45 protein-coding genes and 2 tRNA genes (2 of these 47 running past the window's edge) are annotated in these 57,671 nt (G+C 63.9%); 17 read left to right on the forward strand and 30 right to left on the reverse strand.

What is annotated here, in order from left to right; genetic code table 11:
• The 3 genes in view from gcvT to gcvP are tightly spaced (at most 18 nt apart) and all read left to right on the forward strand, a layout consistent with a single transcriptional unit that may run on beyond the window.
• Nucleotides 1-919, forward strand: the 3' portion of a protein-coding gene (gene gcvT / locus FJ943_RS18385) for a glycine cleavage system aminomethyltransferase GcvT (protein WP_140723605.1). The gene continues 182 nt to the left of window position 1, outside the view; the window shows 919 of its 1,101 coding nt (coding positions 183-1,101); the start codon falls outside the window, past its left edge; it ends in the stop codon at nucleotides 917-919.
• Between the two features lie 5 nt (nucleotides 920-924).
• Nucleotides 925-1,293, forward strand: a complete 369-nt coding sequence (gene gcvH, locus FJ943_RS18390) for a glycine cleavage system protein GcvH (protein ID WP_015317602.1) — start codon at nucleotides 925-927, stop codon at nucleotides 1,291-1,293.
• An 18-nt stretch (nucleotides 1,294-1,311) separates the two neighbouring features.
• A complete protein-coding gene (gene gcvP, locus FJ943_RS18395; protein WP_140723608.1) occupies nucleotides 1,312-4,122 on the forward strand; it encodes an aminomethyl-transferring glycine dehydrogenase in 2,811 nt (936 codons plus the stop codon).
• On the opposite strand, the gene FJ943_RS18400 is transcribed toward gcvP, so the two are convergent.
• The 9 genes from FJ943_RS18400 to cpaB form a co-directional block, all read right to left on the reverse strand.
• Complete coding sequence (locus FJ943_RS18400) at nucleotides 4,123-5,298, reverse strand: GGDEF domain-containing protein (RefSeq protein WP_140723611.1); 1,176 nt, start codon at nucleotides 5,296-5,298, stop codon at nucleotides 4,123-4,125.
• Between the two features lie 174 nt (nucleotides 5,299-5,472).
• On the reverse strand, nucleotides 5,473-5,946 hold the full coding sequence (locus FJ943_RS18405) for a tetratricopeptide repeat protein (protein ID WP_015317599.1): 474 nt from the start codon (nucleotides 5,944-5,946) through the stop codon (nucleotides 5,473-5,475).
• Nucleotides 5,947-6,158: 212 nt separating this feature from the next.
• Nucleotides 6,159-7,121 (reverse strand): type II secretion system F family protein, encoded by a 963-nt coding sequence (locus FJ943_RS18410; RefSeq protein WP_140723614.1) that lies wholly within the window; start codon nucleotides 7,119-7,121, stop codon nucleotides 6,159-6,161.
• Nucleotide 7,122: 1 nt separating this feature from the next.
• The gene (locus tag FJ943_RS18415) at nucleotides 7,123-8,088 is read right to left on the reverse strand and encodes a type II secretion system F family protein (protein ID WP_015317597.1); all 966 of its coding nucleotides are present in this window, start codon (nucleotides 8,086-8,088) and stop codon (nucleotides 7,123-7,125) included.
• A 5-nt stretch (nucleotides 8,089-8,093) separates the two neighbouring features.
• The gene (locus FJ943_RS18420; RefSeq protein ID WP_140661161.1) at nucleotides 8,094-9,512 is read right to left on the reverse strand and encodes a CpaF family protein; all 1,419 of its coding nucleotides are present in this window, start codon (nucleotides 9,510-9,512) and stop codon (nucleotides 8,094-8,096) included.
• Nucleotides 9,509-10,717: a response regulator gene (locus FJ943_RS18425; protein ID WP_015317595.1), complete on the reverse strand. Its 1,209-nt coding sequence runs from the start codon at nucleotides 10,715-10,717 to the stop codon at nucleotides 9,509-9,511. The genes FJ943_RS18420 and FJ943_RS18425 overlap by 4 nt, the downstream gene beginning before the upstream one ends.
• Before the next feature lie 33 nt (nucleotides 10,718-10,750).
• Entirely contained in the window at nucleotides 10,751-11,020 is a 270-nt protein-coding gene (locus tag FJ943_RS18430; protein ID WP_140723617.1) for a hypothetical protein, read from the reverse strand.
• Nucleotides 11,021-11,023: 3 nt separating this feature from the next.
• Nucleotides 11,024-12,469 carry a type II and III secretion system protein family protein gene (locus tag FJ943_RS18435; RefSeq protein WP_140723620.1) on the reverse strand — a complete coding sequence of 482 codons (1,446 nt, stop codon included), beginning with the start codon at nucleotides 12,467-12,469 and terminating at the stop codon, nucleotides 11,024-11,026.
• Nucleotides 12,470-12,499: 30 nt separating this feature from the next.
• Nucleotides 12,500-13,426, reverse strand: a complete 927-nt coding sequence (gene cpaB, locus FJ943_RS18440; RefSeq protein ID WP_245262879.1) for a Flp pilus assembly protein CpaB — start codon at nucleotides 13,424-13,426, stop codon at nucleotides 12,500-12,502.
• A 238-nt stretch (nucleotides 13,427-13,664) separates the two neighbouring features.
• Here cpaB and parE point away from each other — a divergent pair, with 238 nt between their 5' ends.
• Together parE and FJ943_RS18450 are read left to right on the forward strand one after the other, a co-directional pair.
• Nucleotides 13,665-15,722 (forward strand): DNA topoisomerase IV subunit B, encoded by a 2,058-nt coding sequence (gene parE, locus FJ943_RS18445; protein WP_140723623.1) that lies wholly within the window; start codon nucleotides 13,665-13,667, stop codon nucleotides 15,720-15,722.
• Between the two features lie 44 nt (nucleotides 15,723-15,766).
• Entirely contained in the window at nucleotides 15,767-17,836 is a 2,070-nt protein-coding gene (locus FJ943_RS18450; RefSeq protein WP_140723625.1) for an FUSC family protein, read from the forward strand.
• Here FJ943_RS18450 and FJ943_RS18455 read toward each other — a convergent pair.
• Nucleotides 17,833-18,957 carry a DUF2336 domain-containing protein gene (locus tag FJ943_RS18455; protein ID WP_140723628.1) on the reverse strand — a complete coding sequence of 375 codons (1,125 nt, stop codon included), beginning with the start codon at nucleotides 18,955-18,957 and terminating at the stop codon, nucleotides 17,833-17,835. The genes FJ943_RS18450 and FJ943_RS18455 overlap by 4 nt on opposite strands.
• 151 nt (nucleotides 18,958-19,108) lie before the next feature.
• Between FJ943_RS18455 and FJ943_RS18460 the strand changes: the two genes are divergently transcribed.
• Both FJ943_RS18460 and FJ943_RS18465 read left to right on the forward strand, forming a co-directional pair.
• Nucleotides 19,109-19,561 (forward strand): MaoC family dehydratase, encoded by a 453-nt coding sequence (locus FJ943_RS18460; RefSeq protein ID WP_015317588.1) that lies wholly within the window; start codon nucleotides 19,109-19,111, stop codon nucleotides 19,559-19,561.
• A complete protein-coding gene (locus tag FJ943_RS18465; protein WP_140723630.1) occupies nucleotides 19,561-20,442 on the forward strand; it encodes a CoA ester lyase in 882 nt (293 codons plus the stop codon). Before FJ943_RS18460 ends, FJ943_RS18465 begins: the two co-directional genes overlap by 1 nt.
• 3 nt (nucleotides 20,443-20,445) lie before the next feature.
• Here FJ943_RS18465 and FJ943_RS18470 read toward each other — a convergent pair whose 3' ends face one another.
• Together FJ943_RS18470 and FJ943_RS18475 are read right to left on the reverse strand one after the other, a co-directional pair.
• Entirely contained in the window at nucleotides 20,446-21,054 is a 609-nt protein-coding gene (locus FJ943_RS18470) for a flavin reductase family protein (RefSeq protein ID WP_140723633.1), read from the reverse strand.
• The gene (locus FJ943_RS18475) at nucleotides 21,055-21,639 is read right to left on the reverse strand and encodes a nitroreductase (RefSeq protein WP_140723635.1); all 585 of its coding nucleotides are present in this window, start codon (nucleotides 21,637-21,639) and stop codon (nucleotides 21,055-21,057) included.
• 155 nt (nucleotides 21,640-21,794) lie between these two features.
• On the opposite strand from FJ943_RS18475, the gene FJ943_RS18480 reads away from it, so the two are divergent.
• Nucleotides 21,795-22,757, forward strand: a complete 963-nt coding sequence (locus FJ943_RS18480) for a hypothetical protein (RefSeq protein ID WP_140616135.1) — start codon at nucleotides 21,795-21,797, stop codon at nucleotides 22,755-22,757.
• Nucleotides 22,758-22,760: 3 nt separating this feature from the next.
• Here the strand turns inward: FJ943_RS18480 and FJ943_RS18485 are convergent, their stop codons facing one another.
• From FJ943_RS18485 to yidD, 4 genes are all read right to left on the reverse strand, one after another.
• Nucleotides 22,761-23,699: a GNAT family N-acetyltransferase gene (locus FJ943_RS18485; protein ID WP_140723638.1), complete on the reverse strand. Its 939-nt coding sequence runs from the start codon at nucleotides 23,697-23,699 to the stop codon at nucleotides 22,761-22,763.
• Nucleotides 23,700-23,785: 86 nt separating this feature from the next.
• Entirely contained in the window at nucleotides 23,786-25,762 is a 1,977-nt protein-coding gene (thrS, locus tag FJ943_RS18490) for a threonine--tRNA ligase (protein WP_140723641.1), read from the reverse strand.
• A 143-nt stretch (nucleotides 25,763-25,905) separates the two neighbouring features.
• Entirely contained in the window at nucleotides 25,906-26,724 is an 819-nt protein-coding gene (blaOXA, locus tag FJ943_RS18495; protein WP_140723644.1) for a class D beta-lactamase, read from the reverse strand.
• 138 nt (nucleotides 26,725-26,862) lie between these two features.
• A complete protein-coding gene (yidD, locus tag FJ943_RS18500; RefSeq protein WP_140724160.1) occupies nucleotides 26,863-27,237 on the reverse strand; it encodes a membrane protein insertion efficiency factor YidD in 375 nt (124 codons plus the stop codon).
• Between the two features lie 321 nt (nucleotides 27,238-27,558).
• On the opposite strand from yidD, the gene FJ943_RS18505 reads away from it, so the two are divergent.
• The gene (locus tag FJ943_RS18505) at nucleotides 27,559-28,476 is read left to right on the forward strand and encodes a LysR substrate-binding domain-containing protein (RefSeq protein ID WP_140616125.1); all 918 of its coding nucleotides are present in this window, start codon (nucleotides 27,559-27,561) and stop codon (nucleotides 28,474-28,476) included.
• A gap of 22 nt (nucleotides 28,477-28,498) precedes the next feature.
• On the opposite strand, the gene FJ943_RS18510 is transcribed toward FJ943_RS18505, so the two are convergent.
• Nucleotides 28,499-28,984, reverse strand: a complete 486-nt coding sequence (locus FJ943_RS18510) for a cell envelope integrity protein TolA (RefSeq protein ID WP_140723647.1) — start codon at nucleotides 28,982-28,984, stop codon at nucleotides 28,499-28,501.
• Between the two features lie 2 nt (nucleotides 28,985-28,986).
• Complete coding sequence (locus FJ943_RS18515) at nucleotides 28,987-29,433, reverse strand: iron-sulfur cluster assembly scaffold protein (protein ID WP_015317578.1); 447 nt, start codon at nucleotides 29,431-29,433, stop codon at nucleotides 28,987-28,989.
• Between the two features lie 240 nt (nucleotides 29,434-29,673).
• On the opposite strand from FJ943_RS18515, the gene folE reads away from it, so the two are divergent.
• The 4 genes from folE (at nucleotide 29,674) to FJ943_RS18535 (ending at nucleotide 32,517) form a co-directional block, all read left to right on the forward strand.
• Entirely contained in the window at nucleotides 29,674-30,309 is a 636-nt protein-coding gene (gene folE, locus FJ943_RS18520; protein ID WP_015317577.1) for a GTP cyclohydrolase I FolE, read from the forward strand.
• Nucleotides 30,310-30,351: 42 nt separating this feature from the next.
• Complete coding sequence (gene hisI / locus FJ943_RS18525; protein WP_015317576.1) at nucleotides 30,352-30,813, forward strand: phosphoribosyl-AMP cyclohydrolase; 462 nt, start codon at nucleotides 30,352-30,354, stop codon at nucleotides 30,811-30,813.
• An 83-nt stretch (nucleotides 30,814-30,896) separates the two neighbouring features.
• Nucleotides 30,897-31,868 (forward strand): patatin family protein, encoded by a 972-nt coding sequence (locus tag FJ943_RS18530; RefSeq protein WP_015317575.1) that lies wholly within the window; start codon nucleotides 30,897-30,899, stop codon nucleotides 31,866-31,868.
• Nucleotides 31,869-31,959: 91 nt separating this feature from the next.
• Complete coding sequence (locus FJ943_RS18535; RefSeq protein WP_140723650.1) at nucleotides 31,960-32,517, forward strand: dihydrofolate reductase family protein; 558 nt, start codon at nucleotides 31,960-31,962, stop codon at nucleotides 32,515-32,517.
• A gap of 23 nt (nucleotides 32,518-32,540) precedes the next feature.
• Here FJ943_RS18535 and recJ read toward each other — a convergent pair whose 3' ends face one another.
• The 7 genes from recJ to FJ943_RS18570 form a co-directional block, all read right to left on the reverse strand.
• Nucleotides 32,541-34,322 (reverse strand): single-stranded-DNA-specific exonuclease RecJ, encoded by a 1,782-nt coding sequence (recJ, locus tag FJ943_RS18540; RefSeq protein ID WP_015317573.1) that lies wholly within the window; start codon nucleotides 34,320-34,322, stop codon nucleotides 32,541-32,543.
• Between the two features lie 219 nt (nucleotides 34,323-34,541).
• The gene (gene glpX / locus FJ943_RS18545; protein WP_140723653.1) at nucleotides 34,542-35,525 is read right to left on the reverse strand and encodes a class II fructose-bisphosphatase; all 984 of its coding nucleotides are present in this window, start codon (nucleotides 35,523-35,525) and stop codon (nucleotides 34,542-34,544) included.
• Nucleotides 35,526-35,726: 201 nt separating this feature from the next.
• On the reverse strand, nucleotides 35,727-35,894 hold the full coding sequence (locus FJ943_RS18550) for a Thivi_2564 family membrane protein (RefSeq protein WP_015317571.1): 168 nt from the start codon (nucleotides 35,892-35,894) through the stop codon (nucleotides 35,727-35,729).
• A gap of 69 nt (nucleotides 35,895-35,963) precedes the next feature.
• A complete protein-coding gene (locus FJ943_RS18555; protein ID WP_140723655.1) occupies nucleotides 35,964-36,320 on the reverse strand; it encodes a hypothetical protein in 357 nt (118 codons plus the stop codon).
• A 128-nt stretch (nucleotides 36,321-36,448) separates the two neighbouring features.
• Complete coding sequence (locus FJ943_RS18560) at nucleotides 36,449-37,762, reverse strand: homoserine dehydrogenase (protein ID WP_140723658.1); 1,314 nt, start codon at nucleotides 37,760-37,762, stop codon at nucleotides 36,449-36,451.
• Nucleotides 37,763-37,799: 37 nt separating this feature from the next.
• Nucleotides 37,800-39,017 carry an LL-diaminopimelate aminotransferase gene (locus FJ943_RS18565; protein ID WP_015317568.1) on the reverse strand — a complete coding sequence of 406 codons (1,218 nt, stop codon included), beginning with the start codon at nucleotides 39,015-39,017 and terminating at the stop codon, nucleotides 37,800-37,802.
• A gap of 44 nt (nucleotides 39,018-39,061) precedes the next feature.
• Nucleotides 39,062-39,454, reverse strand: coding sequence for a hypothetical protein (locus FJ943_RS18570; protein ID WP_015317567.1), 393 nt, complete (start codon nucleotides 39,452-39,454; stop codon nucleotides 39,062-39,064).
• A gap of 98 nt (nucleotides 39,455-39,552) precedes the next feature.
• On the opposite strand from FJ943_RS18570, the gene phaC reads away from it, so the two are divergent.
• The 4 genes from phaC (at nucleotide 39,553) to FJ943_RS18590 (ending at nucleotide 44,511) form a co-directional block, all read left to right on the forward strand.
• On the forward strand, nucleotides 39,553-41,388 hold the full coding sequence (gene phaC, locus FJ943_RS18575) for a class I poly(R)-hydroxyalkanoic acid synthase (protein WP_140716716.1): 1,836 nt from the start codon (nucleotides 39,553-39,555) through the stop codon (nucleotides 41,386-41,388).
• Nucleotides 41,389-41,603: 215 nt separating this feature from the next.
• The gene (locus FJ943_RS18580; RefSeq protein ID WP_140723661.1) at nucleotides 41,604-42,851 is read left to right on the forward strand and encodes a YcbK family protein; all 1,248 of its coding nucleotides are present in this window, start codon (nucleotides 41,604-41,606) and stop codon (nucleotides 42,849-42,851) included.
• Between the two features lie 244 nt (nucleotides 42,852-43,095).
• Nucleotides 43,096-43,170, forward strand: a tRNA-Glu gene (locus FJ943_RS18585).
• Nucleotides 43,171-43,371: 201 nt separating this feature from the next.
• Complete coding sequence (locus FJ943_RS18590; RefSeq protein WP_140723664.1) at nucleotides 43,372-44,511, forward strand: hypothetical protein; 1,140 nt, start codon at nucleotides 43,372-43,374, stop codon at nucleotides 44,509-44,511.
• 100 nt (nucleotides 44,512-44,611) lie between these two features.
• Here FJ943_RS18590 and FJ943_RS18595 read toward each other — a convergent pair.
• The 5 genes from FJ943_RS18595 to FJ943_RS18615 all read right to left on the reverse strand — a co-directional run.
• Nucleotides 44,612-44,687: transfer RNA gene (locus FJ943_RS18595), tRNA-Cys, on the reverse strand.
• A 150-nt stretch (nucleotides 44,688-44,837) separates the two neighbouring features.
• A complete protein-coding gene (locus FJ943_RS18600; RefSeq protein WP_140661131.1) occupies nucleotides 44,838-45,242 on the reverse strand; it encodes a TadE/TadG family type IV pilus assembly protein in 405 nt (134 codons plus the stop codon).
• Nucleotides 45,232-45,657 (reverse strand): TadE/TadG family type IV pilus assembly protein, encoded by a 426-nt coding sequence (locus FJ943_RS18605; protein ID WP_140723667.1) that lies wholly within the window; start codon nucleotides 45,655-45,657, stop codon nucleotides 45,232-45,234. Before FJ943_RS18605 ends, FJ943_RS18600 begins: the two co-directional genes overlap by 11 nt.
• A 21-nt stretch (nucleotides 45,658-45,678) precedes the next feature.
• The gene (locus FJ943_RS18610; protein WP_181174582.1) at nucleotides 45,679-46,908 is read right to left on the reverse strand and encodes a pilus assembly protein TadG-related protein; all 1,230 of its coding nucleotides are present in this window, start codon (nucleotides 46,906-46,908) and stop codon (nucleotides 45,679-45,681) included.
• 321 nt (nucleotides 46,909-47,229) lie between these two features.
• A protein-coding gene (locus FJ943_RS18615; RefSeq protein WP_140723670.1) for a hypothetical protein crosses the window boundary here: on the reverse strand, nucleotides 47,230-57,671 show its 3' portion. It continues 589 nt past the right edge of the window; 10,442 of the gene's 11,031 nt are visible here — the last part of the coding sequence; its start codon lies off the right edge, out of view; it ends in the stop codon at nucleotides 47,230-47,232.

Raw genomic sequence — 57,671 nt, forward strand, 5'->3', positions numbered from 1 at the left:
GGTCAGTGGCCCGGAAGCGGTTGCGCTGTTGAACCGCGCCTGCCCGCTGGACGCCGGCGCGCTCGAAATCTCGCAGTCAAAGCTATCCTTTTTCCTGAACGAAGCAGGCGGCATTCTCGACGACCTGATCGTCACCCGGCTCGGCGACACCAGGTTCATGGTGGTCGCCAATGCCGGCAATGCCGTCGCCGACGAAAAGCATTTGCGCGCCCTGGCGATCGATTTCGAGGTGAAGGTCGAGCCGCTCGACCGCGTCTTCCTGGCCATCCAGGGTCCCGAAGCCTGGGCTGCACTCTCCCGCGCCGGCATCGAGACCGGCTCGCTGCTGTTCATGCATGGGGTCGAGCCGCGAAAAAACTGGTTCATGAGCCGGTCCGGCTACACCGGCGAGGACGGTTTCGAGATCGGCCTGCCGGAAGCCGATGCGCGTGACCTTGTCACCAAGCTGCTGGAGGATGAACGTGTGCTCTGGATCGGCCTTGCCGCGCGCGACAGCCTGCGGCTGGAGGCCGGCCTCTGCCTGCATGGCCAGGACATCACGCCCGAGACCGACCCGGCCGCGGCGGCGCTGATGTGGGCGATCCCGAAAGAAATCCGTGCCTCCGGCACCTTCATTGGCGCCGACGCCTTGCGCGCCGCGGTGGAACGTGGTCCGGCGCAGAAGCGCGTCGGGCTGAAACCGGAGGGTCGCCAGCCGGTGCGCGCCGGTGCCGCGCTGTTCGAAGCCGACGGCAATCCTGCCGGCCATGTCACATCGGGCGGCTTCGGGCCTTCCGCCGGCCATCCGGTCGCCATGGGTTATGTCTCCACGCCGCTGGCAAAGCCCGGAACGCGGATTTTCGCCGACGTGCGCGGCACGAAGATCCCAGTCGATGTCAGTTCTCTGCCCTTCACCCCTCATCGCTACCGCAAAGGATGAATTCCATGGCAACAACCTATTTCACATCGGATCACGAGTGGCTCAGCGTCGAGGGCGGCATCGCCACCGTCGGCATCACCGACTACGCGCAGGAGCAGCTCGGCGACCTCGTCTTCGTGGAACTGCCGGAAACGGGAAAGAAGCTCGCCAAGGGCGACACCGCCGTTGTGGTCGAATCCGTCAAGGCAGCCTCGGACGTTTATGCGCCGGTCGATGGCGAGATCACCGAAGCCAATGGCACGCTGTCGTCCGACCCCTCGCTGGTCAACTCGGCGGCAACCGGGGCCGGATGGCTGTGGAAGATGAAGCTCGCCGACGAAAGTCAGCTCGCCAGCCTCATGGATGAGGCCGCCTACAAAGCCCATATCGCCTGACATCGGGAACTTATTGACATGACCGCCGCTCCCTACCCCTTCTCGGCCCGCCACATTGGACCCGGCCTTGCCGACGTCAGAGCCATGCTCGCCGTCATCGGTGTTCCCTCCGTCGAGACACTGATCAGCCAGGCCGTGCCGAGATCGATCCGCCTCGACCAGCCGCTGGACCTCCCCGCGCCGGCCAGCGAAGCCGAAGCTCTCGCCGAATTGTCGGTGATCATGGCAAGAAATACGGTGCTGAAAAGCTTTATCGGCGCCGGTTACCACGGCGTCCACGTGCCGCCGGTCATCCAGCGCAATCTGTTCGAGAATCCGGCCTGGTACACCGCCTACACGCCCTATCAGGCCGAGATCAGCCAGGGCCGGCTCGAAATGCTGTTCAACTTCCAGACGCTGGTCACCGAACTGACCGGCCTGCCGGTGGCATCGGCTTCACTGCTCGACGAGGCGACCGCCGTCGCCGAAGCGGTCGGCATTGCGCTGCGCCACCACCGCGACAAGCGCACCAAGGTGGCGCTTGCGGGCACGCCGCACCCGCAGACGCTGGACGTCGTTCGCACCCGCGCCGAGCCGCTCGGCATCGAGATCGACGGCGAGACGATCGACGACAACACCGCCGCCCTGCTCGTCTCCTGGCCGGACACCTTCGGCGTCTATGGCGACCACAAAGCGGCGATCGAAAAAGCGCGCGCCACCGGCGCCATTGTCGTCTTCATCGCCGACCCGCTTGGTCTGACGCTGACCGACGCGCCGGCGAAACTCGGCGCCGACATCGCGGTCGGCCCGATGCAGCGCTTTGGAGTGCCGATGGGCTTTGGCGGCCCGCATGCGGCCTATTGCGCGGTCTCCGACAAGCTGACGCGGCTGATGCCCGGCCGCCTGGTCGGTCAGTCGACCGACAGCAAGGGCCGTCCCGGCTACCGCCTCGCCTTGCAGACGCGCGAGCAGCATATCCGCCGCGACAAGGCGACGTCCAACATCTGCACCGCACAGGCCCTGCTTGCCAATATGGCCACCGCCTACGCCATCTGGCACGGCCCGGTCGGCCTGCAAGCGATCGCCGGGCGCATACACGCGCTGGCCAACCGCCTGGCAAGCGGCCTCGAGGCGGCGGGCGTATCGGTGCTCGGCTCCAGCCGCTTCGACACGGTGACGGTGGAGACCAACGGCAAGGCGGCCCAGATCGCGGTGGCCGCCGAAAAGACCGGCCGGCTGCTGCGTGTGCTCGATGCCGACCATGTCGGCATCAGTTTTGACGAGACCTCGACCGACGCCGATCTCGACGCGATCGCGGCCTTGTTCGATGCCAAGGCTGCCGCTTCCGCCGACAGCACGTTGCCCGGCAAGCCGCGTGGCAAGGAGTTTTTGACCCAGCCGGTCTTTCACGAGAACAAGTCGGAAACCGAGATGATGCGCTTTCTGCGCCGGTTGGCCGACAAGGACCTGGCGCTCGACCGCGCCATGATCCCGCTGGGCTCCTGCACCATGAAGCTCAACGCCGCGGCGGAAATGATGCCGGTGAGTTGGCCAAGCATCGCCAATTTGCATCCCTTCGCGCCGGCAAGCCATTCGGCCGGCTACCGCGCCATGATCGGCGAACTGGAAGGCTGGCTGTCGGAGATCACCGGTTTCGACGCCGTGACCTTGCAGCCCAATGCCGGCAGCCAGGGCGAATATGCCGGGCTGCTCGCCATTCGCGCCTATCACCGTTCGCGCGGCGAGGGCCATCGTACCGTCTGCCTGATCCCGTCTTCCGCGCATGGCACCAATCCGGCGAGTGCCGCGATGGCCGGCATGAGCGTCGTCGTCGTGCGCTGCCTGGAAGACGGCAACATCGACATGGACGATATGCGCGCCAAGGCCAACGAGCATTCCAAGAATCTCGCGGCGCTGATGTTCACCTATCCTTCCACCCATGGCGTTTACGAGGAAGGCGCCCGCCACCTCTGCGCCCTCATCCACGAGCATGGCGGCCAGGTCTATTTCGATGGCGCCAACCTCAACGCGCTGGTCGGCCTCGCCCGGCCAGGCGACATCGGCGCCGACGTCTGCCACATGAACCTGCACAAGACCTTCTGCATCCCGCATGGCGGCGGTGGCCCGGGTGTCGGTCCGATCGGGGTCAGGGCGCATCTGAAGCCCTATCTGCCCGGCCATGTCAGCGAAGGCTCGGCTCATGCCGTGGCCGCCGCTCCCTTCGGCAGCGCTTCCATCCTGCCGATCACCTGGATGTACATCCGCATGATGGGCGCTTCCGGCCTGAAGCAGGCGACCGAGACAGCGATCGTTTCGGCCAACTATGTGGCGACGCGGCTCGCCCCGCATTTCCCGCTGCTTTACAAGGGCAGGAGCGATCGCGTCGCCCACGAATGCATCCTCGACACCCGCGTGCTCAAGGAGAGCGCCGGCATCAGTGTCGAGGACATCGCCAAGCGCCTGATCGACTACGGTTTCCACGCGCCGACGATGTCGTTTCCGGTCGCCGGCACGCTGATGGTGGAGCCGACCGAGTCCGAACCCAAGCGCGAGTTGGATCGCTTCTGCGAGGCCATGATCGCCATTGCCGGCGAAGCGGCGAAAGTGGCCAAAGGCGAATGGCCCTTGGCCGACAATCCGCTGGTCAACGCACCGCACACATCGGCCGAGGCGCTGGCCGGTCAATGGACCCATCCGTATTCGCGTCTGGAGGCGGCCTATCCCGCCGGCGATGCCGACACGGCGACGAAGTACTGGCCGCCGGTGTCGCGCATCGACAATGTCGCCGGCGACCGTAATCTGGTCTGCTCCTGCCCGCCGCTGTCGGATTACCTCGGCGCGGCCGAATAGCTACGCGGAACGCAAGGCCGGCTCGGCCGCGTCGGCCTTGCCCGTCCTTTTGCGGCCGATGACGCAATTTCGCCCCGCACGCTTGGCGGCATAGAGCATGGCGTCGGCCCTGGCCAGCACCTCATCGAGGGTGCTGCCGTCGGCCTCGCCGAAGCCAATCCCGCCGCTGACCGTGCTGCGCAAGGGCCCGAGCGCGGTGGGCACGACTTCCGTGCCGAAAGCGACGCCGATCTTGCTGGCGAGGTCATAGGCCCGCTCTTCCGTCACGCGTGACATGACGATTGCGAACTCCTCGCCGCCCAGGCGAAAGGCGTCGACCCCGGTTCTGGCATATCTCCTGATGACGGCGGCGAAGCGGCACAGGACCTGGTCCCCGACCGGGTGTCCATAGATGTCGTTCGTCCGCTTGAAATGATCGAGATCGAACATGACGATCGCCATGAACGGGCCGAAGGTGCGCTCGCCATAAAGCGACGCTAGCCCCCGACGGTTCATCAGTCCGGTCAACGGGTCGGTCATGGTCTCGGCCTTGAGCTCGATCTGCGCCTGCAGATGGTGGAGCGAAAGCGTCAACGCGCCAAGGCCTGTCATACAGGCCACCGCCACGACCGAGTTAAGGCGTTCGGCCCAATTGTCGGGCGCGACGCCGAGCGTCCACTGGCCTTTGGCCATCAGAACCACGCCGCAAAGGGCAAACGACAGCGCACAGGTGCCGCTCAGGACCGATACCACCAGGAGAATACGGCGATCGTGACTGCCATTGATCCAGAACATGGCCCCGATCGTCGAGAGCAGCGCGGTAACCGTCGCGTAGGTGATCACGAAGCCGACCCCGTCAAGGCCCATGAAGGTCACGGCCGCGCAGACAGCCATGGCGGCAAATGTCGGCGCGATCGCACGCCTGTGCTCGCGCACGCCGAGATACTGCATGGCCGAAATGCAGATGATGAGAAAACCCAGGCTGAGTAGCGCCAGCGCGATCTGGCAAAGCAGCGGATCGGGCTCCCTGGTATAGCGCCAGAACAGGATCACATGCGCGACGAGCACGATAATGCCGCACGCCACTGTCAGCACGAAGCCCGCCCGCGGCGCCGTGAGCCAGATCGCAACCATGGTAGCGGCTAGACAGGTACCCGACAGCGCGGCTGCGAGCAGGAGCGAACTGAAATCCAGCATATCGGGCGGAGGCCTCTCGAGCGTCGGCGGTTGCGCCGCATTCTAGGTCAGCGGCAGCCCTCGGATATGATTTTCGGGCGATCTCTCGGCCCAAGCTGCGGATAGGGTTTACAAAGCGTCGATGCCACCTGTGCCAAAATCGCCCCCCCTGGACGGCGCGACCATCAACCGGCATCAGCCCTTGTTCAGCAAGGCGAGGTTGGCGTCGACAACGGTGGGATCGGTCATGCCGGCCTTCGCCTCGAGCAGCAGCGCCCGGGCCTTCTTCTTGTTGCCGCGCAACAGTTGCGAATAACCCATATTGTTGACGATCTGCGGCTTGCGGCCGGCAACCTTCAGGAGCTGGCCGTAGGCGCGGTCGGCGAAGTCGAAGCGGCCAAGTTCGTCATAGGAAGCCGCGAGCCCCATCCAGGCCTCGGCATTGTCGGCCTTCAGCTCGACGGCCTTGCGGAAATGCGCTTCGGCAAGACCATAATTGGCATCGCGAAACTGTGCCTTGCCTTCCGCCAGGTCGGATGTGGCGACATCCTTCCCTTCAGGCTGGATCGCAGTGGTCTTGGTCGTGTCGACGTTATTGTTCGTCGTACACCCGCTGATCATTAGGACGGCTGCCATCATGGCCATCGCCGCAAATTTTATCTGACGCATGCCCTGCCCCGTCGCCCGATTTGCCGGGTCGTTCTTCGGGAAAGAGACTACAGAAGAGCGATTAAGCTTCGGTGCCGAAATGCAGCTAACTTTCAGTTTCCGGAATAGCAATCATTAACCACCGGGCGTGCCCCTCAAATCTCCGCGGGCGCGAGCGGCGTTCTCACGGCGAGGCCCAGCGCCCGCACTCCAAAATACAGCTCAAAATACAGCTAATGGGCCGTCATTTTGACGATGATGGGAATGACCGCGATCATCAGCACCACCGGCAGGATGCAGACCACGACCGGCACGGACATCTTGGCCGGCAAGGCATGGGCCTTCTCCTCGGCCAGCGACATGCGCTTGTGGCGCATTTCGTCTGAAAACACCCTGAGCGCGCCCGACAGGCTGGTGCCGAGTTCCTTCGACTGCTGCAGGAGCGTGGCGAAGGAGCGTACCTCGTCCAGGCTGAGGCGATCGGCGAGCGCCTTCAGCGCGTCGTCCAGGCTGCGTCCCGCCCGAAGTTCCAAGCACACGAGCTGCAGGTTCTGGCTGAGCGACGGATAGCTCTTGGCGAGTTCTTTCGAAACGCGCTCGACGCCGGCTTCCATGCTCATGCCGGCGTCCGAACAGACGATCATCAGATCCATGAAATCGGGGAAGCCATTGCGGTATTCGCGCATCTTCTCGCGCACCTTCTGGGTCAGCACCAGGCCCGGCAAAAAATAGCCGGCGGCCCCCGACAGGATGATGAAGGTCCACCGGCTGGTCGTGGTCGCGTCGGGACTGGCCATCCACCGGTTGAGCACGAAGACCGCGAACGTCGTGCCGATCATTGCCGTGAACCGGATGAGGAAGAACATGCCGACGGCGCGCGGCTCCATGTAGCCCGCCTGGATGAGCTTCAGGCGCAGGCGAGCGACATTTTCCGGGTCGCTCTTGGCATAGAATTCCTGCGCCCTCTTTACCGCTTGCTCGCGCACAACGCCGCTATTCTTCTTCTGCACCGGTTCGGTTCTGGCGGCCACCGGACCCTGGTCGACCTTGAGCCGGCGCTTGACGTCGTTGCGGTCGCCCTTCGCCACCACCATCGGCCAGGCGACAGCGGCCGCTCCCGCGGCAAGCAGGAGGACGGCCACCGGCATCAGCGAGGTCGGCGCGAGGGAAGCGAGGAATTCAATGACGCTTTGCATGTCAGAACTTGAAATTCGACATTTTGAACATGATCAGATTGCCCAGCATCAGCCAGCTGACCGAGCCGCCGATCATGTACCATGTCTTCGGCACGCCCCAGACGTCGCTGTAATATCCCGGCATCATGGCCATGATGGCGGTGAACAGCAGCGCCGGTACGGCCGTCAAAATGTAGGCCGAGAGGCGGCCTTCCGTCGAAATGGCGCGCACCTTGCGTCGCAGCTTGCCGCGTTCGCGGATCGTCGTCGACAACCCATCGAGGATCTCGCGCAGATTGCCGCCCGAACTGGTCTGGATCGACACGGCGGTGATGAACAGCGGCAGATCCTCGTGGCCGACCCGGTCGAACAGTGCATTCAGCGCCGTGACCAGGTCGGAACCATAAGTGACTTCGTCGGCAATGACGCCGAATTCCGTGCCGATCGGATCGGGCATCTCGCGCGACACCATGGCGATGGCCACCGGCACCGGATGACCGGCCTTGAGACCGCGCGTGATCAGCTCCAGCGCTTCCGGCAGCTGCATGCCGAAACGCTTCAGCCGGCGCTTGCGCATGGAGCGCATCGTAATGACCGGCAGCAACGGCACCAGCACGACGAACAGGATGAGCCCCATCAGCAGCGGCAGCCCGCGCCAGATCGCGGCCAGGGCAACGGCCGTCGCCACACCGCAGGTGATCGTCAGGAATTTCGAAAGCGGCATCACCATGCCCGACTGCGTGCGCAGGGCACGGAACCGGTCGGGCGAAAACAGCGACGTTCCCGCGTCGAGACCGCGCTCCTTGCGCAGCTGGATCAGCACCTGCTCCTGGCTGATCTTGTTTTCCTGCAGTTTCATGCGCCGGTTGATGGCGGTGCGCTTGTCGCTGCGTCCGGCATAGAGCAGGTAGATCGCCTCGGCCACCATGATGCCGGTCAGTGCGGCTCCGGCATAGACGACATATATCGCGCTGAACCCGTCGAACACGCCGGCTACTCCTGCGGCCGGCCGGGTTCGAAATAACGTCCGGGAAAGTCGATGCCCATGGCGCGCAGGTCTTCCAGGAAACGCGGCCGAATGCCGGTCGCCTCGTAGTAGCCAAGGATCTTGCCATCGGCCTCCATGCCGGTACGCACGAAGCGGAAGATCTCCTGCATCTGGATGACATCGCCTTCCATGCCGGTCACCTCGGCGACGCTCGTCACCTTGCGCTTGCCGTCGGAAAGTCGGGTCAGCTGGACGATGATGTCGATGGCGCTGGCGATCTGGCTGCGGATCGACTGCACCGTCATTGGCATGCCGGTCATGCCCAGCATCTGCTCGAGGCGCGAAATGCAGTCGCGCGGCGTATTGGCGTGGATGGTCGCCATCGAGCCTTCGTGGCCGGTGTTCATGGCCTGCAGCATGTCGAAGGCTTCCTCGCCGCGGCACTCGCCAAGGATGACGCGGTCGGGACGCATGCGCAGCGCGTTCTTGACCAGGTCGCGCTGTTTGAGCTCGCCATGGCCTTCGATGTTGGCGGGACGCGTCTCCATGCGTGCGACGTGCGGCTGCTGCAATTGAAGTTCCGCCGCGTCCTCGATGGTGATCAGCCGCTCGTCTTCCGGAATGAACGCCGACAGCGCGTTGAGCATCGTCGTCTTGCCTGTGCCGGTGCCGCCCGAAATGATCGTCGTCTTGCGGGCGTGGACGGCCGCGGCCAGCACTTCGGCCATGTTCTGCGTGATGGCGCCGAATTCGACCAGCCTGTGCAGCCCAAGCTTGTTCTTGGAGAACTTGCGGATCGACACCAGCGGGCCATCTACGGCCACCGGGCGGATGGCTGCGTTGAACCGCGAGCCGTCCAGCATGCGAGCGTCGACCATCGGTTGCGATTCATCGACGCGGCGGCCGACGGCGGCCACGATCTTGTTGACGATTCTGAGCAGATGCGCCTCGTCCTTGAACGGGATATGGACCTGCTGCAGCTTGCCCTTCTTTTCGACGAAGCAGTTCTGATGGCCGTTGATCAGGATATCGTTGATATCGGGATCCTTGAGCAGCGGCTCGAGCGGGCCGAGGCCGACCATCTCGTCGACGATGTCGTCAACCAGCGCGTCGAGTTCGGCGGTGTTGATCGCCATCCGCTCCTGGCGGGTCTTTTCCGATACGAAATCGTGCACTTGCCGGCGCATCTCCTCCTTGGGCAAGCGCTCCAGCGCGACGAGATTGATCTCCTCGAGCAGCATCCGGTGGATGCGCACGCGGGCATCGAGCACCTTGTTGGCATTCTTTGCCGGCGCCGCCTCCGCCTTCGCCGGCAAAGCCTTCCGGCTGGTCGGGATGACGACTGCATGATGCGCGACCGGCGTCGATTCAGCCGGACGCGGACGCGCGTCACGGTTCTGCAGGGTGGAAAAACGGCTGGTCATCCAGCTTTCCTTTTCAAGAGGCCCCTGCCGAAGCCGAACAGCGACTTCGACTTGCTCGCGGTTGCCACCGCCTCTTCCGGAAGAATGATCTTCTTCAGGTCGTTGACGACATTGGCGTTGGGATCGATCTCGTGCAGCGGCACGCCGCGGTCGACCGCCTCGCGCACCAGCCGGTAGTTGTTGGCGATGCCGCCGACAAAATGCTCGCCAAGGATTTCCTGGACGTCCGCCTGCTTGATGCCGTTGTCGAACATCTTCTGCTCGAAACGGTTGACGATCACGTTCGGCTTCACTTCCTTGCCGGCGGTCTCGTAGACGGCCTGGATCAGCCGCTGCGTATGGCGCAGGCACGGCACCGTCATTTCGGCAACGATGTAAAGCTTGTTGGAACCGAGCAGCACAGTTTCCGTCCACGGAAACCAGGTGCGCGGCATGTCGATGACGACATTGTCGAAATAGGCCGAAACGAGGTCCAGCATGCGCACCACGACATCGGTCTTGAATGAGCGCATTTCGGACGGATGCGTCGGCGCCGCCAGCACACACAGTCCGCTGGCGTGCTTGGACAGCATCACATCGAGCAGTTGCCGGTCGAGGCGCTCAGGCTGGTTCTCGATTTCGGTGATGTCGAAACGCGGCTCGAGATCGAGATATTCGGCGCAGGCACCTTGCTGGAAATTGAGGTCGACCACGCAGGTCGAGGCGCCGCGCGTCACCGAATGATGCAGCTGGAACGCGGTCTGCAGTGCCAACGTCGTGGTGCCGACGCCGCCGGCGGCGGGCATGAAGGTATAGATCTGCGACTCGGTGTTTTCCTCGCGCCCGGGTCCCTGCAGAGCCCGCACGACCGAACGCACGAGGTCTGCCGTGGTGATCGGCTTGACCAGGAAATCGGCGACCTTGAGCTGCACCAGGATGCGCACGGCCGCGGCGTTGAACTCCTGGGTGACTACGACCACCGGTGCCTTGCCCTCGAGCCGGCGCATGACGCGCTGCAGGGACTCGATCTCCTCGAGTTTCGCTGCATCCATGTCGACGATGACAACGCCGAACTCAGCCTCCTGGACCTCGCCGCGCAGCTCGGTGACGTTCTTCTCCACCGTCATGAGCTGGATGATCTCGGAGGCGGCGAAGGCGGTCTTCGTGTCCTGCGCGAAGGTCCGGTCTGTCGATACGAGCAGGATTTTCTTGGTGCTGTTTGCCATTCTCGCCGCCTGTGAGGTCGATCGCCGTCTGGATCAGTTGTCGGTGGTCGTTTGCGATGCCTTGGCACCGGCCGCCTGATCGGGCGTGACGGGTCCGGCACTGCCGCGCTTGGCAGGCACGAGAAGTCTCGTGTTCTGGACGCCGTACTTCCACGGGTCGACCATCTGCATGACGGTGTTGGCGGCCTGCGCCTCGCCGGCGCCGGACGTCACCCCCTCGCTGCGCACGTAGTCGTCGCTGGTGCAGCCGCTTGCCAGGCCGGCAAGAAGCAGGGCGATACACGATCTCAGGATCAGACGCATGGCTCAGTCCTTGGGCAGGTCGAGGAAATGACCGACCTTGGTGGCAGGAGCGGCCCGTGCGGCACTGCCGTCGGCCAGCGCCAGCGCGCGGCCCGTATCCGGCGCCTTCACCTCCTCGGTGTTGTTGAGGAAATAGTCGACATTGCTGGCTGGCTGCGTGCCATCGGTCGGCTCAGCCATTTTCTTCGACGGATCGACCGGCTTGACCAGATAGGGCGTGACGATGATGACCAGGTCGGTCTCGCGCCGCTGATAGGATTTCGACGAAAACAGCGCTCCAAGCACCGGCATCTTGCCAAGGCCGGGAATGCGAGACGTGGTAATGTCGTTCTGGGACTGCAAAAGCCCGGCGATCATGAAGCTCTGGCCGTTCTTCAGGTCGACCGAGGTCTTGGCGCGGCGCACGATGAAGCCGGGCACGGAAATGTTGCCGATATTGTAGGACGCCGACGCATCGATCGAGGAGACTTCCGGCGCGATGTCAAGGCTCACCAGCCCGTCCTTGAGTACGGTCGGCTTGAAATCCAGGCTAACGCCATATTTCTTGTAGCTGACCGAAATCTTGCCGTTGTCCTCCGAAACCGGGATCGGAAATTCGCCGCCGGCCAGGAAGCTCGCTGTCTCCCCTGAACGCGCGATCAGGTTCGGCTCAGCCAGCCGACGGGCAAGGCCGCGCTCTTCCAGCGCCTTAATGGCAATGTCGATCGAGACGCCGTTCGACAGCAGTCGGCCGATGATCTCGCCGGTCCCCGCCGCTGGGACCGTGCCCGGATCCAGTGAAATGTCGCGACCGCCGAAGCCGTAGGCGAAATTGGCGCTGTATTTCGCGCCCAGGTCCTGCCCTGCCTGGCGGTTGATCTCGACGAACCGGACATTGAGCTGAACCTGCTGCGACGAAGAGATATTGACCGAGTTGATCACTTCCTCATTGCCGGAAAAGCGGCTGGCGATCTTGCTTGCCTTATCCGCTGCAACCGCGTCATCCGCCTCACCCGACAGCACGACACGGCCGTTGGCCGAGCCGACCTTGATCTTGGCGTCCGGCACACTGGCACGGATAGTGTTCGCCAATTGGTCGGTGTCGAGCGTCACCTCGATGTCCACGGTGCCGACGAGCTGCTTGTTCTGGTCGAACAGCGCAATGCCGGTGGTGCCGAGATTGTTGCCCAGCACATAGAAGGATTTGTCGGTCAGCGGGTTGACGTTGGCGATCTCCGGATCACCGATGACGATCTGGTAGAAGGCCGCGCTCGTCATGATCGTCTTGGGCTTGCCCTTGGCAACCTTGATCGACGCATTCTTGGTCGACGAGACATAGACGATGTCGTTGTCCGCCTTCGCCGCTCCGGGCAAGGCAAGCACGCCGCTGGCAGCCAGGGTAAACGCCATCGCCAGGGCGCGCACCAAGCGCGACCGAGCCGTCATTCGATATAGGGTACGCATCAACATTGTCCCGTCCCGCCCGGTCCCCACCGGTCTTTACTTCTGGTCCCGCGTTGGAACCTGATATTCCTCGGCCTGCGTGCCGCGCGTCACGATGATCGTCTTGAATTTCGGCTTCTCCGGCTCCTTCGCTATGGCATCGAACAAGGAGCCGGCCACGGCCTGCGTCTTGGAAGCGACGGATCCGCCGAAGGAAGAGATGGTGGTGACGCCGTTCTTGCCATCGCCGCCTTCGCTGGCGGAGCGCAGCGACAGCGACAGCGTTCCGACGGTGCGGGCAAGCGCCACTTTCTGCGCGCCGTCGCTCGTCACCTCGAGGGTCACGGAATTGGCCACCTGCGGCGTCGTCTGGCGCTCGTCGGCGCCCTGCCCGACGCTGAGCACCTTGGCGTCGGCAACGACGATCTCCGAGGTGATGGTCGAACCGGCAGCCCCTTGCGCGTTCTTGGCGACTTCCTGGATTTCGCCGGCATCGCGCGTCAGCACGACATCGACCCGGTCGCCCGGCGTCACGAAGCCACCGACGCCGGCGATCTCGTCGGTGCGGATGGTGACCGCCCGCATTCCGGGCGTCAGCATGTTGGACAGCGTCGCGCGGCCGTTCGGTCCCGACAGCTTGGCGAGCAGCACCGGCTCGTTGATCTCGATCGGCGACAGCGCGACCCGGCCGCCTTCGCCGAGCAATCCATCGATGGTGGCAAAGGCGCCCTGCGGAAGGGAATCCTGCGGCCACGGGATTTCGCTGAGCTTGGCGCGGTCGAGCTCCATGCCGTAGCGCAACGGCGCGTTCGCCACCACGATGGTCTTGAACTCGATCCTGGGCGCGGCCGGAGCGGCGATCGAGGCCGTTTTCTCCTGGGCATCGGCCTTCGCTTGGCTCTTGACCCAGAAATCCGCGGCAAAGATCGAGATCGCGCCGAAAACGGCGGCGATGCCGATCATCGTTATGGCCTTGCCCCTCACGCCGAAAACCCCTGATGCCCGTAGTTTCTTGTTATGTTGGGCTCACGCTAGGCGGCATTGTTAAAGAATCAGGAATATTGCGCGGCGGCATTTGACCTATTTCCGCCCGCTTGGTTATCGAATGGTTTTAGGGTAAGAGCAGTTAAATCCCCGAACGTAACAGGAACCTCCGTCGCTTGGCGCTGAAAAGCGTGGCAGTATCGACGGGGTGATTCGCAGCTTGGACTCTATGGCAGGCATGGACGACAACAACGATCTTTTCGGCAATCTGGAAAAACAGCCGCAGCCGGTTCGCACGCCGGCGCGCCCGGCGGATCCGCTGGTACAGGCGGCCGCCAGGCGTCCAGCCGCAACCAAGGATGGCAGCGAGGGCTACAGCGCCGCCGACATCGAGGTGCTTGAGGGCCTTGAGCCGGTGCGCCGCCGGCCAGGCATGTATATTGGCGGCACCGACGACAAGGCGATGCACCATCTGTTCGCCGAGGTCATCGACAATTCGATGGACGAAGCGGTTGCCGGCCACGCCACCTTCATCGATGTCGAACTCTCCGCCGACGGCCATCTCACGGTTACCGACAATGGCCGCGGCATTCCGGTCGACATGCACCCAAAATTCAAGAAGCCGGCGCTCGAAGTCATCATGACGACGCTGCATTCGGGCGGCAAGTTCGACTCCAAGGTCTACGAAACATCCGGCGGCCTGCACGGCGTTGGCGTCTCCGTCGTCAACGCCCTGTCGGATCATCTCGAGGTCGAGGTGGCACGTGGGCGCCAGCTCTATCGCCAGCGCTTTTCGCGCGGCGTCCCGGTGACCGGACTGGAGCAGCTCGGCGAAGTCCACAACCGTCGCGGCACAAAAATCCGCTTCCACCCCGACGAACAGATTTTCGGCAAGGGCGCGGCCTTCGAGCCGGCGCGTCTCTACCGCATGACGCGTTCGAAGGCTTACCTGTTTGGCGGCGTCGAGATCCGCTGGACCTGCGATCCCTCCCTGATCAGGGAAAAGGATCAGACACCGGCCAAGGCGGAATTCCATTTCCCAGGCGGCCTCAAGGATTATCTGAAGGCGTCGCTCGGCGATGAATTCCAGGTGACGCGCGAAATCTTCGCCGGCAAGAGCGACAAGCAAGGCGGCCATGGCTCGCTCGAATGGGCGGTGACCTGGTTCGGTGGCGACGGCTTCATCAATTCCTACTGCAACACCATCCCGACCGGTGAAGGCGGCACCCACGAAGCCGGCTTCCGAAACGTGCTGACGCGCGGCCTGCGCGCCTATGCCGACCTCGTCGGCAACAAGCGCGCCTCGATCGTCACCTCGGAAGACGTCATGATTTCGGCCGCCGGCATGCTGTCGGTGTTCATCCGCGAGCCGGAATTCGTCGGCCAGACCAAGGACAGGCTGGCGACGATCGAAGCGATACGCATCGTCGAGACCGCGATCCGCGACCCGTTCGACCACTGGCTGGCCGACAATCCGCAGGAAGCCTCGAAGCTGCTCGACTGGGTGATCGCGCGCGCCGACGAACGGGTGCGCCGCCGCCAGGAAAAGGAAGTGTCGCGCAAGAGCGCGGTGCGCAAGCTGCGCTTGCCGGGCAAGCTCGCCGACTGCACGCAGAACGCGGCGGCGGGTGCCGAACTCTTCATCGTCGAAGGCGATTCCGCCGGCGGCTCGGCCAAGCAGGCGCGCGATCGTGCCAGCCAGGCTGTCTTGCCGCTGCGCGGAAAAATCCTCAACGTCGCCAGTGCCGGCAATGACAAGCTGGCCGCCAACCAGCAGATATCGGACCTGATCCAGGCGCTCGGCTGCGGCACGCGGTCAAAATACCGTGACGAGGATTTGCGCTACGACCGCGTCATCATCATGACCGACGCCGACGTCGACGGCGCACACATCGCATCGCTGCTGATCACCTTCTTCTACCAGGAGATGCCGGCGCTGGTGCGCGGCGGCCATCTCTATCTGGCGGTGCCGCCGCTTTACTCGATCAGGCAAGGCGGCAAGGTCGCCTATGCCCGCGACGACGCCCACAAGGACGAGCTTCTGCGCACCGAATTCACCGGGCGCGGCAAGGTCGAGCTTGGCCGCTTCAAGGGCCTGGGCGAAATGATGGCCGCGCAGCTCAAGGAAACCACCATGGATCCAAGGAAGCGCACCTTGCTCAGGGTCGATGTGAACGAAGTCGATTCCGCCACCAAGGACAGGGTCGACGAGCTGATGGGCACCAAGCCCGAAGCCCGTTTCCGCTTCATCCAGGAACGCGCCGAGTTCGCCGAGACGGAAGTGCTGGATATCTAGCCGCTGGCGCGTTTAGCTTGCGTTCCTGACATGGAGACCAGCATGTGACCTGGGCGCGGCTGAAAACCTATTTCGAGACGAGCCTGGCCGGGCTGACGCAACCGACACGCTCGGACTGGATTTTCGCGCTGCGCACCGTTTCGGCCGGCATGATCGCATTGCTGGCCGCTTACGCGCTGAAGCTCGACCATCCGCAATGGGCGATGATGACGGTGTTCATCGTCGCCCAGCCGGTTGCCGGCATGGTGCTGGCGAAAGGCTTCTACCGCCTGCTCGGCACGCTGGCCGGCGGTGTCGCGGCAATCGGCATCACCACGGCATTCGGCACCGGCCCCTGGATCCTGGTTACGGTGCTTGCTGTCTGGATTGGCATTTGCACCTTCGTCTCGTCGCTGCTGCGCAATCCCGAAGCCTATGGCGCGGCTCTTGCAGGCTACACCGCAATGATCATCGGCCTGCCCGCTTTCGGACAATCGCATTTGGTCGTCGACCTCGCGATCGCGCGTTGTGCCGAGATCGTGCTCGGCATCGTCTGCGCCGGCCTCACCAGTCGGCTGATCCTGCCAAAACTGGCCAGCGACGCCATCGTCTCGCGGCTGAAACGCTGCATTCTCGACCTCGCCACCTATGCCGGCGGTGCGTTTTCAGGCGGCGACCGGGCAACGCTGATCGGCCTGCACCGAAAGCTTGTCGCCGATACCCAGACGCTTGGCGAGATGCGCGCCTATGCCAGGCTCGAAGCGCCGAGCTTCGCGCCGCGCGCGCATCCGGTGCGGCGCACCATCGGACAACTGCTCTCGGCTCTTTCGGCGGCGCGCGCGCTCTATTCGCATGCCGCTCCCAAAAACGCCGCCCTCATCCCGGTGCGCTCGGAACTGCAGGCCCTTGTCAGCGAACTGGCAGCCAAGCCGGGAGCGCTGGACGATACCTCATCCTGGGTGGCGCGGCTCGACGCGATCTCGATCAGGGCCAGGCAAATGCCCGACGCCTCGATCGAGCCGGGTGAGGACAGGGTCGGCACCATTACCCGCCTTACCATAGCGGCCGATTTCGCCGAGGCGCTGAAACAGGTGCTGCGTGGCCTCGACGCCTTGCGCGCGCCGGTCACGCGCCGTCCAGGTCCCGGCAGCCAGCAGCCGGCCCTGGTGGTGCATCGCGACTATCCCGGTGCTACGCGCAACGCCATCCGCGCGGCCGTTGCCACGCTTCTGGTCGCGGCCTTCTGGCTGACGACGAAGTGGTCGGAAGCGGCCGGCACCGTCATCCTCGTTGCCGTCGTGTCGAGCCTGTTTGCCGCTCGTCCCGACCCCGTGCAGGTATCCTGGGGGTTCTTCAAGGGAACGCTGCTCGCTTTGCCTTTTGCCTTTCTCGTCGGCCAGGTTGCGCTCCCCGCTCTGCCCGGCTTCGGCTGGTTCATGCTGTTCGTCGTGCCCATCATGGTGCCGGCGGCACTCGCCATGGCCAATCCGCGCTATGTCGGCGTGGCGACGGCCTTCGCCATCAACTTCCTGGCCTTCCTCAGCCCACATCAGGCGATGACCTACGATCCCGGCCCCTTCTTCGCCGGCTCGGCATCGATCCTGGTCGGCATCCTCTTGGCCATCGGCGTCTTCATCGTCGTATTGCCGGCCGATCCATGGCTCGCGGCCGACCGCATCGTGCGGGCCATGCGGGAGGATCTGGCGCGGCTTTGCCTGCATGAGCGCGTGCCGAGGCGCTCAGCCTTCGAGAGCCTCGCTTACGACCGGGTCAATCAGTTGATGCCGCTGGTGCAGAATTCCGGCAGGAAGGGCGAGGCGGTGCTGGGCGGCGGCGTCGCTTCCGTCACGGTCGGCCTGGAAATCCTGCGGCTGCGCACGGCCAGCCAAAACCATGCCCTCCCATCGGAAACGACGCTTTCAATCGCCACCTTCCTGAGGGGACTGGCGCGCGAGCTGCTTTTCCGAGCCCCTGGGGATCCGCAAACAGCGACCATTGCCGTCGCCCGGCAGTATGCGGCAGGCATCGCCCAGCGAAACGCCACCGGCGACATGCTGCAGATCGCGGCGTCCCTGCGCATCATCGCCGCGGCGATGGAAGATTTCCCGGATTTCTTCGCGAGGGAGAAAACCTAGGCAGCGGCGATCGCCAGTGCATGGCCGCGTGCGTTCTCACGCAGGGCGTCTAGGTGGATCGATTTGATCAATGCGGCAAGATCGCCTTCGGCGGATTGCCCGCCCAATTCCTTGAGCATCAGCCAACTGACTTCCTGCACGCCGGCGACGCGCTTGCCGCTGGCGACCTCGCGCCAGATCTTCAGGGCGCGCAGGATGACGGCATGCGTGCCGGCAGCCATGCCGGCACTACGGAACAGCGCCTGCAGGGCCACGTCGTGCCCGCCGGCCAGCAGCGCCCTCACCCGTGGTTCGGACTGCTGGCTGAGCGCCACCAGCGCCGAACCGAAGAAATCGACCTTGCCGTGCGCGATGGTGCGGATCAGGAAGCTCGCGGTCAGATCGCCGCGCAGCCTGAGATGCTCGATCAGCGCCGCGTGCTCTTCTTGGCGCGTGCCCTCGATCAGCGTCACCGAGGCCTTGACGCAAGCATCGCGCATGACCCTGTCGGCACGCGCGGCTCCCATCAATGCCATGACCAGCGGCGATGTCTTCAATGTCTCGCCGAGCTTGACGAGCAGCATATGCCGGCAATCGGCAGGCAGCCTGATGTCCGATATCAACGCCTCGCGCACCAGAGGCAGATGCCCGTGGCGTTCCGCCATGCGCCGGAAGCTGAGTGACGCGATGTCGGCGCCGCTGTTGGCCAAAAGCACGGCGCATGCCTCCGCCTCGCCGACCTCGGCGATGGCCGCCGAAAGCGCCATCGAGACGGAAGGCCGGTCGGCGATCAGCTTCTGCGTTGCCTTCTGGCTCGCCGCCACACGATTGATCAGGTCGGCGTCGGTGAGCAGCGGCGAGCGCGCCAGCACGACACCGGCGACCTCCGGCTGATCGGCGGCAAGCGCACTGATGATCTGCAACGGCGCGTGATGGCTCATCGAGAACGCTTCCGCCATCGCCAGCCGCACTTTCGACGAGGCGTCGTCGAGCAGCAGCGTCAGCGCGGCCTCGGCGGCGCAGCGATCCTCGAACGGCAATTCGCAATTGACATAGGCTCGGGCCAGCGCATGAGCGGCGGCGGCGCGCTCCGAAACCCTGGCCGTGTAGATCCATTTCAGGAAATGCGAAACAACTACCATGCCCGTCTGCTTACGCCCCATGCCGGAAGGTTTCCGGCCCCGTGAGAAGGGTAGGCAGAAATGGTTTACGAACGGTTCACCATGTTCATTAACTGGCTTGCGAGCGCCTGAAGCAGCGCCTATCAACCGTAGACAGCGCAGGAGGCGGAAGATGGCCGGGCTATATCTGGAGGAGTTTGTTGTCGGCCATGTCTTCCGGCACACGCTGCGCAAGACTGTCACCGAGAGCGACAACATGCTGTTTTCGGTGATGACGCTGAACCCGCAGCCGCTGCATATCGACTTCGATTTCGCCGCTAGGAGCGAATGGGGCAAGCCGCTGGTCAACTCGCTGTTCACGCTCGGCCTGATGATCGGCATTTCGGTCAACGACATCACGGTCGGCACGACGGTTGCCAATCTCGGCATGAAGGAAACCGTGTTTCCTCACCCGGTCTTCCATGGCGACACCATCCGCGTCGAAACATCTGTCGTCTCGGTGCGCGAATCCAGGTCGAAGCCCGACCGCGGCATCGTCGAATTCGAGCACCGCGCCTACAACCAGCATGGCGATCTGGTCGCCAAATGCATCAGGCAAGCGATGATGCTGAAGAAGGCAGACTGATGCGCTCGCTGCTATTCGTTCCAGGCGATTCCGAACGGAAGCTGGAAAAGGGATTTGGCGCCGGCGCCGACGTGGTTATCGTCGATCTCGAAGACTCCGTGGCGCCGCAGAACAAGGCGCGGGCGCGCGAGATCGCGGCGCGCTTTATCCTCGAACGCGGGGGGCAAACCAACTCGGCGCTTTATGTCAGGGTCAACGACCTCTCGACCGGAATGACGGACGATGATCTTGCCAAGCTCGTTCCGGCAAGACCGGACGGCATCATGCTGCCTAAATCGAACAGCGGCCAGGATGTGCAGCAGCTCGCGGCCAAGCTCAGGGTTTGGGAAGCCGAAAACGGCCTGCCCGACGGGTCGATAAAAATCCTGCCGATCATCACCGAAACTCCGGCGGGCGTGCTCGCCGCCGCCACCTATGCCGGGACAAGCGCACGGCTCGCCGGTCTCACCTGGGGCGCGGAAGACCTTTCGGCCGCGATCGGCGCACGCTCTGCCCGCGACGAGCACGGCCGCTACACCGATCTCTTCCGTCACGCCCGCCTGACGACCATTCTCGCGGCCGGAGCCGCGGAAGTCGCCGCGATCGACACCGTATTTCCTGGCTTTCGCGACATGGTGGCCTTCGCCGCGGAATGTGCCGACGCCGAGCGTGACGGTTTCACCGGCAAAATGGCGATCCACCCCGATCAGGTGCCCGTCATCAACACCGCCTTCACGCCCTCTGCCGAGGCGGTGAGACAATCGGCGGCTATCGTGGTGGCCTTCGAGGCGGCCGGAAATCCGGGCGTCGTCGGCATCGACGGCAAGATGTTCGACCGTCCGCATCTGCGGCTGGCCGAACGCCTTCTGGCCCGCGCGAAAGCGGCCGGGATATCCGCCTGACGGCTACTCCTTGCCCCAGCGTGGCCGCCGCATCGAAAAGACCTCGTCGACGCTGGCGTAATCCATATAACCGAGACGCGCGACATTGCCGGCCTTGGTGATGTCGAACAGGCCGTCTTTCAGGAAAGCATCGTCGATGTGAACGCCGATCACCTCACCGGCGACCACAAAGGCACTCGTCGGTGATCCGTCCAGCGCCTTCGGGCGAAACACTTCCGTCACCCGGCATTCGAGCGCCGCTGGTGCAGCCGCCACGCGCGGCGGCTTGACGAGACGCGAGGGCGCCATGGCGAGATCGGCATAGATGAACTCGTTGACGCCACGCGGTGCGTCGACGGATGTGTAGTTCATCTTGTCCGCAAGATCGCGGCTGACCAGATTGGCGACGAACTCGCCGGTTTCCTGGGCAAACGAGGCGCTGTCCTTCTCACCCTCCGAGGAAAACCAGACAATGAAAGGTCGCGTCGAAAAGGCGTTGAAGAAGGAGTATGGCGCCAGATTGACCTCGCCGGCCTGGTTCAGCGTCGATATCCAGCCGATCGGGCGCGGCGCGACGATCGCCTTCGAAGGATCGTGCGGCAGGCCATGCCCCTTGGACGGCTCGTAGAACATTCAGCCCGCCCAAGGTCCGGCGTAATCGGTGTAGAGCTTGGCCGGATCGGGCCGTGGCCGCTCCGGCGCCGGACCGGCGTAGGAGCCGATATGGACGAAACCGACGACGCGCTCCTGCGGCGCCAGTCCGAGAATCGCCCTGCCCTCCGGCACGTCGGAATACCAGTTGCTGATCATGTTCGTGCCGTAGCCCAGCGCATTGGCCGCGATCATCAGGTTCATCGCCGCCATGCCTCCGGACAGGAACATCTCCCATTGGGGGATTTTTGGGTTCTCCCTCGGAATGGATACGACACCGATCACCAGCGGGGCGCGCGAGAACCGCGCCAGTTCCTGGTTGCGACGGCCTTCCGGCAACGGCCCCTCGCGCTGTTCGGCCAAGGCCGCTAGTTTTTTGCCGATCTCGATGCGGGCTTCGCCGCGATAAAGGATGAAGCGCCAGGGTTCGAGCCGTCCATGGTCGGGCACGCGTGTGGCGGCGGTGATCATCGTGGCGATATCGGCGTCGCTGGGCGCCGGTTCCCTGAGGTCGGGTATCGGCGCTGAATTTCGGGTCAATAGAAAGTCGATGATCGGCGACGCCATGGGCGCAAGTCTCCTGAAACACTCTGTTTTGAGCTGAAGCGCACCATCGGGAATTCGGGCGGCTCGGGCAAAGGCGCGCAAACGCCGGGCTGAAGAGTCTCGGATCGGACTCTTAAGCCTTGAAATTGCCACCGCCATGGGCTTCAACGCAAGGCATGTTTGAGGGGCGACTGCGTCTTTTCCTGGTTCGGCTCTGCGCCGCGCTGTTCCTGCTGCCGGTCTCCATGGCTGTCGCGCAGGAAAAGGACGGCGTCGGCGACCTGAAACTTCCCGGAATTTCGAGCTATGCAACGCCGAAGAGCGAGACCCCGCTGGCGCTTGGCGGCGGTGGCGCCATTACGCTCTCGGCCCAGTTGACCGACAAGGGCACCGACATCACACGTGGGCTAGTCTGGCGTGTCTTCAAGCCCGAAGCGGTGAACGGCAAATTGCCGATGGTCGCCTCCTCCCATGGCGGCAGCGCCGTCTTCCAGCTCGAGCCCGGCAGTTACCTGGTCCACGCTTCCTATGGCCGCGCCGGCGCCACCAAGCGCATCACCGTCGGCAAGGAAGCCAAGCGAGAAAGCCTCGTGCTCGATGCCGGCGGCCTGAAGCTGGACGCGGTTCTGTCCGGCGGCGTGCGCATACCGCCGAAGAAACTGCGCTTTTCGATCTATGAGGGCACCGCCGAGGCCAATGGCGACCGCGCGCTGATTATTCCCGATGTCGAACCCAACAGCGTCGTGCGGCTCAATGCCGGCATCTATCATGTCGTCTCGACTTACGGCGCGGTCAACGCCGTCATCCGATCCGATATCCGCGTCGAGGCGGGCAAGCTGACGGAAGCCACCGTCGAGCATCACGCCGCTGAAATCACCATGAAGCTGGTACGCGAGACGGGCGGCGAAGCGATTGCCGACACCTCGTGGTCGCTGCTCAACGAATCCGGCGATCCGATCAAGGAAACCGTCGGCGCCTTCGCCTCGATGGTGCTGGCCGAAGGCGACTACACCATCATCGCCAAGAACCGCGATCGCATCTACCAGAAGGATTTCACGGTCGTTGGCGGGCAGAACCAGGAAATTGAGGTTCTCGCCACCGAAGCAGCAGCGATGGATCCCGAGGAAGGCGCCGATTAGCCTTCAGGCGGCGAGCTTGGTTCGCGCCGGGAGGAACGGAATGCGACGGCGCGGCAGGCTCGGCGCCAGGTCGAACACACCGCGATAGAGACGATCGAGCAACGTTTTGCGGTCGCGCAACGGCTCCAGCTCGTCCCAGCTCAGCACGTTGCCGACGCGCACGTCGATCGCCCTGCCGGACAGCCGCGCGAATTCACGAATGAGCAGCGAGGTGCGCAAGGTCAGCGAGGCCTTGCCGACGAATTTGGCCACCCGCCCGTCGCGCTCGGCCATGTTCATCGGCCCGCTGACGAGATGGAAAAGCCTGCCGTTCTGGCCGGAGAAATGCATCGGGATGACCGATGCCTTGGCCTCCTGGACGAGACGGGCCGGAAACATCTTCCACGGCAGGTCGCGCGCGCGGCCAAAACCCTTGGGCGCAGTGGCGACACCGCCGGCCGGAAACACCACAATGGTGACACCTTCCCTGAGCAGCCGGACCGCCTCATGGCGCACCGCCATGTTGTTCTTCACCGCGTCCTTGGTCTCGGAAAAGTCGATCGGCAGCGAATAGGGCTCCATCTCGCGGATCCTGAGCAGGTCCTTGTGGATCATCACCCGGAAAGGCCGGCCGAGTTGCTCTGCCAGCGATAGCACGGCAATGCCGTCGCCGATGCCGAAGGGATGGTTGGCGACGATCACCAGTGGCGTGTCGGGCAATTGCGCGGGCGGCCATTGGTCGGGAATTCGCACGCCCACGTCGATGAGGTCCAGCATGCGGCTGAACACACGCTCGCCCGTCGGCACCACCTGGCGGCGCCAGAAATCATAAAGCGCGGCAAAGCGATCGCGGCCCGACAGGCCTTCGACCGAATGGATGATCCAGCGCGCCAGCGCCGGCTGGTGCGGATTGGCGTAGGAAAGCTCTGGGAACGGTCGTTCGCGCGATTTCAGCTTGAGCATAGGGGCTCGTTACAACGTTGCCGTGACAGGGATATGAAAATGGCGGTGGATCGCTCCACCGCCATTCGATCGAAAAACACTCCGATTCAAGCAGCGCGCTTGCGTCGGCGATCAGGCGTGATCGCTTCTTCGGTCAGCCGTTCGATTGCTTCGGCAAGACCAAGCGATTCCTGATCGCGCGAGCCGAGCCGGCGGATGTTGACCGTCTGCTCCTCCGCCTCGCGCTTGCCGCAGACGAGAATGACCGGCACCTTGGCCAGGCTGTGCTCACGAACCTTGTAGTTGATCTTCTCGTTGCGCAGATCGGCTTCCGCCAACAGCCCGGCGGCCTTCAGCTTTGCCACGACCTCGGTCGCATAGCTGTCGGCGTCCGAAGTGATCGTCGCCACCACCACCTGCAGCGGCGCGAACCATAGCGGGAAATGGCCGGAATAGTTCTCGATCAGGATGCCGAGGAAACGCTCCATCGAACCGCATATGGCGCGGTGCACCATGACCGGCTGCTTCTTTTCCGAATCCGAGCCGATGTAGAAGGCGCCAAAACGCTCCGGCAGGTTGAAGTCGACCTGCGTCGTCCCGCATTGCCATTCGCGGCCGATGGCATCCTTCAACACATATTCGAACTTCGGCCCGTAGAAGGCGCCCTCGCCCGGATTGATCGAGGTCTTGATCCGATTGCCGGACCTTGTCCTGATCGTCTCCAGCACGCCGCCCATGATCGCCTCGGCATGATCCCAGGCCTCGTCCGTGCCGACGCGCTTTTCGGGCCGCGTCGACAGTTTGACGCTGATTTCGTCGAAACCGAAATCGGCATAGGTCGACAGGATCAGGTCATTGATGCGCAGGCACTCGGCCGCCAGCTGTTCCTCGGTGCAGAAGATATGCGCATCGTCTTGCGTGAAGCCGCGCACGCGCATCAGCCCGTGCAGCGCGCCCGACGGCTCGTAGCGATGCACATTGCCGAACTCCGCCAGCTTCACCGGCAGGTCGCGATAGGATTTCAGCCCATGTTTGAAAATCTGCACGTGGCCCGGGCAGTTCATCGGCTTCAGCGCAAAGATGCGGTCATCGTCGGTTTCATCGCCGGCGACCGTCACCTTGAACATGGCGTCGCGGTACCAGCCCCAGTGGCCTGACGTCTCCCACAGGCTCTTGTCGAGCACCTGCGGGGCGTTGACCTCCTGGTAGCCCTGCTCGTCGAGCCGGCGCCGCATGTAGTTGACCAGGTTCTGGAACATCTTCCAGCCCTTGGCGTGCCAGAAGACCACGCCCGGCCCCTCTTCCTGGAAATGGAAAAGGTCCATTTCGCGGCCGAGCTTGCGGTGGTCGCGCTTCTCGGCCTCCTCCAGCATCGTTTGGTAGGCTTCGAGCTGCGCCTGGTCGGCCCAGGCCGTGCCGTAGATGCGCGTCAGCATCGGATTGTTGGAATCGCCGCGCCAATAGGCGCCGGCCACCTTCATCAGCTTGAAGGCGTTGCCGATCTGGCCGGTCGAGGCCATGTGCGGACCGCGGCAGAGATCGAACCAGTCGCCCTGCGCATAGATCTTGAGATCCTGGTCCTCGGGAATGGCATCGATCAGTTCGAGCTTGTAGCGCTCGCCCTTGTCGGCAAAGACCTTTTTTGCCTTGTCGCGCGACCAGACCTCCTTGGTGAACGGCTTGTTGCGCGCGATGATCTCGCGCATCTTCTTCTCGATCACCGGGAAATCGTCCGGGGTGAACGGCTCGTTGCGGGCAAAGTCGTAATAAAATCCGTTCTCGATCACCGGTCCGATGGTCACCTGCGTTCCCGGCCATATCTCCTGCACGGCTTCCGCCAGCACGTGCGCGGTGTCATGGCGGATGAGTTCCAGCGCGCGCGGATCGTCGCGGGTGATGATCTCCACCTTGCCGGATTTGCCCAGGGGATCACTGAGGTCGCGCACCGTGCCATCAATGGCATAGGCCACGGCCTTCTTGGCCAGCGACTTCGAGATCGATTCGGCGAGACCCGCACCGGTCATCGCCGCGTCGTAGTCGCGCACGGAGCCATCGGGAAATGTCAGGGAAACGGAATTCAGCATATGGTTCTCCTATCCAGTCCCGCAAACGAGCGCGGGTGGTAAATGCAGATCATCAGCGGTTCGGGGCTGCGACCTGCCAGGGTGCCGGATGTGTCGGCGGCGGCAGTCTTTTATGAGCAGATGCCGCCGCCGTAAAGCCCGGCTCACTTAATCAGCCGTGGCAGATCCTTCAGGAACGCGGCCCGTGTCGCCAACCCCTTCGGCAAGTCGGTGCGTTTCGTATCGACGACGAGCCGGGCGAACACGATCTGGCGGCCGTCTTTCCCAGCCCAGCCGACAAACCATCCGAGCGAGCGCTTGTCCTTGCCGCCCGCGCCCAGCCTGGTCGTGCCGGTCTTGCCCTGAACGGCCCAGTCCGCAGCCTTGAAGTTCGGCATGATGGCGCGTGTCATTTCATGCGCCTTGGCCGACACCGGCATTGTGCCGGCGAGCAGTTGCCGCAGGAAGGCAACCTGTTCGACTGGCGTGATCTTAAGCGAGGAGTTGACCCAGGAATGGGTGAGCCCGTCATTCTTGCCGGGATTGCCGGAAACGTCTTTGTTGCCATAGTTGAACTTCGATACGTAGCCGGCAAATTTCTGAGTTCCGAGCTTGCGGGTGATCTCGCGCGAGAACCAGATGATGGAATCACGTTCCCAGATCGTCGGATCGACGGTTTTCTGGTCGCGTTTCACCGCGTTGAACTCGGGCTTGTAGTCCCATGCCGGGGTATGTTCATCGACAAGGATGCCCGCGTCGTAGCCGATCAGCGAAAGCGGCACCTTGAACGTGGAGGCCGGGCTGAAGCGCTGGTCGCAGATACCGTCCTGGTAAAGCGTCTTGCCGCTCTGGGCATCGGCGATCAGCGTGCACTGCACATCCGCTAGCGGCGCCGATTGCGCGCGCATCGGAAATCCCAGCAGCCAGGCGAGCAGGAACAGGACACCAGCCATGATAAAGGGAAGACGATCGACATTGCGCATTTTCTGCTCGCTCCAGAAGGGGGTTCGCGAGCGGGCTTAGCGAGGTCTCTTGTCTCGATTTTGTCTCAAATGCGCAGTTGTTGTGCAGGCTTGCGTTAACCCTACCGGAGCGTAAACAGCGCGGTGTGACCAGCCACCCTAGCCCTGCGCTCCGCCGCGCTTGCGGCCGACCCGCCAATAACGCCAGGGCATGAACCAGACGTAACGGTCCGCCAGCGCTTCCGGAACCAGATCGATGCCATGCGTGCCGAATGGGCCGCAGCGCAGCACGCGGAACAACCCCATCCAGCCGCCGGCCCAAAGGCCATGGCGGGCGATCGCCTCATGCGCGTATTCCGAACAGGTCGGCAGATGGCGGCAGGAATTGCCGACAAAGCCGGACAGCGTCAGCTGGTAAAACCGCACGACCGAGGTGCCGAGCAAGCGGCCCGGCGTCTTGCGCCAGGGGCCGGGCCAGTTGCGGCCGCGCCTCGACGCTCCGGCTGTATGCGCATGCCTGTGCTGGTCGCCCACTGCGATCTCCGCGTTTTCCAGCTGATAGATGTGCGCTTGCACCAGAGAACGCAATCCCGATCGCCGTGCGGTCACGGGCGGGAACGGCGAAATGGCCGTCGGTCGGCTGGCGGCGCCCAGCGGCCAGGATGAGACCATTCTTCGTGATGCCTTGTAGCGCGTCTTTCGTCGCGCCATTGGAACGTCGCGATCCGTATGACGTCGCCAAGGATCTCAAGCAACTGCATCATGGCGGCATCTCCTTGAAGACGATTAGACCGCCGCTGGCCTTCGCCTTCAAACGAGTATAATTCCGTTTCGGATAATCCTGGGTTATGCGAAATGAAGCGTGGACGCTTGCCCCTTACGGCGTTGAGGAGCTTCGAGGCGGCGGGGCGGCATTTGAGCTTCAGCAACGCCGCCGAGGAGCTTTTCGTCTCGCAGGCGGCGATCAGCCGGCAGATTCGCGAACTCGAAACCTTCCTGCGCCAACCGCTTTTCGAACGGCACCATCGCCGCGTCGAACTGACGGATGCAGGCCGTCGGCTGCTTGCTCAACTGGTCAGAAGTTTCGACGACATCGACAAACTACTCTCGGAACTGGTCGCGGTTCCCGCGCAGGCCGTGGTTCGTGTCAGCGTCGAGCCGTCGATTGCATCCGTCTGGCTGGTACCCCGGCTCAACCGGTTTCGCCAGTTGCGGCCCGATATCGACGTCTCCCTCGAAGTGGACCCAAGGCTGATCGAGTTCCGCAGCGACCAGCCCGAACTTGCCTTACGTTTCAGCTCGAACGCGACGTCATGGCCCCGCAGCGAAGCCGAGCGGCTGGCCTCGACAGTCGATTCGCCGGTTCTGTCGCCGGCGCTGCTTTCATCGGGCCCAGCCCTCGGGAAGCCGGCCGATCTTGCTCGCTTCACGCTTTTGCACGAGGAAAACCGCCAGGGTTGGACGCGCTGGTTCGAGGCGGCGGGCGTACCCGCCAACGCCATGCCCACGCGCGGGCCGATGCTTGCGGACGCCTCACTCTCCAAGCAGGCCGCGCTGCTCGGCCACGGCGTGGCGCTGGGCGATCTCCTGCAGATTGGAGAAGAATTGGAGACCGGAGCACTGGTCAAACCGTTCGACATCGATGTCGCATCCGGGGCCTATTGGCTGGTGGCCAGGAGTTTGCACAGTCTCTCCGAACCGGCCGCGGCCTTCGCCGACTGGCTAAGAAGCGAATTCATCGAAAGCAGGCGAGCGCTGAAAGCTCCGGCCTGAGCCGTGCGCTGGCCGGAGCCGGCTACTTTACCTTCTTGTATTTTCCGAGAAGTTTATCGAGGTCGTTGATGTCCATGGACGGATGTCCCGCCGCCGGGTCGACTGCTGGGTAGAATGTGACGACGATGTCGCGCCACAAATCATAGTCGGCGCCGTAGGACGCCAGCCCGGGAAACGGCGCGCAACGCGTGATCGCGCGAATGGCGGCTTCGGCAACCTTATGCCTTGCCGATGTCACGGGGCCGACGATTTTTGGCGGCCCGGCGAGCGATCCGTCCTTGTTCAGGCTGATCCGGACGCGTGCAGTATTTGTGGCATTTGCGGGCACGTTCCAACAGGGCTGGACGGCCCTCATGAGATAGTCGCCGATATCGCGCTGGACTGCTGGTTCCGCCCCGCTTGAGCCACCGGCCGACACAAGTGAAGCGGCAAGAGTACCGGCGAACACAAAGCCATGGCATGAACGACCGCTCTGGCGGGATCCGCTCACCGTAAGCTCGAAGACCACTCTCAGGCCGCTTCGTCGGCGCGCTTCTTCTCGATCTGGCCGATGGCGTCGACCACGGCGTCGAAAGTCAGCATGGTCGACGCGTGACGCGCCTTGTAGTCGCGCACCGGCTCCAGATAGCCGAGGTCGGCGAAGCGGCCTTCCGGCGGCGCGCCGTTCTCCTTCAGCATCTTCAGCATGGTCTCGCGCACCGCGCGCAATTCCTCAGCGCTGGCGCCGACGACATGTTGCGCCATGATCGAGGACGATGCCTGTCCGAGCGCACAGGCCTTCACGTCGTGGGCGAAGTCGGTGACCACGCCGTCCTCCATCTTGAGGTCGACGGTAACGGTCGACCCGCACAGCTTGGAATGCGCCTTCGCGGTCGCGTCGGGATGATCGAGCCGGCCGATGCGGGCGATATTTCCGGCAAAACCGAGAATTTTCGCGTTGTAGACGTCGTTGATCATTATTTTCCAATCCGTCGCCGCCAAGCGAACAGCGATTGCCGTTGTTGCGTCTTTCATTCGCTCGGCACGGCCATATATAATGCTGGCAGTCCGGTATCGACAAGGCGGCGAACGCCACTGTCCTTGCCGGGAAGTTCACGCCGCTTACGGGGCTGGAAACGGGGCGAGTTTCCGACACCGAAAGGTCGTGGTCCGTTCAACTCGTTCCTCCTCAGAGAGGAACTACGGGAGACGCCTTTTATGGATGCCGTCATCAAGAAACTAATGCCCCAGTCCGCCTATATGGAAAAGCCGGTCACCGACCGCCCGAGCGAGGCCGAAGTCGAGGCCGCCGTACGCACCTTGCTGCGCTGGACCGGCGACAATCCGGATCGCGAGGGTTTGATCGACACGCCCAAGCGCGTGACCAAGGCCTATCGCGAAATGTTCGGCGGCTACGACATGTGCCCGGCCGAGGAGCTTGGCCGTACTTTCGAGGAGGTCGCCGGCTACGACGACCTGGTCATCGTCAAGGACATCCAGTTCCATTCGCATTGCGAACATCACATGGTGCCGATCATCGGCAAGGCGCATGTCGGCTACCTGCCCGACGGCAAGGTCGTCGGCCTGTCCAAGATCGCGCGCGTCGTCGATATCTTTGCCCATCGGCTGCAGACGCAGGAAGCCCTGACCGCCCAGATTGCCGGCGTCATCCAGGATGTGCTCAACCCGCGCGGCGTTGCCGTCATGATCGAGGCGGAGCACATGTGCATGGCCATGCGCGGCATCCGCAAGCAAGGTTCCACAACGCTGACCTCCACCTTCACGGGCGTCTTCAAGGATACGCCCGAAGAGCAGGTTCGTTTTGTCACCATGGTGCGCGGCGGCAGGGCGTAAGCCCTTTGCCGACGTCGCGGTCAACAGGAAGATAGACCGGCAATGTCGGCACTGGAATTTCCGGAAGCTCCCTCGGACAAGAAAGCCTTGGAGGAAGGCGCGGTGTTTTCGCCGCGCTTCGATGCCGCCGGTCTTGTCACCGTCGTCGTCACCGATGCCGCCGACGGCATGCTGCTGATGGTCGCGCATATGAATGCACGGGCGCTGGCTCTGACGCTGGAAACAGGCATTGCCCATTACTGGTCGCGCTCGCGCAACACGCTCTGGAAGAAGGGCGAAACCTCGGGCAATTTCCAGCATGTCGTCGAGATGCTCACGGATTGTGACCAGGATGCGGTGTGGCTTCGCGTGAAAGTGTTGGGCCACGACGCAACCTGTCACACCGGCCGGCGTTCTTGCTTTTATCGGACGGTGGGGCTGATCGACGGCAAGGGGACGCTTGCCGACGACGGCAGCAAGCCGCTGTTCGATGCGGAAAACACGTATCGGAAGCCATCAGCTTGAACCTTCTGCCTGACACCGACCACATAGATTCATCATTTCGATACGGCCCGTCCGTATACTAGCCTGGGACAAGGGAGATCATGATGCTCGAATGGGCGTCATTGCGTAACAGACCAGATGTCAGGGAGGCCAACGGCCTGTCCTCGGCAGGCGGCGCATCCGAAACAACCTCCCCCAAGAAAACAGGTATTTCGCTCGCGCTCGGTGGCGGTTGCGCCAGAGGCTGGGCTCATATCGGCGTGCTGCGCGCGCTCGATGAAGCCGGCATCGAAGTCTCGATGATCGCTGGCACCTCGATCGGCGCCCTCGTCGGAGGCTGTTATCTCGCCGGCAAACTGGATGAGCTGGAAGAGTTCGCCCGCAGCCTCACCAGACGACGTATCTTCGGCCTGCTCGATCTCAACCTGCGCGGCAGCGGCCTCTTCGGCGGGATGAAGCTGGACGCGCGCCTGCGCGAGCACGTGGCCGGCATCCGCTTCGACGATCTGCCCAAGCCATTTGTCTGCGTCGCGTCGGAAATCCGCACCGGCCACGAGATCTGGCTGTCGAGCGGATCGCTGATCACCGCCATGCGCGCGTCCTACGCGCTGCCTGGCGTGTTCGAGCCTGTCGATTGCAACGGCCGCGTGCTGGTGGACGGAGCGCTGGTCAACCCGGTGCCCGTTTCGGTCTGCCGCGCCTACGAGCAGCCGCTCGTCGTGGCGGTCAACCTCCACTACGACCTGTTCGGCCGCGCCGCCGTGATCAAGCACAGCGCCGGCGAGCTGGTTATCGAAAAGGATGCGCCAAGGCCCGGCCAGGTCGACGCCCAACACCAATCGCACCAGACGCGTTTGGGCATCACCGGCGTGATGGTCGAAGCCTTCAACATCATCCAGGACCGTATTTCGCGGGCGAGACTTGCCGGCGATCCGCCCGACATGTCGCTGCAACCCAAGCTCAGCCATATCGGCCTCACCGAATTTCACCGGGCCGACGAGGCGATCCAGCTCGGCTACCAGGCGACGATGGCGCAGATCGGCGAACTGACGCGGCTGCAGACGGTTCTCGCCTAGACCATTTCCTCAAGTTGTATTGGCCTCAGGACAACTGATTGCAAAACGCAATTGGTTATGGTGATCTGCGTCAATCCAGGCGGAGGTGCCGATGGCCAGGATTGTCTATTCCATGCTGACGTCGTTGGACGGCTATATCGCCCGATCGAACGAGGACATCGGCTTGCCAGTGCCCGAGGCGGAACTGCACCAGCATTTCAACGACATGATGAGACAGGCCTCCGCCGTGCTCGCCGGACGGCGCATGTACGAAACCATGCGCTTCTGGGACAGCCCTGAACGCGAGACCGGCGCCACCGAGGTCGAGCGGGATTTTGCCCATGCATGGCGCGAAACGCCGAAGATCGTCTTCTCGACCACGCTTCGGCAAGTCGGGCTCAATGCCCGGCTGGTGGATGGCGATGCGGAGGATGCGGTACGATCTCTCAAGGCGCAGGCCGATGGCCTCGTCATCCTTGGCGGCGCCGATCTTGCCGCCCCTCTGGCACGAGCCGGCCTCATCGACGAATACCGGCTCTATATGCATCCCGTGGTGCTGGGTGGCGGCAAGCCATATTTTCAATCCGGCCTGTCGCTGGCGCTGACCCCGCTCGGCACGCAAAGTCTCCCCCAGGGCGTGACGTTGCTGCGTTATGCGCCGGCCGGCTGAATTGCGCGGGTTTCCGGCGCGCCCTACGCCCGCGCGGCGTCGATGATGCGAAACTGCACCGTACGGTTGCCGTTCCAGTAATTGCCCGACAGCGAGCCGGCGACATGCACCGTCTTGCCGCGGTTCTTGGAAAGGAACTCGCCAAGCACCGTATCGACGGCGCGAAAGGCGATCGCCTGGATGCGGCCGCCGCTCTCCGACTGTAAATCGGCGCGAATATGGTTGGTGCCGACCGGCCTGATGTCGGCCAGCCGATGGCGCGGCAGCACGAAAACAGGCGCGACATGCCCGGCACCGAAGGGCCCCGCCTTTTCCAACGCATCGAGCAGGCCGAGCGTCGCGCCTTCGGCGGCAAGCGCGCCGTCTATCGCCAGGCTTTCCTCATCCTGCAACCTGAAAACGTCGGCGGCTGCCCGCTCCTCGAAGAAGGCCCTGAGCTCACCCAGTCTTGCCCGCTCGACGGTGATGCCCGCAGCCATGCCATGGCCGCCGCCCTTGACGATGAGCCCGGCATTGGCGGCTTCGCGCACCAGCCGGCCAAGGTCGAAACCCGACACCGAACGGCCCGAGCCCGTGCCGGTGCCGTTGGCGTTGAAGGCGATGGCAAAGGCCGGCCGCCGTGCGTGATCCTTCAGTCGTGAGGCAAGCAGGCCTACGATGCCGGGGTGCCAGCTGTTGCTGGCGGTGACGACGATCGCCGGGCCGCTGCCGCCCGCGAGCTCGGCATCGGCTTCGGCGCGCGCGGCGGCGAGCATCTCCTGCTCCATCAGCTGCCGCTCCTGGTTCAGCCGGTCTAGCGTCTCTGCGATGGTCTGCGCCTCGACGGGATCGTCCGTTGCAAGCAGCCGGCTGCCGAGTGCCGCATCGCCAATGCGCCCGCCCGCATTGATGCGCGGACCGATCAGATAGGCGAGATGGAAGGTGCTGATCGGCTCGCCAACGCGCGACACTCGTGCCAGCGCGGCCATGCCTTCATTCTTCTGCTGTCGCGCCACTTGCAAACCCTTGACGACGAAGGCGCGATTGACGCCCGTGAGCGGCACCACGTCGCAGACGGTGGCAAGCGCCACGAGATCGAGCAGGGAAAGCAGGTCGGGCGGCGTGACATCGCTCAGGCCACGCAGCACCTTTGCGGTCTGGACCAAGGCGAGGAACACGACACCGGCGGCACAGAGATGGCCCTGTCCGGAAAGGTCGTCGTCGCGGTTTGGATTGACGACGGCAATTGCCGCAGGCAAGACGCCGCCGACCTGGTGGTGGTCGAGCACCACGACATCGGCGCCGGCGGCATTGGCCGCGTCGATCGAAACGGCGCTGTTGGTGCCGCAATCGACTGTGACGATCAGCGTCGCGCCGCGCGATACCAGTTCGCGCATGGCATCGGGATTGGGACCGTAGCCCTCGAAAATACGATCCGGGATATAGATTTCGGACGGCACCGAGAAATGCGTGAGAAACCGCTTCAGCAAGGCCGACGAGGCCGCGCCATCTACGTCGTAATCGCCGAAGATCGCAATTTTCTCCCGCGCCATGACGGCGGCGGCGATGCGGATAGCGGCCTTGTCCATATCGGTCAGCGAGGCCGGGTTCGGCAACAGGTCGCGGATCGTCGGGTCCAGAAACCGCTCGGTCTCATCGGCGGCCACGCCGCGTCCGGCAAGAACGCGCGCGACGATGTCGGGCACGCCATGACCCTGTGCGATGGCGAGCGCGATCATGTCCTGCCGTTCGGTCAGCCGGTGCTCCCAGGAGAGACCGGTTGCCGACTGCCTGACATCGAGGAAGAGGCGCCTTTCGCCCATCATGCGCTTTGCCAACTCATGGTTGGCGGCAGGATAAGCCAAAGGCCGCGGGAGACTTCAAGAAAAACTACGCTTTCCGCCTTTCAGCCGTGCACCCACCGTTCGCTGGCCGCCCGAGACATCAGAGGCCGCATGCCGATCGGGCGGTGTCATCGTTAAACCCTTGCCGCCATCGGAGGCAGCCAGATGGCTAACAACTGCGGCCCGGCTTCGCAAGCGGGTCTAGAACTTATCCATATGCTGGTGCCTGGCCTTGATCTCGCGCACGGTCCGCGATGACGATCGCAGCACGATCGTGTGGGTGGTGATGTATGTGCGGCCGAACTTGACGCCAGCCAGCATGTTGCCATCGGTGACACCGGTGGCCGCGAACAGCACGTCGCCGCGCGCCATGTCTTCCGCTTGATAGATCCGCTTCGGATTGGAAATGCCCATCTTTGCGGCACGTGCGACCTTTTCCGGCGTATCAAGGATCAGCCTGCCTTGCATCTGGCCGCCGGTGCAGCGCAACGCCGCCGCGGCCAGCACGCCTTCCGGCGCGCCCCCGGTGCCGAGATAGATATCGATGCCGGTTTCTTCCGCGTCCGTGGTGTGGATGACGCCGGCGACGTCGCCGTCGCCGATCAGCCGGATCGCGGCGCCCGTGGCGCGCACGGCATCGATCAGCTTGGCGTGGCGCGGACGGTCGAGAATGCAGGCCGTGATGTCGGACACAGCAACGCCCTTCGCTCGCGCAAGGCTGGCGACGTTTTCGGCCGGCGAGGCGTCGATATCGATGATCCCGTCGGCGTAACCGGGACCGACCGCGATCTTGTCCATGTAGACGTCGGGCGCGAACAGCAGGCTGCCCTTCTCGGCGATCGCGATCACGGCGAGCGCGTTCGGCAGGTTCTTGGCGCAGATCGTCGTGCCTTCGAGCGGATCAAGCGCGATATCGACCGCGGGCCCTTTACCGGTCCCGACCTCCTCGCCGATATAGAGCATCGGCGCCTCGTCCCGCTCGCCCTCGCCGATCACCACCGTGCCCTTGATCGCGAGGCGGTTGAGCTCCTCACGCATGGCATCGACGGCGACCTGGTCGGCAGCCTTTTCGTCGCCGCGGCCGCGCAGCCTGGCGGCCGCGACCGCGGCCCGTTCGGTGACGCGCACCAGTTCCATGGTGAGTATCCGGTCAAGGCCGGCGACGATGTTCTGGGCCACATTCATTCGGCAAATCCTCGTTTGATGCCGCCTCCCGCCAGAGGCGTGCTTGTTTTGTCAAACGACCATGACAACGGCAAGACCTGCCGGATGGTTTATCGAAAGGATAGCAATATCAATCGATTGAACCGAATTTTTGAAAACAATGCCGGCCCGGTTTGGGATCAACCGGGCCGGCACGAAACAGAAATTGCCGTCTTCGTGGTCCTAGAAAACCGCGAGGTATTTGAGCAGCGAAATAATGCCGATGATGATGACGATGACCTGGACGATCTGCCTCATCCTGGCGTCGAGCGGCAGCCGCTGCACCAGGTAGAGAACGAGAATGATGACCAGAAATGTAATCAGGATGCCGATTAACACGGACGAAGCCATAATGCCCTCCTTAAATGACTTGCTGAAACGGAGAAATGAGCCGGCATTGCCGGCTCAATATCGGCGCGGTCAATACCAGCGGCGCGACGTGTCGTTCATCGACTGGCCGACGGCAATCCCGGCCAGAAAGCCGAGCAGGCCGATCACGCCAAGCACGGCTGTGGTCGTGCCCGGATTTTCACGCGCGACTTCCGAAACGGACTGGGCCTGGCTGCGCAACTGCTGCGCTGTCCGCGAGGCGCGGGAAGCGGCAGTATCGTAGAAATCCGATGCTTGCTCACTGGCATCATCGAGCATTTCCGCGCTGCGCTGCGAAATGCTCTTGTTGATCTTGGTGATCTCCTTGCGCAGGTCGGCGATCTGCTTTTCCAGCGTCTTCTGGATGTCGCCGATGTCAGGGGCGTCGGATTTGTTGGTATCGGCCATGAAGCGGCTCCCTTGGTTGCTGACCAAGAGAACGGTACCGACGCCAATTCGTTCCGGCGGCAGCGGGATGTCCTCACCGAACCGAGATACACCGCCGATGGTTATGCCCACGGCAACGAGGCTGCCTGCTACCCTGCCCGCTCGATGCGGATGACCTGTGGCTTGTCGGTCAGATGGCCGTCCTTGGTGATGCCGTCGACAGCCTTGCGCACGGCGGCCTCGGTAGTCTCGTGGGTGACGAGGATCACCGTCTTCTGCGCCGCCGCCTCGCCGCTGACCGCATGCTGGACGATCGACTCCAGCGAAATATCGTTGTCGGCCATGCGCTTGGCGATCGCCGCGAACACGCCGATGCGGTCGTGCACGGTCAGCCGGATGAAGTAGCCGCCGGCATGGCTGCGCATCTGCGCCTTCTTATACGGTCTCAGCTCCTTCGCCGGCCGGCCGAAGACGGGACCATGCTGAAAGCCGGGCCGGCTCTTGGCGATGTCGGCGATGTCGCCGATGACCGCCGAGGCGGTGGCATTGCCGCCGGCGCCGGGGCCCGAGAGCAGCAACTCGCCAAGGATATCGGTCTCGATCGCCACCGCGTTGGTGACACCATGCACCTGCGCGATGACCGAAGCAGTCGGCACCATGGTTGGGTGCACACGCTGCTCGATGCCGCTTTCGGTGCGCTGGGCGACACCGAGCAGCTTGATCCGGTAGCCGAGATCGCCGGCGGCACGGATGTCGGCCTGGGTAATGTTAGAAATGCCTTCCATGTAGATGTCGTTGGCGGCGATTTTGGTGCCGAAGGCAAGGCTGGTCAGGATCGACAGCTTGTGCGCCGTGTCATGGCCCTCGATGTCGAAGGTCGGGTCGGCTTCGGCATAACCCAGCCGCTGCGCGTCCTTCAGCACGACGTCGAAGGAGACGCCCTCGGCCTCCATGCGGGTCAGGATATAGTTGCAGGTGCCGTTGAGGATGCCGAAGACACGAGTGACGGAATTGCCGGCCATCGCCTCGCGCATCGTCTTGATGACCGGGATGCCGCCTGCCACCGCGGCCTCGTAATTGAGCAGCACGCCCTTCTTTTCAGTGATTTCGGCAAGCGCCACGCCATGCTTGGCAAGCAGCGCCTTGTTGGCGGTGACGACATGGCGGCCGGCTTCGAGCGCGGCCTTCACCGAGGCGCGCGCCGGCCCCTCATCGCCGCCGATCAGCTCGACGAACACGTCGATCTCGGCGGTCTGCGCCATCTTGACCGGATCGTCGAACCAATTCGCGGAGCTCAGATCGATGCCACGCTCGCGTTTCCGGTCGCGTGCGGAAATCGCCGACACGATGATGTCGCGCCCGCATTGGCGGGTCAGTTCCGCCGCCTTGTCGCGCAACACGCGCGCCACCGATGCACCGACCGTGCCAAGTCCAGCAATTCCAACACGCAGTGCTTCAGCCATGGAAGGCGACGCCCCTCAAATAAGATCGAATTTGTATTTACCGGTGGGCGGACAGCGGCACCACATTGTTGGGCTGCTTGGCGCTGGCCGACAGGAAGCGCTTGATGTTGCGCGCCGCCTGGCGGATCCGGTGTTCGTTCTCGACCAGCGCTACGCGCACGAAATCGTCGCCATGCTCGCCGAAGCCGACACCGGGCGCCACCGCCACATCGGCGTGCTCGATGAGCAGCTTGGAGAATTCGAGCGAGCCCAGATGACGGAACGGCTCAGGGATCGGCGCCCAGGCGAACATCGAGGCCGCGGGGGCCGGAATGGTCCATCCCGCGCGGCCGAACGCATCGACCATCACGTCGCGGCGTTTGTGATAGATGTCGCGCACCTCGGCGATATCGGCGCCGTCGCCATTGAGCGCGTGCGCCGCCGCCACCTGGATCGGCGTGAACGCACCGTAGTCGAGATAGGATTTGACCCGGGTCAGCGCCGAGATCAGCCGTTCGTTTCCGACGGCGAAGCCCATGCGCCAGCCGGGCATGGAGAAGGTCTTCGACATCGAGGTGAACTCGACGCAGACGTCGATGGCGCCCGGCACCTGCAGCACGGAAGGCGGCGGATTGCCGTCGAAGTAGATTTCCGAATAGGCGAGGTCGGACAGGATGATGATGTCGTTCTTCTTGGCGAAGGCCACCACGTCCTTGTAGAAATCGAGCGAGGCGACCAGTGCCGTCGGATTCGATGGATAGTTGAGGATCAGCGCCAGCGGCTTCGGGATCGAATGGCGGACGCCGCGCTCGAGCGCCGGAATGAAGCCGTCATCGGGCTCGACTTGCAGCGAGCGGATGACCCCACCCGACATGATGAAGCCGAAGGCATGGATCGGATAGGTCGGGTTGGGGCACAGGATCACGTCGCCGGGCGCGGTGATCGCCTGCGCCATGTTGGCGAAGCCTTCCTTCGAACCGAGCGTGGCCACCACCTGGGTGTCGGGGTTGAGCTTCACGCCGAAGCGGCGGGCATAGTAGTTTGCCTGGGCGCGGCGCAAACCGGGAATCCCGCGCGACGAGGAATAGCGGTGCGTGCGCGGATCGCGCACGACCTCGCACAATTTGTCGACGATGGCCTTGGGCGTCGGCAGGTCCGGGTTGCCCATGCCGAGGTCGACGATGTCGGCGCCCCGCGAACGGGCGCTCGCCTTGAGCCGGTTGACCTGCTCGAACACGTAAGGCGGAAGCCGGCGGACCTTGTGAAATTCTTCCATGGCAGTTCCAGACAGCAAGGGAGCGTTGGGCGCGCGCTATATACTCATTTGCAGGTAGGGTCGAGGGCGGGGTCGCATTTGCCTTCGATCTGCTTCAGGGTCTGCGGACCATGTTTCTTGGCGAGATCGGTCAGCGCCGCCTGGTTGGTGACGGCCGCGCCGCCGCCCTTGGCGCCCTGCCCGTTCTCGTCGGCCTTCAACTGGGCGAGCTTGGCTTTCTTCTCGGCCTCGGTGAATTGTTTCGCCGCCACCTGCGGCGGGATGTTGAGGTTCGGAAAGGTGCCGGTGTCCTTCGGACCCGCGTCGGTGGCCATCGGCACCGGACCGCTGGTATTCGTGCTCGAGCATCCGGCAACGGCCAGGAGCATGAGGGCCGCGCTGATGCGGCAAAAGTGGCCGGCACCGAAAAAAACAGTCTCGCCAAACTTAATCGTCATATTGTTTCCTTGGCAGCCGGGGTAGAGCGAGATTGGACCCTGTCGGATGTCCCATGTTAATATGTCAAGAAAACGCTTCCGGAGGAACCCCGCGAACCATGTCCAAAACACCCGATTCGGGCAAAGCGGAAGATGGCGGACCTTCGACGGTCGAGCAATATCTGGTGAAGGACCCGGAACGCTTCGCGCTGAACATGGCGCGGATGATCGAGCAGGCTGGCAAGGCGGCTTCCGCATGGGCCGAACCGCGCGAAAAAGGTGAGGTGCGCGACCAGGTCGCCGAGCCGGTCGTCGACATGGTCAAGACCTTCTCCAAGCTCAGCGAATACTGGCTCGCCGATCCGCAGCGGGCGCTCGAAGCGCAGACGCGGCTGTTCGCTGGCTACATGACGGTTTGGGCGAACGCCATCCAGCGCGTCAGCCCCAATGCCGAAGGCGCCGACGATGCCGTCAAGCCGGAGCGCGGCGACAAGCGGTTCCAGGACCCGGAATGGGGCCGCAACGCCTTCTTCGACTTCTTGAAACAGGCCTATCTGGTCACCTCGCGCTGGGCGTCCGAACTGGTCGACCATGCCGAAGGCCTGGACGAGCATACCCGCCACAAGGCGAGCTTCTACGTCAAGCAAGTATCCAACGCCATCTCGCCGTCCAATTTCATCCTGACCAATCCCGAACTGTTTCGAGAAACCGTCGCCTCCAACGGCGAAAACCTGGTGCGCGGCATGAAGATGCTGGCTGAGGACATCGCCGCCGGCAAGGGCGACCTCAAACTGCGTCAGGCTGACTATTCACCCTTCGAGATCGGCAGGAACATCGCCACCACGCCCGGCAAGGTGGTCGGCCGCAGCGATGTCGCCGAGATCATCCAGTATGATGCGGCGACCGAGACGGTGCTGAAGCGCCCGCTGCTGATCTGCCCGCCTTGGATCAATAAGTTCTATATACTCGACCTCAACCCGCAGAAATCCTTCATCCGCTGGGCGATCGAGCAAGGCCACACCGTTTTCGTCATCTCCTGGATCAATCCGGATGAACGCCACGGCGCCAAGAACTGGGAAGCGTATATCAGGGAAGGCCTGCAATACGGCCTCGACACGATCGAGAAGGCGACCGGCGAGCGCGACGTCAATGCTATAGGCTACTGCGTCGGTGGCACGTTGCTGGCGGCGGCCTTGGCGCTGATGGCTGGGGAAGGCGACGACCGCATCAAGTCGGCGACCTTCTTCACCACACAGGTCGACTTCACCCATGCCGGCGATCTGAAAGTGTTCGTCGACGAGGAACAGGTCGCGGCGGTGGAAAAGTCGATGAACGAAAAAGGCTATCTCGACGGCACCAAGATGGCGACCGCCTTCAACATGCTGCGCTCGGGTGACCTGATCTGGCCCTATGTTGTCAACAACTACATGCGCGGCAAGGACCCTTTGCCCTTCGACCTGCTCTACTGGAACGCCGATTCGACCCGCATGGCGGCGGCCAACCACTCCTTCTACCTGCGCAACTGCTATCTCGAGAACAACCTCTCGCGCGGCACGATGGAACTGGCGGGCCACACGATCTCGCTCGGCGATGTCACCATTCCGGTCTACAATCTCGCCTCCCGGGAAGATCACATCGCGCCGGCTCTGTCCGTCTTCCTTGGCTCGAAATATTTCGGCGGCCCGGTCGAGTACGTGATGGCGGGATCGGGCCATATAGCTGGCGTCGTCAATCCGCCCGCATCCAACAAATATCAGTACTGGACCGGCGGTCCGCCGAAGGGCGACTTCGACCAGTGGATAGCCTCCGCCACCGACCATCCGGGATCCTGGTGGCCGCACTGGCAAGGCTGGATAGAGGCCAAGGACAACACCCGTGTGCCTGCCCGCAAACCCGGCAAGCATATGAAAACCTTGGGCGATGCTCCCGGGACCTATGTCAAGGTGCGTGTGTAACGGACTGTAATGTCTGGTGAGTTGACGCCCCCGCAAAAGCGGGCGAAATGGTGTCGTCAACCATCAAGCGGCCGCAATTCGGCAATCGCTGCAAAAATACTTACAGGCTTGCTGATTTGACACAGGTCTCGTTTCCGGATCGGAGACAAAGGTCCACCTGACGCGGACATACCAGTCGGCGCCAGGTATATACCGATCGGACACCGAGGGGGAATTTGACTTTGAAATCAGCAGGATGGAGCCTCGCAAAGGGAGAACGCCGCGCCATTGTGGCAGCGCTCTGCTCCATGCTTCTGGCCTCCTGCACATCGGCTGGCGATCCGACAATGTCGGTTGGAATGCCCGGCTATAATGCTTCCGAATCGGACCTCCACGCCGCCTCTGCGGGCAAGCCTCTCGCCGCTGATTCGTCGTCGCAAGTGGCGACAGAGCAGACGACCGTGATGAGCGAAAGCGACACGGCACTCCCCGAAAAGGTTGCATACGTACCGATTGCCAAGCCTGGGGCCACTTTCCCGCTCACCATACCGGCCGGCGCGGAAACGATCGCGGGACAGACACCGCAGTCCTTGCAGCAGCCGGTACAGACGGCGCGGCAGACAGACGCGGTCGCCCAGAAGATCGCCGCCGCCGATGCCGCCGCCACCGCGCCGACGCCAGCCGCGGCACCGGTGATGAACAATCCGGTGTACGTGACCGCCGGCGAGGCGCCGCAAGCCGACGCGCCGAAGAAAAAAGGCTTCCTGGCGTCGATGTTTGGCGCCATCCCGGCTTCGGCCACGCCTGCTCCGCTGGTCAACACCCGATCGGGCGAACAGCCTGCCGTGCAGCCCAAGCCTGCTCCGCCCGCGGCAAAACCGATCATCACTTTGGCCTCTGCTGATTCCACGCAGAAGCCACTGCAACTGGCTTCACTTGGCGGCGATGCCGGTCACATCACCGGCAGCGACGCCTTGCCCGGCGTGCGCCAGACGGCCCTGTTCGAGATCAAGCGCAAATCCGGCCTCGACGATGAAAGCGACGTCGACCTCAACGAGGACGAAGGCTCGGGCGGCTCCTATCAGGTTGCCTCCGCCGCCGGCATGGCTCGGCTCGCGCCCAACGGTCTCTTGAAGCAGAATGAGAGCGTCGACGTGGCTTGCCTGAAGCCGTCCCTTGTGCGCGTGCTGAAGACGATCGAAGGCCATTACGGCCGCAAGATGATGGTAACCTCGGGCTATCGCGATCCGGCCCGCAACCGTCGCGCCAACGGCGCCAAGAATTCGCTGCACATGTATTGCGCCGCCGCCGACATCCAGGTGCCCGGCGTCTCCAAGTGGGAGCTTGCGAATTACATCAGGACCATGCCCGGCCGCGGCGGCGTCGGCACCTACTGCCACACCGAATCGGTTCATGTCGACGTCGGCCCCGAGCGTGACTGGAACTGGCGCTGCCGCCGGCGCAGCGGCGGTGACGACGGCTAGCGGCGATTTGTCGGGCTGGAGCCTGCCAGCGGAAGTCCCCGACTTCGTCATCCACCGGCAGAGCAGGAGCGAAGCTCCGTCGCGGACACCCGAGGATGCCGGGGCGCCTGACGTCACCGCGAATCGCAAGCTCTTCCGCCCCCGCGAAAACGCTGATTTGGCAGGTCGGAAAAAAGTTGTCCAAGGCGGCACCTAACGGGTTGCCGGTTGCACACAACGCCAGTATAAGCCGCTTCGTCTGAGCGCGCCCATCGTCTAGCGGTTAGGACACCGCCCTTTCACGGCGGTAACAGGGGTTCGATTCCCCTTGGGCGTACCAGAATTTTCAGACCTCGGTCTCTCCTTCCCGATTCTACACAGCGAATACCCGGCAGATTTGGCAGGCGGCACCGAATCGATAATTTGAGGATCACGGCGTCCGTTGCGGCCGATGCTCAAGCCTGTTGCGGTGACCGCTCGGATTCTCGACCTTGTCGAGCAAACGGGCCGGTGGTTAAATGGACCGTAAGGGAGCGCTCACATGGCAGTTCACCTTTCGGCGGATACACGCGCTCCTGCGGCAACGCCTCCAAAATATCTCTTTGGTCCGCTCGCGGACTTTCTGATGCTTGGCGGCAGCGCATTCCTGATTTTGCCGATGCTGTATTTCGTGCCGCTGAGATACGAAGGGCTCGTTGCGGCGACGATGCTTTTCCTGGCTTATCTGATCAACTATCCGCACTTCGCCCACTCCTACCAGCTCTTCTACCGCAATTTTGGGCGGAAGCTGCGCGGCGACGGGTATGACAGGAACCTGCAGATCCGCTACATTTTCGCCGGCATCGTCGTTCCCCTGCTCATGGGCGCATTTTTCGCTTATGGCTCGATAACGGCTAACGCCCGGCTCTTGGGGAATGCAACCAACGCGATGTTCTTTTTCGTGGGTTGGCACTACGTCAAGCAAGGCTACGGCATGTTGATGGTGGATGCCGTCCTGAAGCGCCGGTTCTTCACCGATCCGGACAAGAAAATCCTGCTGGTCAACAGCTATGCCGTTTGGCTGTTCGCGTGGCTTCAGACGAACACGGCGGTCAGCCAGGGAAAATACCTGGGGCTGGAATATTACACGTTTGCCACCCCTGCATGGCTCAATGCGATTGCACTCTCGGCCGCGGCCGCTTCCACGGCTGCCACGGTTGTGATGCTGATCAATCGCTGGACCAGGAATGGCGGCAGCCTGCCATATAACGGCATCATCGCCTACAGCGCGTCGCTATATCTTTGGATTCTGATCGTAAGGACAAATCCGCTCTGGCTGCTCGTAGTGCCGGCGCTCCATTCCTTGCAGTACCTGGCGGTGGTCTGGCGCTATCAGAGCAATGTCGAGCGTGATGCGCGCGATGCCGAAAAAATTCCGCAATCCAGAATCCTGTCGATTCTTGGTCCGGCCTACAGAGTGCGACTCCTGGAGTTCATCAGTGCTGGCCTCCTCCTTGGCGGTCTGGGTTTCTGGCTGATTCCGACCGCGCTGACCGCCATTGTCCCCTATGACCGGGAGGTCCTTGGATCGTCGCTGTTCTTCTTCATCGTGTTGATTTTCATCAACGTACACCACTACTTCCTCGATAACGTGATGTGGCGCCGCGGCAACCCCGAGGTGTCGAGATATCTGTTCCGTTAGAGCTTTTTGCACCCAAGCGGAACCGCTTAGCGTAATGCGGAATGGACCAGGGATGGGCTCCAATCCTGTCCCGGTCGACAATCCAGCCGCATCGGGATTTTGGAGGCCTCGCCTCGGAATCGAACCGAGGCTTCCGAGATTTGCAGTCTCTAGCGTAGCCGCTCCGCCACGAGGCCATACGTGCTTTCGTAAAGGGCAGGAGTTTAAAGATTCTTGATATCTTGGGTAAAAATTTCGGCAATCCCGCCCTGGCAAAAGAGCCTGTTACTGGGCGGAATGGAACCGTTCCAAACGTCCTTCGCCGACACGGCAGGGACAGCCCACGTCTAGCTGCCGACCAGCGGCACGGTAACGGTCGTCGCATAATTGATCGGAAAGGCACTGAAGTACGGGAAGTCTATGACGAACGCATAGGCAGCGGTCAGGTGCGCCATGCGAAAGCCGCCGCTCACGGGGTCGATGGCGATCGTGACGTTGACATCCTTCAGACCCAGCGCAAGCAGTTTCTGCGTCGCGATCGCCTGGATGTCGGCCTGAGTCAGCGTGTTGTTAAGCTGCAGGGACCGTGCGGACGCCTCCAGCGTGTACCGAACGCTTGAGGCCGAATTCATCGACCAGCCGAAGGCGAAGATTCCGAATAGCAGCATGATGAGGAACGGTGCGATCAGCGCGAATTCGAGCGCGGCTCCGCCCGATCGATCGGCCCTGAAGCCCCTCGCATTACCGAACACGGATCACCTCCAGGTGGCCGATGGTACTGGAGGCGGAAAAGACGCCGAAGGTGACGGGCGGCTGCCAGGTGGCAGATGCCTGGATTTGAACAAAGACCGAGGGCGCCTTCGGCCCGCTGCACAAAGTGGACGCGTCGACCACGGTAGTCCCGCACATATAAATCCGGCTTAGGGCGACCTGGCCGTCCGCCGGCCGCTTTTCCCAGCTCGCAATGGCAACGGCCTGGGTCGCCGTATCATTGGTCGACCCGGCCATGATCAGGTTCGCGGCGGTCTTTACGCCGGCGCGCATCGACAGCGAGCTGGTCACATAGGACCAGCCGTCCAGGATGCCAAGCAACGCCACGCACAGGAAAGGGAGCACCATTGCGAACTCGACCGCGGCGACGCCGGTGTCATCGCTCAGGATCGGCACTGATGGTCGTCCCATGGAAGGCTACTCGACCAGCGCTACGGATTGCGTGGCGGGAATGTCGCGCATTCCGAGACTTGTGCAGTCCTGATTGATGGTCGAGTTGCCGGACCATTGGATCATGTCTGCGACAACCTGAGTGCATCCGTTCTGGCCGGAGAAATTGCCGAGATAATTGACCTGCTGCTTGGGAAAATAGAGCGCGCCTGTCAGCAGCGAGGTTGCCGTGCCGTTGAAGGTGCTCTGTCCGCCGATGGCCGTTCTGTCGCCATACATCAGCACGCCCGAGTAAGTGCCGGACGTCGCCGCGCTCAGATTCACCGTGGCGTTGCCATTCATCGACACACGCGATCCGCCGGCGAGGTAGATAAGGACGCCATCGCCGGCGACGTTGGCGTTCGCGTTCACCTTGAAATCGCCACCCTGGATAACATAAACGCCAGGCTGCAGCGTCACGCTGCCGCTCAAGCTCAGTCCGTTGCAATATGTACCCGGGCCCAGCGCTGATTTGTTGGCGTTCTGACAGGGGTTCGAGGCCGCCGGGGCCGGCAGGCCGGCAAATGGATCCGCGGCAGGCAGCGCCTGGGTGATCGGGGCCGCGCAAACGGTGGTGACGGGATTGCTGAGAGAGACGCCGCCCGCCGTGATCAGACAATCGGCCTGGAGACCCGCCGATCCCTGAAGCTTGATGGCATCCGAGGCAATCGAATTGGCCATCACCGAGCAGCCTGTGACCTTCACGCTGGTGTTGCCTGAGAACAGGGCAGCCTGCGAGGCGGTCGGATCGAGCGCCAGCATGCAGGCCTTCGAAGCATTGGTGATGAGGGCCACGGCCCTCGCCTGTTCTGGAACCTGGGTCTGAGTGAAGATCGAGGTGAACATCCGATTGAGCTTTTGGCCGACGATCACTTCAACCGCTTTCTTGGCCGTGTTCGGTCCGGATGCGGGCGGCGTATTGACGACGATCGTGCCTGCGCCAAGCCCATTCGTCGCGGCCGACTGGGTCGCTGCGGCGACAATCGTCGGCGTGTCGGAACCCGAGATCTGCTCCAGCGCGCCGGCATAGGCCGCGGCATCCGCCGTGGCCTGCAGTCTCAAGCTGTTATAGTACCAATAGGAGGTTTCCACGCCAAAACCCGCCGCACCGACAACGATCGGCAGCGTGAGGGCAAAGATGGTGGCGACGTTCGCGGCTCTGCTGCGACCTATGCCAGCCGCCGTCAGCCGTATCCGGGTGAAGCAGTTGAATACCATGATCAATTAGAAAGCACGCATATATGAACGAATGGCTAAAAACTTAGGCTCATTTTCGATCAGGGGTGCCATTGTTTGATCGGCGGCCGCCGCCAACTGGAAGAACGGGAAGCCAACGGTCCAGGAGACAGGAATGGTTTACCGTTCCCTGATGACAGACACCGCGAACGACATGCCCCGATGGGCGCGAGACAATCCCCGGGCACGGTGTTCTTGTTTGTCCGCCTCGGTCACCCATCCAAGACTCCTGCGCCAGGCTTGAATGGCATGCGCGTCAACAAGGGGATTCCACGAGCCTCTTCGCTTCTCCCGCGCTGTTGCCTACCAGTTCACCTTGAAACCGACATTGCCGCCATAAGTCTGCACGCCATCGCCGAACTTACCATCGAACGTGGCAAACATCGAGGTGTTGTTGCTCCAGTTCATCTTCAGGCCGGCGTTGACGGCGACCGCGTCCTCGGCTGCAGCGGCGCCCTGGACCACGAAGGAATAGCCCGGCGCTGCCTGGAAGCTCGGCCTGACGGAACGGTCAGGTTCGAACTCGTGGACCCATGCCGCACGACCCCAGGCCTGCAGCGACTGGTCGCCGCCGATGGCGATCGTCGTGTCGAGTTGCAGGCCAAGCGAGACCGGCAGCGAGGTGACGACGCGGTGGTCGTAGCTCAAGCCGAGCGCGCCGTTGCCAAGCGACGTTTCATCGAAGGCATCCATCGACAGGAATGAGAACTGGAGCGCGGCGAACGGCGTGATGGCGCCCTGGCCCACCTGCTGCCGCCAGCCGGCCTCCACATTGGTGCCAAATCCTGCGCTCAGGAAATTGCCGCGCCAGTTCTCCGCCGTGATCGCGGGCACAGGATCGAGCGGCGTGTCCGAGCCAGGGACCGAGGTGGCCCGATGGACGTTGTTGTTGTAGAGGCCGAAGGCCAGTCCGCCATTGATGTAGAACTGATCCCATTTGCGCGCGACATAGGCGCCGGCCTGGGCACCGATGATGTTGCCGGAGGTCTGGCGGCCGTCGACGGCGAAGGACGCCGCCGCGCCACCCAGCGCGAAGCCCATCACGGCATCGGAATCGCCGGTCGTCTCGAGACCCGCCGCGAAGTTGCCGCCCCTGTAGATATTTTCGGCACTGCCCACGACCGCGTCGCCGCTCAGGTCGCCTGCATTGCCGCCAGCCGTTGCCCAGTAGCTCCAGCGCCGTTCGTCCGGCTGCATGGCCTTGAACGGATCCTTCTTCGTCGCCGGCTCGTCATAAGCCTGCGGCGCGACGGAATGATCCGTCGGATCGGTGCCAAGACCGGTGCGCCAGAAATTGGCCTGGCGGTTCATCGAGGCCATGAATGTGTCATAGGCGTCGAACTGCGGTTGCTCGAAGCCCGAAACACCCTCGCCCGAGATCGAATCGTAGACCGCGCCAAGCTGATCGAGCGTCGGAATATAGAACAGCGCCGCGGCGATCTTCTCGAAGGCCGGCGAGGTCAGGTCCGTCTGAATGGCATTGACAGCCTGGCCGACCGAGGTCTGGTTTTCAGTCAAGCCGGTGCGGGCGAAGTTGATATCGACATTGAGAACGACCTCTTCGGGGTTCGGGTAGAGCAGCTGATACTGCGCGACAGCGCTGGGGATCGAATTGAGCTCCAGCCCATTGTTGGTCACGCCGCCATCGGCATGCAGGATGAGATACTCCTCAGTGCCCGGCTTCGCGGCGCCCGGTTCCATGATGTTGAGATTGACCAGGCCATTGAGATCAGCCGAGCCGGTGATGTTGATCTGGTCGGCTTGCGGATCGAGATCGAGGTCGAGCAGGTAGATACCCGTCGCCGACTGTGTCCAGTCGCCCGTGACATAGGTCGTCAAGACGTTGTCGAGGTCGCCCGGCGCGACATAGCCGTCATTGCTGAACTGGCCGGTCTCGCCGAGGTCGACGGTGTCGCCCATCCGGTATATGGCGTTCTTCTGGTTGTTGAAGGCATTCTGACCGCGACCGAGAGCAACCGAGCCCATCGTGTCGTAGAAATTGTTGTACGTATCGTTGCCGACGCCGCCGCGCATGGCATAACCGTCGATCTTGCGCACGCAGCCTGTGTCGACACCGGGGATGCAACCGTCGGCTCCGGTGACCGCGCCGACGACGCCGTTGTTGGTCAGCACGTTGTCCTTGCCGTCGAGATAGCTGACGCCGGCACCCGCTCCCGCGCCGCCGATGATCATCACGTCCTTGGCAATGGTGACGTCGATGTCGCCATTGTCGGCGAGATCACCGCTGCCGCCGGAGCTCTGCTCCATCAGCGCGGAGGAATTCTTACCGGTCACATAGAGGTTGGCGGTCTGCTCGAACTTGACGTCGCCGCCGATGCCCGCGCCGCCGGCACTGCCGGAGAAGCCCTGAGGTGCCGCACCCAGGGCCTTCATCATCATGCTGCTTGGGGCCGGGGCCTGGTCGAGGCCGAGATAATTGCCGGAAAAGCCGCCGACGCCACCGCCGCCGCCAATGCTCTGGCCGAAGACGCCGACGGAATTGTCGCCGGTGATCAGCATGGCGACATTGCTGTTGATCGTGACGACGCCGCCATCGCCGCTGCCGCCAGCGACTGCCTGGACGATGCCATCGGTGCCCGCCGTCACCACGCCGCCGCCGCCGCCGACCGATTGCGCGAATATGCCGACCGAGCCATTACCCTTCAGCACGATCTGCCCCGTGTTGGTGACGGTGACATCGCCGCCCTTACCGGTCACGCCGGTGTCGCCGCCGATGAACACCGGCACGCCGATCGCCGCGGCCATCGCGGTACCGCCCGAGCCGCCGCCGCCGCCGACCGATTGCGCGAAGATCGCGACGGAATTGTCGCCGTCGAGCTGCATGGCGCCATTGTTGATGACGGTGACGACACCGCCGTCGCCGCCGGCCGCACCCTTGCCGCCAAGCGCGATGGCAAGTCCGGGCGGGCCGGCCGATACGGAATAGGAGGCCCCGCCAGCGCCGCCGCCGCCGCCCACCGACTGCGCCATGATGCCCGTCGAGCCGAAGCCCTGGGTGTGGATGATGCCGTCGCTGAAATTGGTGACGTTGACGTTGCCGCCCTTGCCATTGGCATCCCCGTCGCCGCCGATGCCGAAGGTGAAGGCGCCGGGCACCGGGCTCGCGGCCACGCTCATTGCACCGGTGCCGCCACCGCCGCCGATCGATTCGGCGAAGATCGCGACCGATGAGGCGGACACTGTCGTGATATCGCCATGGTTGCTGACGGTGACGACGCCGCCATCGCCGGAACTGCCGCCGCCGCCGCCGACGCCGATCGCGACCGGCACGATGCTGACGCCGAAGGCGCCGCCGCCGGAGCCGCCGCCGGCGCCAACCGACTGCGCGAAGATGCCATGCGCGCCGACGCCTTCGACCGTGATTGTGCCTGCGGCATTGTTGTTGACGGTGACCGCACCGCCGCCGCCATGGCTGCCGGCGATGGTGCCGTTGCCGACATCGCCGCCCTTGCCACCAACGGCGATGAAGCCGATCGCGCGCCCGCCCGAGCCGCCGCCGCCGCCGATCGACTGGGCGTTGATGCCGTCGGCGCCGGCGCCGTAGGTATGCAGGCTGTTGTTGTTGGTGACATTGACCGTGCCGCCGATACCGGACGAGCCGCCGGCGCCACCGATCGAAATGAGTGCCGGGATCGAGCCGGTAATGCCGCCATTCTTGCCGCCGCCCGAACCACCGCCGCCGCCGACCGACTGTGCCTGAATTGCATAAGAATCGATGCCGTGCGTCTCAATCATGGCTTCGTTGACGATATCTACCCCACCGCCATTGCCACTTGAGCCGCCAGAGCCGCCAACGGCGATCGCACTGATGCCGAGCGAGCCACCGGCGCCACCGCCGCCGCCGATCGATTGCGCGAAGATACCAACGGAATCATCGGCATGCGTGAGGATGCCGCCATAATTGTCGACCGTGACGTGACCGCCGGTGCCGCCTGCCTTGCCTGAACCGCCAAGCGACAGCAGGCCGCCCGCGCCGCCACCGGTGCCGCCACCGCCACCGACCGACTGGGCGAAGATGCCGGCCGAGTAGCCTTGCTCCGGATCGGCGCTCGGAGCGCCGTCCTCTGGCGGGGTCGGCGACGTACCGTGTGTCTCAATAATGGCCGTGCCGGCCTGGCTAAGGTCGGTCTTGCCGTTGGTGACGGTGACCGAACCGCCATTGCCGGCGGCATCGCCCCGGCCACCGATGCCGACGGTGCCGAGCGCACCGGCCTGTCCATCGCCGCCATCGCCGCCGCCGCCACCGATCGACTGCGCGTGAATGCCGTCGGACTTGGTGCCGTGGGTCGTGATCACGCCTTCATTGGCAACAATGACCGTACCGCCATTGCCGCCGCCGGCGCCATTGCCGCCAATGGCGACCGTGCCGGACCTGGTCAGGCTGCTGGTGCCGAGCGGCTTCAGGAGCAGCGTCGGATCGACCGGCACGTAAGGTATCGCGAGGAGGCCGCCCGTCCCCACATAAGCGTCGCCGCCGATGCCGCCGCCGCCGCCGATCGACTGCGCGACGATGCCGGACGATTTGTCGCCATGGGTGGTGATGAAATCATAATTGCCGACATCGACGGTCAGGGCGTCGTTGCCGGTTCCACCGGCGCCGCCCACCGTCGCCTGCAGGTTCCAGTTCGGCTTGCCACCGGCCGGTTCGCAGACTTTCGGAAGGGTGCATTTCGCACCAAGCTGCAGCGAGATCGAATTGGCTCGGCCGCCGGTGCCGCCGCCGCCGCCGATCGACTGCGCCAGAATGCCGAAGGCGCCCACGCCGCTGGTTTCGATGCCGCCATACTGCCTAATGGTGACGTTGCCGCCCGTGTTGCCGTTGCCGGCCGAGCCGCCCACCGCGACGCTGACATTGACCTGCGTGCCCGCATTGTTGCCGTTGAGGCCGAGCACGCCGGTGATGGCGTTGCCGCCGGAGCCGCCGCCGCCGCCCACCGACTGCGCGAAGATGCCGTGGGCGCCGTCGCCATTGGTCGTGGTCTGGCCAGCCGCGAGCAAGCCAGTCTGCAACAGGCCGTGATTGGTGACGAAGACGTCGCCGGCAAAACCGGCGTCTCCGCCGAAGCCGCCGACGGTGACGCCGGCATTGAAGTTGGTTCCGGTGCCGAGCGAGCCGATCACCGCCGAGACGGCCATGCCGCCATTGCCGCCTCCGCCTCCGATCGACTGTGCCTGGATGGCATGGGATTCGATGCCGTAGGTCGAAATCGCGCCTGTGTTGTCGATCGTCACCTTGCCGCTGTTGGTGCCGGCGCCGCCGAAGCCGCCGACACTCGCCGACAGGGTCTTGGCGTCGGTGCCGGCAATCACGCCGGAGATCGCCATGCCGCCATTGCCGCCGCTGCCGCCAACCGACTGTGCGAAGAGGCCGACGGACTGATCGCCGGTTGTGATGGTCGAACCGTGGCGCGTCAGCAGCACCTCGCCGCCCGTGCCGCCACCACCACCCTCGCCCCCGACCGCGGCGGTAATCTGGTTGCCGCCCTCACCGAGGTTCAGAGCCGCCGCCACGCTGAGCCCGCCTGTGCCGCCGCCACCCCCGACCGACTGCGCCAGCACGCCGAAGGCCTTGTCGCCGCCGGTCTGGATGATTCCGGTGGAATCGACCGTGACCTTCTCGGCGTCGCCGCCCGAACCGGCACCGCCGCCAAGCGATACCGAGACCGCGCCGTTCTTGCCCGGGTTCTTGCCAAGCGAACCCTTGATGGTCGCGGCGAAGGAGAAACCGCCATTGCCGCCGCCGCCGCCGACCGACTGCGCCAGGATGCCGTTCGCGCCGTTGCCTTCGGTCAGGATGTTGTCGACCGAAGTGACGTTGACGGTCTTGCCGTCGCCGGAGCCTGCGCCCGAACCGCCGATCGAGACGCCGATAGCGGCCTTGGCATTCTGGCCTGTAACCGACACCGCGCCTGAGAAGCCGCCGTCACCGCCGCCGCCACCGACCGACTGCGCGAAGATGCCGTTCGAATCCCCGCCGACGGTGTGGACGGTCGTATTGTTGTTGGCGAGCGTGGTGCCGACATTGCTGTTGACGATAACAGCACCGCCATCCTGGCCGGCGCCACCTTTGCCGCCGACGCTGACCGCGGCGCCGCCGGCGCCGTCGACCACCATCTCTCCGGAAATCGCAAAACCACCGGTGCCGCCACCGCCGCCGATCGACTGCGCCAGGATACCATTCGCCTTGTCGCCGGTCGTGCCGATCGTGCCGGTATTGTTGACCGTGACCAGTTTGGAGGTGCCGCCCTTGGCGCCGCTGCCGCCGACAGAAACGGCCGCTGCCGCCTGCTGCGCCGAACCGGCGATGGTGACAGCCGCGCCGCCATTGCCGCCGCCGCCGCCCACCGATTGCGCCAGGATGCCGTTCGAACCGTTCTTGATGGTGACGATATTGCCGGTCGAGGTCACGGTGACCGTATCGGCATTGCCGCCGCCGGCGCCCGAACCGCCGACACCGACGGCCACCGCGCCCTGCCCAGCGGTGACCGCTAGCGCGCCCGAGAAGCCGCCATTGCCGCCGCCGCCGCCGATCGATTGCGCCAGTATGCCGTCGGCCTTCAAACCTTCGGTCCTGAGATCGCCGGTCGAGATGACCGTCACCGATTTGGCGTCGCCGCCATTGTCGCCCGAACCGCCAACGCCGACGGCCAGACTGCCCGCGCCCCGGCCGGTCAGCGTGCCGGCCACGGCGCCGCCGCCATTGCCGCCGCCGCCGCCGACCGATTGTGCGAAGATCGCATGCGAGCCGTCGCCATCGGTCTCGATGCTGCCGTGGCTGGTGACGGTGACGGCCTCGGCGGCGCCGCCGCTCGAGCCGGAGCCGCCCACCGCGACGCTGGCTGCCATGGCGTTGCTGCCTGACAGCGCGATGGCGAAACCACCATTGCCGCCGCCGCCGCCTACCGATTGCGCCAGGATGCCGAAAGAATCTTTTCCTTGCGTCAGGATGTTGTTGTAGCTGGTGACAGTGACCGTGTCGGCATTCGAGCCGGATCCGGCGCCGCCACCGATGCTGACGCCCAGCCCGCCACCACCAAGCCCGACGCCAAGGCTGCCGGCGAAGCCGCCCGAACCGCCACCGCCGCCCACCGACTGCGCGAAGATGCCGGAAGAATTGTCGCCCTGGGTCCAGATCGAAACGGTATTTGGCGGTGGCGCCTGCAGCACTGGCTGGCCGTTGCCGTCGACGAGGCTGTAGCTGTTGACGACCACCTTGCCGGCGGTCGAGCCGGTGGCGCCCTTGCCGCCGACGCCGACGCCGATGCCGGCATTGCCTGTCGTCGCCGAGCCCGCGATGGCAAAGCCGCCTGTGCCGCCACCGCCGCCGACCGATTGCGCCAGAATGCCGTTGGAGAACTTGCCGGTCGTTGTGATGGTGCCGGCGCTCGTCACCGTCACGTCCTTGCCGACGCCGCCGACGCCGCCCTTGCCGCCGATGGCGACAGCCGCCGTAGCGGCATCGGGATCGCCGATAGCGCCGGAGACCGCAACCGCGAAGCCGCCATTGCCGCCGCCACCGCCGATCGACTGGGCGATGATGCCGGACGAATTGTCGAAATTCGTCGCGATGTCACCAGTGCTGGTCACCTTCACGATATCAGCGCTGCCGCCACCGGCGCCATTGCCACCAAGCGAGACGCCGACAGCGATCGACTTGCCGCCGCCGAGCGAACCGGCGAAACCGCCATTGCCGCCACCGCCGCCGACCGACTGCGCCAGGATGCCGGCGGCACCCGTGCCGCGCATGTCTCCAGCGGTGAAGCCCGCGCCAGTCGAAATATTGCCGGTCGATACGACCGTGATGTCGAGACCGGCGCCCGCCGCGCCGCCTTTGCCGCCAAGGCCAACGGCAATGCCCGCATCCAGACCCAAAGCCAGTGAAACCGTCGAGCCGCCATTGCCGCCGCCGCCACCGACCGACTGCGCCAGGATTCCGATCGACTGGTCGCCATAGGTGGTGATGTTACCGGTCGAGGTGACCTTGACCGTCTTGGCGCTGCCGCCGCCGGCACCATTGCCGCCGAGGCCGACCGCTGCTGCCGCGCCCTGCAGCGTGATCGCGCCGGAACCGGCAAAGCCGCCATTGCCGCCGCCGCCGCCCACAGACTGCGCCATGATGCCGATCGACTGGTCGCCATGCGTTTGGATGTTGCCAGTCGAGGTCACGGTGACCGCGCCGGCGAGCTGGCCGGTGCCGCCGCTGCCGCCGATCGCCACCGAGGCGCCAAACGCGCCGGTGGTGAACGTGCCGGCGACGCTGAAGCCGCCATTGCCGCCGCCGCCGCCAATCGACTGTGCCAGAATGCCGTCAGCCTGTTTGCCGTAGGTGGCGACGTTGCCGTAGCTGGTGACGAAAACATCCTTGCCGACGCCGCCCGTGGCGCCGCTGCCGCCGATCGATACCGCCGCCGCGCCGCCTGCACCCTCATAGGAGCCGGAGCCACTCACCGTCACGGCAAAGCCGCCATTGCCGCCACCGCCGCCGATCGACTGCGTCAGGATGCCGGTCGATCCGTCGTCGATGGTCAGGATGCTGTTTTGCGTGACGACATTGCCGACTTTCTTGCCATTGTTGACGGTCGCCGTGCCGGCATCGCCACCGCCACCGCCCTTGCCGCCAAGATTGACGCCTACGGCGGCCACCCCGCCAAGTGTCAGACTGCCGGAGAAGCCGCCATTGCCGCCGCCGCCGCCGATACTTTCGGCCTGGACGCCAACGGCGTTCTTGCCTTCGGTGACGAGATTCCAGGTGCCGGCGTAGGCGGCCATGGTGACCGCATGGTTGGCACCGTCGGTGTTGACGATGACGTTTCCAGCGTTGCTGCCGTCGGCGCCGGCTCCGCCAAGGCCGACGCTTGCCGCGCCGACGCCGATTGCCGCCGAGACCGTAAAGCCGCCATTGCCGCCGCCACCGCCGATCGATTGCGCCAGGATGCCGGTCGAGTTCTCGCCCTTCGTATGGATTGAGCCGGAGCTGCCGACGATGACATCCGCACCGGCACCGCCGCCGGCGCCTTGGCCGCCGATGTTGACCGCGATACCGATCCCGCCGATTGCACCGCCGATCGAATAGCCGCCATTGCCACCGCCGCCGCCGACCGATTGCGCGACGAGGCCGGCGGCATTGTCGCCAGATGTCAAAATGTCGCTCAGGCTCGACACTGTAACGAGTTTGGACGCCCCGCCCTTGCCGCCATTGCCGCCGATGCCGATCGCCGCCGCGAACGTTCCCGTCGCATTGACAGCGACCGCGATCGCCGCGCCGCCATTGCCGCCCGTGCCACCGATCGATTGCGCGAAGATGCCGCGCGAGCCGTCGCCGTAGGTTGTCAGCGAGCCGGCGGTCTCCACCGTCACCGTATTGCCGTCACTGGCATTGCCGGCCGCTCCGCCCATGGCAAGGGCAAGGGGGCCGACCGCACCCGAAACCGCAAAGCCGCCATTGCCGCCACCGCCACCGATAGACTGCGCGAACACGGCGTCGGACTGGTCGCCATGGGTGATGATGGAATAGGCGGTATCGCTGGCGTCCCGCAGCACCTCGACCGCGCCGGACGTACCACCGCTGCCGCCAGCGCCACCAAGGGCTACGCTGAAGCCAAGGCCACCGGAGAAGGCGCCGCCGCCGTTGCCGCCGCCGCCGCCGACCGATTGCGCGAAGATGCCGGCCGAATTGACCGCCGCAGTGCTGTCGAAGATCGAGTTCTTGCCTGTCTCGATATCGCCGGCATTGGTAACTGTCACGCGGGCGCCATTACCGCCGGCACCGCCCTTGCCGCCTGCCGAGAACAGGCCGCCGGACGTACCGCCATTGCCGCCACCACCACCGATAGATTGCGCGAAGATGCCGGCCGACTGCTTGCCGTCGGTGTCGATCGAACCGGCGGCCGTGTTCGTCACTTCGACGATGCCGCCATTGGTGGTCGAGGCGCCGTTGCCGCCAAGCGACACGAGACCGCCCGAATTGCCGCCATTGCCGCCGCCGCCACCGATCGACTGGGCAAGGATGCCGTTCGATTCCTGGCCGTGGGTGACGATCGCGCCCGAATTGGTGACGCCGACGGTCACGACATTGGCCGGACCACCATTGCCGCCGAGACTGCCGCTGCCGCCGGAGGCGAACAGGCCGAAATTTGAGCCGCCGTCGCCGCCGCCACCGCCGATCGTCTGGGCGAGGATGGCTTGCGAATTATTGCCCCAGGTGGTGATCGCGGCATTGTTGGTGACTTGGACGATGCCGCCATTGCCGCCATTGCCGCCGCTGCCGCCGGAAGAAGAGAAGAGGCCGAAACCGCCTGCGCTGCCGCCGCCGCCGCCGCCGATCGATTGCGCGACGATGCCATGCGAATAAATACCGCGGGTGACGATCGTCGTGCCGACGCCGGTGAAGACATTGGCGTTGCCGCCACTGCCTGCCGGGCTGCCGCCGCCCGGGTTGAAGACCAGGCCGCCACCGCCGCCGCCGTTGCCGCCATGGCCACCTTGGCTAATCGCGACGACGCCGGCCGAATAATTGCCGGAGGTTTCGACGCTTCCGCCATTGAAGTTGGCCGTCGCCGTGCCACCACTGCCGCCCAAGCCACCGTCACCGGCATTGCCCGAGATGCCCTTGGCATCACCGCCGTCGCCGCCATCGCCGCCGACGCTGCTGGCCACGATGCCCGCGTTGGGACACGCCATTGGCAAGACGCAATTGTTGCTCGTCTGGACAACTCCGGTGACGT

The organism is Mesorhizobium sp. B2-3-10 (assembly GCF_006442275.1).
Classification (GTDB): domain Bacteria; phylum Pseudomonadota; class Alphaproteobacteria; order Rhizobiales; family Rhizobiaceae; genus Mesorhizobium; species Mesorhizobium australicum.

Coding starts and splice junctions, on each gene's coding strand:
- FJ943_RS18485 (WP_140723638.1), bottom strand. CDS start 23,699: ATGCTCAAGCTGAAATCGCGCGAACGACCGTTCCCAGAGCTTTCCTAC.
- hisI (WP_015317576.1), top strand. CDS start 30,352: ATGTCGGCACTGGAATTTCCGGAAGCTCCCTCGGACAAGAAAGCCTTG.
- FJ943_RS18455 (WP_140723628.1), bottom strand. CDS start 18,957: ATGGTAGTTGTTTCGCATTTCCTGAAATGGATCTACACGGCCAGGGTT.
- FJ943_RS18530 (WP_015317575.1), top strand. CDS start 30,897: ATGCTCGAATGGGCGTCATTGCGTAACAGACCAGATGTCAGGGAGGCC.
- glpX (WP_140723653.1), bottom strand. CDS start 35,525: ATGAATGTGGCCCAGAACATCGTCGCCGGCCTTGACCGGATACTCACC.
- FJ943_RS18610 (WP_181174582.1), bottom strand. CDS start 46,908: ATGGTATTCAACTGCTTCACCCGGATACGGCTGACGGCGGCTGGCATA.
- FJ943_RS18460 (WP_015317588.1), top strand. CDS start 19,109: ATGGCCGGGCTATATCTGGAGGAGTTTGTTGTCGGCCATGTCTTCCGG.
- gcvH (WP_015317602.1), top strand. CDS start 925: ATGGCAACAACCTATTTCACATCGGATCACGAGTGGCTCAGCGTCGAG.
- FJ943_RS18430 (WP_140723617.1), bottom strand. CDS start 11,020: ATGCGTCTGATCCTGAGATCGTGTATCGCCCTGCTTCTTGCCGGCCTG.
- FJ943_RS18465 (WP_140723630.1), top strand. CDS start 19,561: ATGCGCTCGCTGCTATTCGTTCCAGGCGATTCCGAACGGAAGCTGGAA.
- FJ943_RS18470 (WP_140723633.1), bottom strand. CDS start 21,054: ATGTTCTACGAGCCGTCCAAGGGGCATGGCCTGCCGCACGATCCTTCG.
- FJ943_RS18535 (WP_140723650.1), top strand. CDS start 31,960: ATGGCCAGGATTGTCTATTCCATGCTGACGTCGTTGGACGGCTATATC.
- FJ943_RS18555 (WP_140723655.1), bottom strand. CDS start 36,320: ATGGCCGATACCAACAAATCCGACGCCCCTGACATCGGCGACATCCAG.
- gcvP (WP_140723608.1), top strand. CDS start 1,312: ATGACCGCCGCTCCCTACCCCTTCTCGGCCCGCCACATTGGACCCGGC.
- FJ943_RS18435 (WP_140723620.1), bottom strand. CDS start 12,469: ATGTTGATGCGTACCCTATATCGAATGACGGCTCGGTCGCGCTTGGTG.
- FJ943_RS18590 (WP_140723664.1), top strand. CDS start 43,372: ATGGCAGTTCACCTTTCGGCGGATACACGCGCTCCTGCGGCAACGCCT.
- parE (WP_140723623.1), top strand. CDS start 13,665: ATGGACGACAACAACGATCTTTTCGGCAATCTGGAAAAACAGCCGCAG.
- FJ943_RS18475 (WP_140723635.1), bottom strand. CDS start 21,639: ATGGCGTCGCCGATCATCGACTTTCTATTGACCCGAAATTCAGCGCCG.
- thrS (WP_140723641.1), bottom strand. CDS start 25,762: ATGCTGAATTCCGTTTCCCTGACATTTCCCGATGGCTCCGTGCGCGAC.
- phaC (WP_140716716.1), top strand. CDS start 39,553: ATGTCCAAAACACCCGATTCGGGCAAAGCGGAAGATGGCGGACCTTCG.
- FJ943_RS18425 (WP_015317595.1), bottom strand. CDS start 10,717: ATGGCAAACAGCACCAAGAAAATCCTGCTCGTATCGACAGACCGGACC.
- FJ943_RS18480 (WP_140616135.1), top strand. CDS start 21,795: ATGTTTGAGGGGCGACTGCGTCTTTTCCTGGTTCGGCTCTGCGCCGCG.
- folE (WP_015317577.1), top strand. CDS start 29,674: ATGGATGCCGTCATCAAGAAACTAATGCCCCAGTCCGCCTATATGGAA.
- FJ943_RS18420 (WP_140661161.1), bottom strand. CDS start 9,512: ATGACCAGCCGTTTTTCCACCCTGCAGAACCGTGACGCGCGTCCGCGT.
- FJ943_RS18405 (WP_015317599.1), bottom strand. CDS start 5,946: ATGCGTCAGATAAAATTTGCGGCGATGGCCATGATGGCAGCCGTCCTA.
- FJ943_RS18505 (WP_140616125.1), top strand. CDS start 27,559: ATGAAGCGTGGACGCTTGCCCCTTACGGCGTTGAGGAGCTTCGAGGCG.
- FJ943_RS18565 (WP_015317568.1), bottom strand. CDS start 39,017: ATGGAAGAATTTCACAAGGTCCGCCGGCTTCCGCCTTACGTGTTCGAG.
- FJ943_RS18515 (WP_015317578.1), bottom strand. CDS start 29,433: ATGATCAACGACGTCTACAACGCGAAAATTCTCGGTTTTGCCGGAAAT.
- FJ943_RS18570 (WP_015317567.1), bottom strand. CDS start 39,454: ATGACGATTAAGTTTGGCGAGACTGTTTTTTTCGGTGCCGGCCACTTT.
- FJ943_RS18560 (WP_140723658.1), bottom strand. CDS start 37,762: ATGGCTGAAGCACTGCGTGTTGGAATTGCTGGACTTGGCACGGTCGGT.
- FJ943_RS18550 (WP_015317571.1), bottom strand. CDS start 35,894: ATGGCTTCGTCCGTGTTAATCGGCATCCTGATTACATTTCTGGTCATC.
- recJ (WP_015317573.1), bottom strand. CDS start 34,322: ATGATGGGCGAAAGGCGCCTCTTCCTCGATGTCAGGCAGTCGGCAACC.
- FJ943_RS18400 (WP_140723611.1), bottom strand. CDS start 5,298: ATGCTGGATTTCAGTTCGCTCCTGCTCGCAGCCGCGCTGTCGGGTACC.
- FJ943_RS18410 (WP_140723614.1), bottom strand. CDS start 7,121: ATGCAAAGCGTCATTGAATTCCTCGCTTCCCTCGCGCCGACCTCGCTG.
- blaOXA (WP_140723644.1), bottom strand. CDS start 26,724: ATGCGCAATGTCGATCGTCTTCCCTTTATCATGGCTGGTGTCCTGTTC.